This window comes from Bacteroidia bacterium (assembly GCA_020852255.1).
GTDB lineage: Bacteria > Bacteroidota > Bacteroidia > JADZBD01 > JADZBD01 > JADZBD01.
The window spans coordinates 115343-173013 of record JADZBD010000009.1 but is presented as its reverse complement, the minus strand read 5'-3'; the positions used below and the strand labels follow the sequence as shown (position 1 = coordinate 173013).

The window sequence follows — 57671 nt, the reverse complement described above, 5'->3', positions numbered from 1 at the left end:
ATCAAACGTGGCCTGAATCTTTACCGTGGTATCAGGCTAAAACTCTTCGGCGAGGTGTACTCTCAGGCAAAGGACTCTACTGATATCGCTATCGTAGGACTTGATATCAGGCATTACCTGAAAATTCATCGCGATTTCATTTGGGCCAACCGCCTAAGTGCCAGTACATCCTTCGGAAGCAGGAAGCTCGTATACTACATGGGAGGCGTGGATGCGTGGATGAATCCGCTTTTCCATACGGAAATTCCAATCTCCACAGAAGAAAATTATACTTACCAGACACTCGCCGCTCCGCTTCGTGGATTTAAACAGAATATCAGGAACGGAAATAGTTTTGTGCTGCTGAATTCTGAACTCCGGATGCCTTTGTTCCGCTACCTTATGAATAAACCGATCCGGTCAGATTTTCTTCAGAATTTTCAAATTATCGGATTTGGAGACGTTGGTACCGCATGGAACGGACCGGATCCTTTCTCTGATGAAAATGCCCTGAATACAACTTTTCTCGGAGGTTATCCTGTACTGGTTACACTAAAAAATCAGCGCGAACCAATTGTTGGCGGTTACGGATTCGGCCTCCGGAGCCGTATTCTTGGCTATTTTGTGAGGGCCGACTGGGCCTGGGGTGTGGATGACGGCGTTGTGCAAAAGCCAAGACTCTTCTATCTTTCATTTTCCACCGACTTTTGATTTGTGAAAACCGCGGTATTCCGACTCCTGCCGGTTCTTTTGCTGCCTTTTCTGCTCTCGATGCACAGGCACAAATACACCGAATACTACGTAATGTTTTACAATACGGAGAATTTTTTTGACACCATTGATGATCCGCATAAAAGCGATAACGACTTTCTCCCGGATGCAAAACGAAAGTGGAATACGGGAAAATACTTTAAGAAAATCAATCGCCTGGCGGAGGTAATCGATTCGGTTCCCGGTGACCTGCCGGATCTGATCGGTTTATGCGAAGTGGAGGAGAAGAGCTGCCTGGAAGACCTGGTCAGGAATTCCCGGCTGATAAAGGGCAACTATAGTATGCTCATCAGCAGCGGACCGGATGTAAGGGGAATTGAGACCGCACTCCTGTTTGATCAGGGTGTTTTTAAATTGCAATCCCATCAGTTCATTTCAGCTACTAATCCGCAAATGCCGGAGAATAAGACAAGAGACATTCTCTATGCTCACTTGAAATACGGGCAGGAAAGCATACATGTATTCGTGATTCATTTCCCAAGCAGAATCGGGGGAGAAGAAAAAACGGAAGTGAAGCGAATATTTGCTGCGGGCCGGCTTCGCAAAAAAATTGATTCCATACAATATGTTACGGCAAATGCTAAAATTCTTGTAATGGGAGATTTTAATGATCTCCCAGACAACAAAAGCCTCACGGAGGTATTGCATGCGCACCCCCGGCCCACGGGCTCCGCTGAACTCATGAATGTAACCGCATCGGGTAATCCCGGCGATGGCACCTACCTGTTCAAGGAACAGTGGAATCTCTTTGACCAGATGCTGGTCTCCTCATCCTTCAAAGGCGGTCCACATCAGATCAGCTGCGATCTCAAGAGCGGAAATATTTATAAAAAGGATTTCCTCTTAAAAAAGGGAAAGGAGGGCAAAGTATCTATGTACAAAACATTCAACGGCACAAAATATCTGGGAGGCTACTCTGATCATTTACCAGTATATTTGAAGCTGTTTATTAACTGATATGGCTGAGCTGAACGATAAAATCCGTGCGTTGGCGGAAAAGTATCATTCGGAGGTGCGATCTGTCCGCCGTCAGCTTCATGCTCATCCTGAACTTTCGTTTCAGGAATATAAGACCTCTGAGTTTATCGCTGCCAGGCTGACGGAATATGGGATCAGCTTTAAGAAAGGTATCGTCAAAACGGGTATTGTTGCCTTAATCACAGGGGAGAAACCTGGGAAGTGTATCGCCCTGAGGGCTGATATGGACGCTCTCCCGATTCAGGAAAAAAGCGCGGCAGATTATTGCTCCAAACATCCCGGTATAATGCACGCCTGCGGACATGATGTGCACATGGCCTGCCTGCTTGGTGCTGCCAGGATCATCCATGAGCTGCGGGCGGAACTTCACGGAAGTGTTAAACTGATCTTTCAGCCCGGTGAGGAGAAAATTCCGGGAGGCGCGAGCCTCATGATCGGTGAAGGAGTGTTGGAAAACCCCAGGCCGGAGGCAATTGTGGCACTTCATGTGTTTCCTTCAATGGAAACCGGTCGGGTGGGATTCCGTTCGGGCATGTACATGGCAAGCACAGACGAATTATACCTGACCTTCAGAGGTAAGGGCGGGCACGCAGCCATGCCGGCGGATTATATCAATCCCTTATTTATTGCTTCCGCCGTGTTGATGGAGCTGCGAAATGTATTTATGATTAAAAAAGCGGGAGGCCACATCCCAACCGTTATCGCTTTTGGAAAAATAGAGGGTAAGGGTGCAACGAATGTTATTCCCGAATCCGTTTATGTGGAAGGTACGTTCCGAACCCTGGATGAGAACTGGCGTACAAAAGCTCATGCCCTGATGAAGGAGATTGCAGAACGCAAAGCCAGGGAAGAGGGCGGAAATGTTGAATTCCGCATCGAAAAAGGATATCCGTTTCTCCGGAATGATGAAGCACTTACCGGGAGATGCAGGGAAGCGGCGGAAACCTACCTGGGAAAGGAAAAGGTGGAGGATTTACCTGTGCGTATGACCGCGGAGGACTTTGCATTTTATACTCAGCATATCCCGGGCTGTTTTTTTCGACTGGGAACCGGTAACAAATCAAAAGGGATCAGCGCCGGTGTACATACCGAGACGTTTGATATAGATGAGGAGGCACTTCAGACGGGTGTGGCACTGCTTTCCTGTATTGCACTGAAGAGTTAATTCCCAAATTCACTCAGGAACTTTATCCGCATAAGCCTTACCTCTTCTTCAGAATAGGAGTCTTCACCAAGTTCCTGCAGAGCGGCCTCCAGCGAATCCGTTTGGGATTCGCGGAAGTAATCAAGAATATCTTCCTGTTTCTCGTCGTCAATCACCTGATTGATATAATACCCAAGATTAACACGTGTGCCGGATTGCACAATGTGCTCGATCTCGGTGAGTATCTCATCGAAACTCAGCCCCCTTCCGTTGGCAATGTCCTCCAGGTCTAATTTACGGTCAATACTCTGTATGATAGCAACTTTTGCCTGTGACTTATTTACTACGCTTTTTACCACCAGATCCTGTGGCCGTTCTATTTCATTTTCTTCAACATACTTTTTGATCAATTTTACAAAGTCAGCTCCGAATTTCTGTGCCTTTCCCAGTCCGACCCCCGTGATCTTGGTCAGTTCGTCCATTGTAGTCGGATACTGTATTGCCATTTCGGAAAGAGAAGTCTCCTGGAAGATGACATATGGAGGAAGTTTATGCTTTCCGGCCGCCTGCTTGCATAAATCTTTAAGCATAGCGAACAGGACTTCGTCCGCACCTCCTCCGCGCCCGTTGCCGTTGGTTACAATTTCATCCTCATCTTCTCCGGAATCCGCACCTTCATAATCGTGGTCGCGGGTGATCATCATGCTCCGGGGCGAACGCATAAATTCCTTACCCGACTTGGAAATTTTCAGAATGCCGTAGGTTTCTATGTCTTTCTGTAATAATCCCTGAATCACTGAATGACGGATTACAGCGTTCCAGAATTTCTCTTCTTTATCATCTTCCGCGCCTTTCCCGTATACTTCAAGGTTATTGAACTTATAGGACTTCACGGTGGAGGTCATCGTGCCCATCAGCACACTGATCACATCCTTTGCCTTGAATTTTTCCTTCATGGCCGCAACCGTCTCCAGCATCAGTTCTACATTTTCCTTTCCCTCAAATTTTGATTTCGGATGCTTGCAGTTGTCGCACATCCCGTTGCAATTGTTTTCATCGAATTCTTCTCCGAAATAATGGAGCAGAAATTTCCGGCGGCAAACAGAAGTTTCGGCATAGGAGACTGTTTCCTGAATCAGCTGTTTGCCGATTTCCTGCTCGGCAACAGGTTTTCCTTTCAGAAATTTTTCCAGCTTCTGTATGTCGTCATAGGAATAAAAGGTAAGGCAATGTCCTTCACCACCATCTCGCCCGCTACGACCGGTTTCCTGATAGTAACCTTCAAGCGACTTTGGTATATCATGGTGGATAACAAACCGTACGTCTGGTTTGTCGATTCCCATGCCAAAAGCAATTGTGGCTACAATCACATCAATTTCCTCCATCAGAAATTTGTCCTGTGTGCTGGCCCGTGTACCTGCATCCAGCCCGGCATGATAGGGGAGGGCTTTTACACCATTCACTTGCAGGGTTTCGGCCAACTCCTCTACTTTTTTCCGGCTGAGGCAATATATAATTCCAGATTTTCCGTTGTGTTTGCGTACAAACCGGATAATCTCTTTTACCACATTCACCTTTGGGCGGATCTCGTAGAACAAATTCGATCGGTTGAATGAGGATTTGAAGACATTGGCCCCGGTCATGCCCAGATTTTTCAGAATATCCTGCTGTACTTTGGGTGTGGCGGTAGCTGTAAGTGCAATGATTGGAGTTTTACCGATCTGTTCAAAGATGGGTCTTAGCCTCCTGTATTCCGGCCGGAAATCATGTCCCCATTCAGAAATACAATGTGCCTCGTCAATCGCGAAGAAAGAGATGCGTATGTCGCGAAAAAAAATCACGTTTTCCTCTTTATTAAGCGATTCAGGAGCTACATAGAGAAGTTTGGTTTTCCCTTCGGTAATGTCACTTCGAACCTGCTGAATTTCTGCCTTGGTCAGCGAAGAGTTCAGAAAGTGGGCTATGCCCGTTTCTGCTCCGAAACTTCGGATATTATCCACCTGGTTTTTCATCAGGGCGATCAGGGGAGATACCACAATAGCCGTCCCTTCGCTGATCAGGGCAGGCAGTTGATAGCAGAGAGACTTCCCCCCGCCCGTAGGCATGATAACAAATGTGTCATTGCCGTCAAGAACACTCTGTATAATCTGTTCCTGTTGGTCTTTGAATTTGCTGAATCCGAAGAATTGCTTGAGATGACTTTGTAGCGACCTGGTCTCGGTGCTGTTCATTATTGGGGATGTATTAAAAACTCATTGTTTGAAACGTTCTTTTTCACAAGGCCAGCCATGATGGAAAAATCCTATTTTTACCTAAATAGTACGTTTCCGTTGCCTTTAGGTAAATATATAGAAAAAAAGAATGTTATATAAAAGAGACAAGTCATTTTTTTTAAAGAATTTGACAAATGGGTGATTTTATACGACAAATCTGTACACCTGGCGATAAATAGCTGCTATGAAGATCGCAGCCGTCATTCCGGCATATAATGAGCAGGATTCTATACGTCATGTGGTGGAGGGAATACGCAGAATAGCGAAGGAATCCGGGATTCCGCTGATTCCGGTTGTAGTGAACGATCTTTCAACCGACCATACAGCGGAGGTGGCAGAAAATGCAGGGGCTGTGGTTCTGTCGCTTCCGGTGAACCTGGGCATTGGCGGAGCGGTTCAAACGGGGTTTATATACGCCAGAGCGCATGGATTTACACATGCCATTCAGGTAGACGGAGACGGACAACACCCACCGGAAGCCATACCGGCCATGCTGAGGAAAATGGAGGAGGAGGAGCTGGATGTTGTCATCGGATCGCGTTTCATTTCCGGGGAGGGTTTTCAGAGCAGCGCGCTGCGCCGCCTGGGGATACGGTGGTTTTCCGCCCTGGCCCGCCTGCTCACCGGCTATAGGGTGCTGGACAGTACCAGCGGTTTTCGCCTTGTGAACCTCCGCACATTGAATATACTCGCAGAAGAATACCCGGATGATTATCCTGAACCCGAGGCCATCAGTATTTACGCCCGGCACGGCCTTAAGGTAGCAGAGATCCCGGTTATAATGAATGTGCGCAGAGGCGGCGAATCGTCGATCAACTCCCTGAATGCTTTCTATTATATGTGGAAGGTGACGCTCGGAGTTGTATTTTCACACCTGAGAAAACACTGAAATCATGGAACGTATACAAGTCATCGCCATTCTTGCCAGTCTGCTCTTTCTTGGAAATATAGCCCGGCTGATTTTCAAGGGAAAACTAAGGGAAGAATATGCGTTCATCTGGATCATTTGTACTCTTGTGCTGCTGACATTTTCCATCTGGAGGGAGGGCCTGGAAGTGGTGTCTGGTCTGTTCGGAGTGTATGAGGCACCAAACCTGGTTTTTATCGGGGCGATCTTCGCTATCCTCATCTATCTGTTGCATCTTTCTGTAACCGTAAGTCGCCTTCAGCGGCAGAACAAAATGCTGGCACAGGAAATGGCGAATTTAAAGGAGGAATTGAAAAGAAGGAATGAACCGGTAAAATGATCTTACCGACGGATATTAACGAATGATTTTACCGGAAATGAATGGCCGAATCGCCATAAAATGACGACGAACACGAGTTAGTAAGAATATATAAAATCAGGATTCAATCGCGGTGTTACCCTCACTATCTTTTCCTACTTTTACGACGGGAAAAGTATGCCTTCCATCGCAATCACAGGAGCGAACGGTTTTATCGGCTCTCATTTGGTAAGTCACTTCGTGAGAAGGGGCTGGCGTGTTATCGCGCTCGTGCATCATATGCCGGAAAATTGGATCAGGGAAGTGCTTTATGTTCACTACGAACTGGAGAAAGGACCTGACGCGGGAGCTTTTCATAATACGGATTATGTGGTTCATGCCGCATATGTTAAACAGCACAATCATCCGGACAGTTTTCGCATTAACCTGGAAGGTACAAAGAAGGTACTGGAGCTTGCACGGGAAAAACAGGTCAAGCGTACGGTATTCATCAGCAGTATTGCCGCGCGCAGTAATGCAGAATCTGCCTACGGCCAGCAGATGTTTGAACTGCAGCAAATGTTTTCCCGGCCGGCTGAACTAAGCATCCGACCAGGGCTTGTAATAGGCGACGGAGGATTGTTCCGAAGCATTTACCGCTATATTTCCACACGGAAATTTATACCAATGGTGGCCGGTGGTCATCAGCCAATGCATACGATCGGAGTATGGGACCTTGCACTGGTCATTGATAAGGCAATTGAAGCGGAACTGAGTGGTACTATTAATATTGCGGAGGAGGAAGCGGTGGAAATGAAAACCCTCTACAAAGAGGTTGCAATGACCTCCGGTAACCGTCCGGTATTTGTTTCTATGCCTTACTGGCTTGCATTTTTTATTCTGTGGATAGGCTCGTGGACGGGAATCGCTATGCCCGTAAGTAAAGAGAATCTGCTCGCCCTCAAAAGAGCCCGGCGCGAGGATGTGAAGAAGGACGTGGCACGTCTGGATATCCGGATCGCTCCTTATTATGAATCGATCGCAAAACTTAAGCAGGTACTTTCTTCCTGAATTCCGGTACCACCCGGATTTGCGCTCGTCAGGTCTTTACGGAAGAATATTTTTGCATGAACTCCGAAGCAAGGTCAACCATCTCGGTGGAACCTGCGAAGAATGGACTGCGCTGATGGATGGACTTTACTTCCTGTTCCAGAATGCGCTTGGCACCATCCGTCGCTTTCCCTCCGGCTTGTTCGATAATAAACGCAAGCGGATTGCATTCATACAATAACCGCAACTTCCCCTTTGGTGATGAGCTGGTAGTGGGATAAATAAAAATACCGCCTTTGAGCAGGTTGCGGTGAACATCTGCCACTGCTGAACCGATGTATCGGGAGGAATACGGACGTTTGGTGGCTGCATCTTCTTCCTGACAATACTTGATGTATTTCTTTACTCCGTCAGGAAAATGAATGTAGTTGCCTTCATTGATGGAATAGGTCTTGCCCTGTTTGGGCGTTTGCAGCCCGGGATGGGATAAACAAAATTCACCAATGCTGGGATCATACGTGAATCCATTCACCCCTTTTCCGGTAGTGTAGACCAGCATGGTGGAAGATCCGTAAATTACATATCCGGCAGCTACCATTTCTGTGCCCGGCTGTAGAAAGTCTTCAATCGTTCCCGGGCCTGATAAACTGATCCGCCGGTAAATACTGAAGATCGTTCCCACGGAGACATTCACATCTATATTCGAAGAGCCGTCAAGTGGATCCATAGCCACCACATACTTCGCGTTCTTGGAATGCGCGTTATCCACCGGAATGATATCTTCGTTTTCCTCTGAAGCGATGGCGCACACTTCCCCGCCAACCGAAAGCGCCGCTATAAACTGTTCGTTGGCGAACACATCCAGCTTTTTTACACTTTCACCCTGAACGTTTATTTCGCCTACATCTCCGATAATATCCGCAAGACCGGCTTTATTTACCTCGCGGTTCACAATCTTCGCCGCAATTCCGATGTCGCGCAGCAAACGGGAAAGTTCCCCTTTGGCATATGGAAAATCCGATTGCCTCTCAATGATGAATTGTCCCAGCGTTTTCAATTTGGCCATAACGTCCTTTTGTGCAAATATCGGATTTTTGGCATTGAAATTCGTATTACTTTTAATCCGATGGAAGTCAGGATCAGAAGTGGTTTCAGGGAAGATCTACCCGATGTGCTTCAGCTTATCCGGGAGTTGGCTGAATATGAAAAGGCCCCGGGGGAAGTGGAAGTAACGTTACAGGATCTGGAGCGGGATGGATTCGGAGACCATCCTGTGTTTCGGTTCTTCATCGCTGAGGTGGATGGGAAGATACAGGGTATGGCACTCTATTATGTTAAATATTCTACGTGGAAAGGCCGGTGCATCTTCCTTGAGGATATCATCGTTCGGCAGGATTTTCGCCGGCTCCGGATCGGCAGGCAATTGTTCGAAGCCGTCATTGGCGTAGCAAAAGATATGAGGGTACGGCGACTGGAATGGCAGGTGCTCGACTGGAATACTCCGGCGATAAAGTTTTATGAAAAATACCAGGCAGAGTTCTTAAAAGAGTGGGTATCCTGCCGCCTGGTGGAAAAACAGATTCGGGCCTTCAGTCATGAAAGTATTTAAATTCGGGGGTGCATCTGTAAAAGATGCCAACGCGGTTCGAAATGTAGCCCGAATCCTTTCCTTGTTTCCGGAAGACCGGATACTCGTGGTGGTTTCTGCCATGGGGAAAACAACCAACGCGCTGGAAAAACTAACAGAAGCGTTTTTTGGCAAGTGGGAAAAGAAGGGTGAGATGCTGAAAGAGATACGCGACTTCCATTTCAGCATCGCACGGGATCTCTTTGGTGGAGAGGAAACACTTTTTTTTACTGAATTGCATAATACCTTCGCGGAACTCGAGTGGGAAATCGAAGGAGAACCGGAACATTCATTTGACCAGGTATACGATCAGATCGTGAGCTTCGGCGAGGTGATCTCCACACGAATCGTTCACGCTTATCTCCGGCAGCAATTTAAAGATGCAATGTGGTGGGATGTGAGAGACTGGATCCGTACGGATGAAACATGGCGGGAAGGGAAGGTAGACTGGGAGCTGACTGCGGAGCGCATCAGCAGCGGACTATCTGGTACAGGGAGGATTACGGTGACCCAGGGCTTTCTGGGATCTACTGCGGAAAATTTTACCACTACACTTGGAAGAGAAGGCTCCGATTATACAGCGGCCATTCTCGCCTGGTGTATGGATGCGGAAAGCGTAACCATCTGGAAGGATGTGCCGGGTGTGCTCAATGCGGATCCGAAGTGGTTTGACCATACAGTGCTCATCGACCGCCTGACGTATCAGGATGCCATCGAATTGTCGTATTACGGTGCTACCGTCATTCACCCAAAAACCCTGAAGCCGCTCCAGAACAAGGGAATTCCGCTTTATGTGAGATCATTTATGGATCCTTCGCAACCTGGAACCGCCATCTCCGCGGAGCCTGCACCCCTTCCCATTCCTTGCTTTATTTTTAAAGTAAATCAGGTGCTTATTTCTATTTCTCCCAAGGATTTCTCATTTATCGTGGAAGAAAACCTGAGAGATATTTTTGATCTCTTTTCCCGCATGGGTGTTCATATTAACACCATGCAAAATTCTGCCATTTCATTCTCCGTCTGTATTCAGGCCGATGCACGGAAACTGCCGGACCTTATCCAGGCCCTGCATAGGAAATACCGTGTACTCTACAATGAAAACGTGGAGCTGGTAACCATACGTTATTATAATCAGGAAACCATTGACCGCGTAACGGTCGGGAAGCAAATTTTACTGGAAGTGAAGAGCAGGTACACGGTGCAGATGGTTATGAAATAGTTTATTCCCCGGCCGCTGCATCATCGCCGCGATTGTCAGCTACACCTTTTCGTTTTCCGTCGGGCAGTATGAGAATGATATCCGTTCGCCCTATGGAAGATCGCTTTTTCGGATGATGCCCCTTTATTTTCAGTTCATCAAGAATTTTTTCAGGGTAGCTCTCTTCCACATACAGGTAGTCGGGCAACCACTGATGATGAAATTTAGGAGCATTCACAGCCAGTTCGGGTGAAAGCTCAAATTCAATCACATTCATGATGGTTTGAAAAACGGATGTTGGAATGGTGGAACCTCCGGGCGTTCCCACTACCATGAAAAGCATATTGTCTTTCAGTAAAATGGTGGGTGTCATGGAGCTGAGCATGCGTTTGTTGGGAGCAATAGAGTTGGCTTCGCCTCCTACCAGTCCGTAAAGATTCGGAGTGCCCGGTTTCGCACTGAAGTCATCCATTTCATTGTTCAGGAGAAAGCCCGCCCCCTTCACCACTGTGTAAGATCCGTATGCGCCATTGAGCGTGGTGGTGATGGAAACGGCATTTCCCATTCCGTCTGCAATAGAGATATGGGTGGTTTCTTCACTTTCAGGCGGAATAACTGTAGGTCGGATATTTATACCGGGAGTAGCATAATCCGGGTTGAAATCTGCCAGCCGCTTTCGTATAAAAGCGGTATCAGTAAGCGTGCGCATTGGCACTTTGAAAAAGTCCGGATCCCCCATGTGTTCCGAACGTTCAGCAAAAACCCTCCGCTCACATTCTGCTACCAGATGCACATAACGGACATCCTGATAGCCCCATTCTTTTACAGGATATTTTTCCACCATTCCCATCAGCTGTCTCAGAATAATTCCGCCGGAAGAAGGAGGGGGCATCGTAATTACAGAATAATTTTTATAGGAGAATTGTAACGCCGTGCGAAAAACAGCAGAATAGGATGAGAGATCCGTTTCCGTGATCAGCCCCTTTCCCCGTTTCATCTCCGCCACGATGAGCTGCGCGGTAATGCCGCTGTAGAATCCGTCGCGGCCCAGGTCTCTGATCCTTTTCAGGCTTTCTGCCAGTTCTTTCTGAATAAGTGTATCGCCCGCTTTCCAGGGGATGTTCTTCACGAATGCAACAGGATGCTGGTTGTTAGTGAGAAATTTACTTCTGAGGCTGTTCAGTGCTGCGGCTTCCCGTTCCGTGACAGGAAAACCGTTTTCAGCCAGCCGGATGGCCGGATCAATCAAGTCTTTTAACGGTAAACGCCCGTACGGCTGCATTTTGAAAATGCCATCTATGGTTCCCGGTACGCCCGCAGCCAAAACCCCCTCCAGACTCGCTGTTTTATGCACTTCTCCATTCTTTTCCAGATACATTTCCCGTGATGCTCCGGAGGGCGCCTTCTCACGAAAATCCAGACATATATTCTTCCCGTCCGCAGTTCTTGCAACCATAAAGCCGCCTCCGCCCAGATTACCGGCATTTGGATAGATCACTGCGAGCGCAAACTGAACGGCGATGCCTGCATCAAAGGCATTTCCTCCCTTTTTTAATATTTCTGCGCCAATTTGACTGGCGAGCGGATGCGCACAAACCACCATGCCTTTTTCGGAAAGTGCCGTTTTTTGGGCGAAAAAGCTCAGTGGTAAAAGAAACAGGATAAAGTTTAGGATACGCATGGGGCAAGGGACTATCCGGTCAAAATAATCAGATGAAGATCAATTTTTTATTTCAGTGCAGATATTTTACGAAATAGTATTTCTGCCATTTTCAGATTGCTTTCTATGGTCCATCCGGCAATGTGCGGGGTAAGAATAGTATTTTCTGAACTCATAAGAAAGCGGAGATCATCATTCTGTAATCCGGACAGATTCTCAAAGGATCCGCTTTCATATTCCAGAACATCGAGGCAGGCGCCGCTAACTTTTCCCGATCTCAGTGCCCGAACCAGCGCTGAAGTCAGGAGGTTTTTTCCGCGAGCCGTGTTAATGAAAATGATCTTTTTTCTAAAGGAGTCAAAAAAGCGGTCATCGGCGTAGTACTGCGTTTCTTCGGTAAGCGGCAGGTGCAGACTAACGATGTCTGCATGGTGAAAGATTTCCTGCAGCGAGCATAGTTGTAAAGAAGGGGCATTGTCGTTTCCAGTGTCCGGTTTAAGGTATTTGTCATGCACAAGAATCCTGCAGTTGAAGCTGACCAGTCGCTCCGCCAGAGCACTACCCATATTCCCGCCGCCAATGATCCCGATGGTTTTTCCTTCCAGCTCCCACCCGCGGTTACCTTCACGTATCCATTTCCCTTCGCGGACTTCACGATCCGCCTTCTTCAGGTTGTTGATCAGCATCAGAAGCATCCCGATTACGTGTTCCGCAACGGCGGTTCGGTTTCCTTCAGGAGCGTGCAGGCAGCGGATTCCCTTGCTCTCCGCGTAAATAACATCAATGTTCTCCATGCCGGCTCCTACGCGTGCGATAAATTTCAGTGAAGAGAAGAGGTCAATTGTTTCCTTGCCTATTCTTACCCTGCTTCGGATCACAATTCCGTGAATTTCTTCATTCCCCCGCTTCAGGTAAGCTGCGCCGGCATAATCTTCTATGCAGTTATGTCCGTCTTTCCTCAGGCTGTCAATAAGGAAGGGATGAGCGGTATCCAGGAAAAGAATGTTCATGTCAGAGTAATAATCCGCCCAGAATCAGCGAAGCGATGGAGAAGTAGAGTACAAGTCCGGTGATATCTACCAGCGTGGCCACGAATGGTGTGGATGATACCGCAGGATCAAAACCGGATCTCTTCAACAGCATGGGAAACAGGGAACCAACCAGATTGCCCCAGATGACAACTCCCAGAAGAGAGAAACCAACCGTGTAGGCTACTTCCAGCCAGTGCGGTCCGTAAATATCAACGAAATTTGACCATACCGCTACGCGTAAAAATCCGAAAACACCCAGGATGATTCCCAATGTTACACCTACTTTGATTTCCTTTACAAAAATCTTCCACCATTCGCGAATGGAGACTTCTCCCAGTGCAAGAGCGCGGATGACCAGCGTACTGGCCTGTGAGCCGGTATTCCCGCCGCTGGAAATGATGAGTGGTACAAAAAGAGCAAGAACAACGGCTTTCGCGATCTGATCTTCAAAAAAACTCATGGCCGTAGCCGTGAAACTTTCCCCGATAAAAAGAATGATCAGCCATCCGGCACGTTTGCGGATCATTTCCCAGGTGGAACTGCCCATGTAAGAATCTTCCAGCGCTTCCATACCTCCCATCTTCTGAACATCCTCGGTTTCCTCTTTTCGGATTACATCCACTACGTCATCAATGGTGATTCTTCCCGCAAGGCGCCCCAGGGTATCCACTACAGGCACAAAGATCAGATCGTATCGCTCCATGGTCTTGGCCACCTCCTCCCTGTCCATATTCACTTTGACCGTAATGATATCCGACTCATAAACATCTTTAATGGGGGTGCGAAGGTTGGTAGTGAGAATTTTTTTCAGGGGAATGTACCCCAGCAGCCGTTCGGCATCATCTACCACGTAAACCGCATAAATCTCTTCAATATGATCAGCATGTTCCCGAAGTTGCCGTACACATTCACGCATCGTGAGCGTATCGCGCACCATTACGAGCTCCTTCATCATGAGACCACCGGCGGTGTTCTCATCATAGCTCAGAAGGTCTGCAATGTCACTGGCCTGTTCCTCATCCTCGAGATGCTGAAGAACCTCGTCCTGTTGTTTATCCGGAAGTTCGGCTATAAGGTCAGCCGCTTCATCCGACTCCAGGTTCTCGATAATATCTTCCGCAATTTCCTTCGAGGTGAGTGTTTCAAAGAGAGTCTCCCTTACAACCTCATCCAGTTCAAAAGTTACATCTGCTGCCGTTTGTTCATCGAGCAGTTCAAAGACATCTTTCGCCTCGGCCGGTTCCAGATCATTGAGAATATGGGCAATATCAACCGGAAACAGGTCGTGAACCTGTGCCAGTACAAAATCCTTATCCTTGCGGCGTATGCCCGCCCGGAGTGATTCCAGAAATTCGTTTGTTACCTCGAACTGCATGACCCTGGAAAAAGAGTGGCAAAGGTAAGGAAATTAGGGCAGATACTTGCCTCATTCCGAGGACTTTAATTATCTGCTTTATTTACATTTCCGCCACTGAGGATCACACCTACGCGCTTCCCTGCGATGAGCCGTTTGTTTCTTAGAAGTGCAGCTACCGGAACCGCACTGGATGGTTCAATGATCTCTCCCTCACGTACGCGAATAAACTCCATGGCGGGAAGTATCTCCTGTTCAGGTACTGTCAGGATGCCCTTCACGTATTTTTTTATAAGGGTGAGCGGGAGAATGCCAAGCGTGGTGCGCAGCCCGTCAGCTACCGTAGTGCTTCCTTCCTTCAGTGGTTCCGGCTTGCCGGAAAGAAAGCTCCGGTGAGCATCGTCCATATTCTCCGGCTCGCATCCGTACACGGAGGTGGAAGGGGAAAGATAATGCGCGGCCAATGCTGTTCCGCTGAGAAGCCCTCCGCCGCCCACCGGCACCAGAATCAGATCCAGACCGGGAATTTCTTCTATAAGTTCCTTCGCCGCGCTGGCTTGTCCTTCAATGATGTGCGGGTGATCGTAAGGTGGTATGAATAGAGCCCCGTGCTGTGCTACCACCTGATCCAATGCCGCTCTCCTGTTCTCCGTTCCCGGTGCACAAAAAATAACTTCAGCGCCCAGAGCCTTCACCCCTGCAATTTTAACGGGGGAACTGTTTTCCGGCATCACAATCCAGGCCTTCAGTCCGAATTCCCGGGCTGCCAGCGCCAGTGCCTGTGCGTGATTTCCGCTGGAATGTGTTGCCACGCCCTTCTTCCGGTCGCTTTCGGAAAGTAGCAGTACGGCATTCATGGCTCCCCTTGCTTTAAATGCCCCGATCTTCTGGCGGTTCTCGCATTTGAGAAACAATTCGCAGTTCAGCATGGCTTCTAAAGATTTGGCCCGTACAACCGGCGTACGCAGAACATAGGGAGAAATGCGCTGGTGGGCGCGAAGTATCTGTTCACGTGTAATGCTCATGCTGAGGATAAAGATAATGCTTACTACCTTTACCCCGTGGGTTTCTATCTGATCTATCCCTTTCTCTTACTTGACTCTCTTTTACCGTGGAGTCTGATCTATCTGCGCTCTTCCATCTTTTACTTTTTTATTTATTATATCATCGGGTATAGAAAGAAAGTTGTTTTAAGCAATTTACGGAATGCCTTTCCTGAAAAAACGGAAAAGGAACGGATTCTTATTGCCAAACAATTCTATGCGCATTTCTGTGATCTCATTTTTGAAACGATAAAACTGATCTCCTGCTCCCGGAATTCTGTATTGAAACGTTGTGTGATAAGTCCTGAGACCCGTGAACTGACCCGCTCGCTCCATGCACAAGGTAAAAGTGTCATCTGGGTGATGGGACATTGCGGAAACTGGGAGATGGCATCTGCCAGTGTTGCCGGACTGGAGGGTTACCAGGTAAATTGCCTTTACCTCCCTCTCTCCAATAGAGGATTTGATCACCTGATGTACCGGATCCGTTCTCGCTTCGGAACCAGGCCGGTTGCGGTGAAGGATACCTACAGGGAGTTTGTGCGGAACCGGAATATATTAACCGGTACGGTTTTTCTGGGAGATCAGACGCCCTCCCCGGAATCCGCTTACTGGACACGGTTTTTGAATCAGGATACTCCCGTATATAAGGGCGCAGAGGTGATGTCGCGTAAAATGAATTTGGCTGTAGTTTATGTGTGGATTCAGAAAGTGCGCCGTGGTCATTACCTGATAAAGACGGAGCTGATTACAACTGATCCTGCCTCCCTGAGGGAAAACGAGTTGACGGAGCGCCATACGCGTTTGCTGGAGAGGGATATTAACACTCAACCATTCAACTGGTTATGGAGCCACCGGAGGTGGAAGCACCGCCGGCCCGAAAATATTTCCTGCTGAAGATTTTTTTTATCAGGTTCAAGTTCTCTATCTTTGTCCTGTTATTATGAATACGAACTATTTCTTCCTCCCGTATTATTACACCAGACCAGGCCGGGGAATGGAGAGGAAGTAATTTGCCAGATACAAATGAAAGCTATTCGAACCCCGGCCCTGCCGGGGTTCTTTTTTTTAATACAATGAGCATGGAAAAACAACAGACCGCATTATCACAACATACAGAAATACTATGAAAACGGACATCAATATTGTACCAAGAGATAAATGGAAAACGGGCGGCAGACAACTTCTCATCGCCGGGCCTTGCAGCGCAGAAACCGAGGAGCAGGTTTTCCAGACAGCCCTCCGGCTGCAGCGAACGGGAAGAGCATTCTGGTTTCGTGCGGGATTGTGGAAGCCCCGTACACGGCCGGATGCATTTGAGGGGGTGGGAGCCAAGGCACTCCCCTGGCTCACCAGGGTGAACCGAGAAACAGGTCTTACAATCATAACCGAAGTTGCTTCTGCAAAGCATGTGGAAGCATGCCTGCAGACAGGAATCAGGCATTTCTGGATTGGAGCCAGAAGCACCGTCAATCCTTTTACCGTGCAGGAGATCGCAGACGCACTGAAAGGAACGGATACCACCGTGCTGATAAAAAATCCCATTCATGCCGATCTGCAATTATGGCTGGGTGCGCTGGAACGTGTGAACAAAGCAGGAATAACACATCTGGGAGCGATACACCGCGGGTTTCATGTTCACGGAAATCACCCGTTCAGGAATCATCCGTTGTGGGAGATAGTTGTTGAACTGAAACGTTTACATCCCAACCTGCCTGTTCTCTGCGATCCGAGTCATATTGCAGGGCAACGGGAGCTCATTCCGTACCTCGCGCAGAAAGCCATAGATATGGATCTGGATGGATGGATGATTGAAGCGCATGTGCAGCCGGATCTGGCCTGGAGCGATGCACGTCAGCAGGTAACACCGGAAATGTTGAATGAGATCCTTGAGGGAATGGTAGAAAGAAAAAAGGACGCCCCTCTCAATGGCAGCAAAGAAAAGCTGGAACAGCTTCGGGATAAGATCAACGCACTGGACGAAGAGCTTTTGCAGGCTTTCCGTTCCCGCATGCAGCTATCTGAACAGATCGGTGAGCTGAAAAAATCAAAAAACATGACGATCCTGCAACTGAGCCGGTGGGATGAAATGCTGGAACAGCGGATCGCAAACGGACGTATGCTCGGACTGAAGGATGAGTTTATTAAAAGACTCTTCGAACTCGTACATGATGAATCCATCCGCATCCAGACAGAAATCCTGAACCCTGTTCTGCAGGAAGAAAAGAAATAATATGAAAGTAACTATTGCAGGTTGCGGGAATATGGGATTGATCTATGCCCGCGCATTTTTGAAATATAATATTGTGGAGCGCTCACGCCTCTACCTCGCCGAGAAAAGCCGTGAAAGAAAGGAAATACTCAAAGAAGCAGGATTGGGGCTTGTTACTACCGTGAATGATCCTGAGGTAGGCCGCAGTGATATCATTATTATTGCTGTAAAGCCTCAAGACTTCGATGCGCTGGCTGATGAACTGCGACCAGTGTTACGGGATGGTCAGATCATCATTTCCATTATGGCCGGCATTCGAATTCCCACCCTTCAGAAGGAACTCAGACAAGCCCGCGTGGTCCGGGCTATGCCAAATTCGCCGGCGGAAATAGGCATGGGCATGACAGGTTATTCCTGCAGCCGTGAAATGACTATGGATGAGACCAAAAAGGCCGAAAATCTTCTGGGAACAACCGGAAGAACTATCTATTTTGAAGATGAGGAAATGCTGAATTCCGTTACCGGTGTTTCCGGATCAGGACCGGCTTACTTTTTTTATATCGTAAGAGCCATGATTGAGGCCGGGAAGCGAATGGGGCTGGATGAGCACATTGCCGGCAATCTTGTGAAGCAAACCATGCTCGGTTCTTTTCATCTATTGAACACTTCCGGAAAATCCCTTGATGAACTCATCCGGGCTGTAATGTCCAGGGGAGGAACAACCGAAGCGGCTTTCCGGTGTTTCGAAGAGCAAGGAGTAGGAGAGGGGCTGTCGGCGGGTATGCAGAAAGCACGCGAGCGTGCTGCAGAACTCGCTCGGTAATTTATTACCTTCACTTCATGAGAATTCGAAGCATGGATGATTACCGCAGGCACTATGAGGCCGGCGTAAAAGACCCAAGGGAATTCTGGGCAGGCATTGCGTCAGAGTTTTTATGGAAAAAGAAATGGGATACTATCCTGGAGTGGAATTTCGACGCACCCGATATTAAATGGTATTTAGGCGGGGAATTGAATATTACCGAAAACTGTATCGACAGGCACCTGAGTAAACTAGGCCACCAGCGAGCGATTATTTGGGAGCCTAATAATCCGGATGAACCCTCGCGAACGTTCACCTACCTTGAATTACACAACGAAGTGTGCCGGGTAGCCAACATGCTGAAAAAAAACGGAGTCAGAAAAGGCGACCGGGTGTGCATTTATATGCCTATGGTACCGGAACTGACATTTGCCCTTCTCGCATGCGCGAGAATCGGTGCAATTCATTCGGTAGTGTTCGGCGGGTTTTCTTTCAGCTCCCTGGCAGACCGAATACACGACGCGGAGTGCAGCCTCGTACTCACAGCCGATGGAGGCTATCGTGGAGCAAAGGAGGTTCCGTTGAAACCGGTGGTGGACGAAGCTTTAAAAACGTGCCCTACCGTTAAAAAAGTAATCGTTCTCAAACGAACAGGCTCCACCGTGAGTATGACTGCCGGCAGAGATGCATGGTGGGAGGAGGAATGCCGGGAGCAGCGCAACATTTGTCCGGCTGAACCTATGAACAGTGAAGATATGCTGTTCATTTTATATACTTCCGGAAGTACCGGAAAACCGAAGGGAGTGGTTCATACCACTGCAGGGTACATGGTTTTCACAGCCTACACCTTTCTGAATGTGTTCCAGTATGAACCCGGGGAGGTTTTCTGGTGTACGGCAGATATTGGATGGGTAACAGGGCACTCCTACCTGGTTTATGGTCCCCTTCTCAACGGAGCTACCTCGCTGATGTTCGAAGGGATTCCTACGTTCCCTGATGCCGGCCGTTTCTGGCAGGTAGTGGATAAACATAAAGTGAATATTTTATACACGGCTCCTACCGCTATCCGTTCGCTGGAAGCGGCCGGCCTGGAGTTTGTGAAGCCCTACTCACTGAACAGCCTCAGGATACTTGGTTCGGTAGGAGAACCTATCAATGAGGAGGCATGGCACTGGTATCATAAGAATATCGGTAAGGAGAAGTGCCCGATTGTGGATACCTGGTGGCAGACAGAAACGGGAGGAATCATGATCTCTCCTCTGGCAGGTATAACTCCGGAACGTCCGTCGTACGCCACACTCCCTGTTCCGGGTATAGTTCCGGTACTCCTTGATGAAGCCGGGAAAGAAATTACAGAGATGAAAGCAGAGGGAAGATTATGTTTTAAATTTCCCTGGCCGGGAATCATCCGGACCACTTACAACAACCATAAACGATGCAAAGAAGTATACTTTTCTGAATATCCCGGCTACTACTTTTCCGGCGATGGTTGCCGGAGGGATGCGGACGGTTACTATCGCATCACCGGGCGGGTGGATGATGTGATCAAGGTTTCTGGTCATTTGCTGGGAACGGCCGAGGTAGAGAGTGCCATCAACCAGCATCCCAATGTAGTGGAGAGTGCCGTAGTAGGATTCCCGCATCCCATTAAAGGCTGGGGAATTTATGCCTTTGTAATATGTGAACATACCCCGGAAAGGGAAGACCTGCTGCAAAAGGAAGTAATAGATACCGTAACCAAATATATGGGTCCTATCGCCCGCCCGGATAAAATACAGGTGGTAAAAGGGCTCCCAAAAACAAGATCCGGCAAAATAATGCGGCGAATCCTGCGAAAAATTGCAGAAGGAGAGACCGGGAATCTTGGCGACACTTCTACTTTACTTGACCCTGCGGTAGTGGAGGAGATTGTTAAAAACCGGATCGGCTGAAATGCCCCGGAGAAGGCTGCATTAATTTAGCTATCTTTAAGCCAATAACGGCTCGGATTTGCCGTTTTTCGTCACATGAGCGACAGCCTGGTCATTATTCCCACTTACAACGAAAAGGAAAATGTCGAAAACATGCTGCGTACCGTTTTCGCACTTCCGGTGCCCTTTCATGTACTGATTGTAGATGATGGTTCGCCGGATGGTACCGCAGAGATTGTTAAAGGATTGCAGAAGGATTTTAAAGACCGGCTCTTCCTCGAAGAGAGAAAGGGAAAGCTCGGACTGGGAACAGCCTATATTCACGGATTCCGGTGGGCGCTCGCCCGAGCCTATCAGTTCATTTTTGAAATGGATTGTGATTTTTCCCACCCTCCTGCTGATCTTATTCGCCTGCGTGAAGCCTGCCTTAAAGGTGCAGACCTGGCCGTAGGCTCCCGTTACTGCGAAGGCGGAAAGATCAAAAACTGGCCCACCGACAGGGTCCTGATGTCTTATTTCGCATCACTGTATGTGCGATCGGTCCTGTGGGTTAACATCAAGGATACTACGGCTGGATTTAAATGCTATCAGAGAAAGGTGCTTGAAACCATTGATCTTGATAGTATCCGCTTCGTTGGATATGCCTTCCAGATTGAAATGAAATACAAAACCGCAAGGCTCGGCTTTAACGTGGTGGAAGTGCCCATTGTTTTCACGGATCGGCAGTTGGGTGTTTCTAAAATGAGTACGAAGATATTTAAGGAGGCATTCCTGGGTGTGCTTTCGATGAGGTTTATGAAAGTTGAAAAGAAGCAAGAATGAAAACAATTATTGCACTGCTTTTCGCCGCGCTCTCCTTAGCGATGCAGGCACAGAAAAAACCAAAGGCAAAGTTTTCCGAAAACCAGATTAAAAAGCATGTGGATTTTCTTGCTTCAGATGAACTTAAAGGAAGGGGCACCGGCACACAGGAAGAACTAAAGGCGGCGAACTATATTGCATCTCATTTCAGAAAGCTGGATCTGATCCCGAAAGGAAATCTCAGCAGTTATCTTTATTCCTTCTCATTCAAAAAAAGAGCAAGCGTACACGATACGGTAGGTACCGGACCAGTGGTGCAGGGGCTTAATGTGGTGGCATTTCTCGATAATAAAGCAGAACATACTATTGTGATTGGCGCGCATTACGATCACCTGGGGCTGGGGCATGATCTCAATTCGAGAGAGCCGGATCCGGAAGGCAAGATACACAATGGTGCTGACGATAATGCGAGCGGTGTGGCCGGTGTGATTGAACTGGCCAGATTTTTAAAGACCAACCAGGTGAAAGAGAATTACAATTTTCTCTTTATCTGTTTTTCCGGAGAGGAACTCGGCCTGATGGGTTCAAAAAGATATTGTGAAAATCCCACCATTGATCTGAGTAAAGTGAATTGCATGATTAATCTGGATATGATCGGACGCATGAATGACACTACCGAAAAAGTAATGGTGTTTGGTGTGGGCACTGCACCGGATTTTGTGGCGATGCTGGACCGCCAGAAAGGCCATCTTACGATCACAAAAGACTCTTCCGGGATCGGTCCCAGCGATCAGACTTCTTTTTATCTAAAGAACATCCCTGTTCTTCACTTTTTTACCGGTCAGCATTCTGATTACCATAAACCCTCCGATGATGCAGACAAGGTAAACCATGAAGGGGTGGTCATGATTCTTGAATATATCGTACGAACACTCGATGAAATTAATGCGCTCCCCCGACTGGTATTTCTGAAAACCAGGAACAATACAGGAGGTGGAAAAACCTCCTTTAAGGTAACCATGGGAATAATGCCAGATTACACGTTTGAGGGAAAAGGAGTTAAAATAGACGGGGTAACAGAGGGCAAGCCGGCAGCATCTGCCGGAATCACCATAGGAGATATTATCATTCGTTTGGGAGATATTCCCGTAAATCACATGCAGGATTACATGAAAGCCCTGGGCACATTTAATAAAGGGCAGAAGGTAAAAGTGGTGCTTATCCGGAACAACGCGGAAATTGAGAAAGAAATAACATTCTGATGAGTTTGCTGGTCAAAAACGGAACACTGGTTAATGAAGGAAAGTCCTTTCGCGGGGCGTTGCTTGTTAACGGTGATCGTATAGAGGCGGTTCTCACTGACCCGCTGGAAATTGACCGCGCCGGCAAAAGTGCGAAACAAGTGATGGATGCGGGAAACTGCTATATATTTCCCGGCTTTATTGATGATCAGGTGCACTTCCGGGAGCCGGGGCTTACACACAAAGCGGAAATTCTGACAGAGTCAAAAGCAGCGGTGGCGGGTGGTATCACTTCCTTCATGGAAATGCCAAATACTGTCCCGAATACTCTGACACAAGAATTGCTGGAGCAAAAATATTCCCGGGCAGCAGAAGTGTCTGTTGCGAATTACTCCTTCTTCATGGGTGTTTCCCATGACAATATAAATGAAGTACTGCGTACCGATCCTGCAACTGTTTGCGGGATTAAGATCTTTATGGGATCTTCTACCGGTAACATGCTCGTGGATGATCATAAAGTGCTGGAGCAGTTATTCGCCGAGTCTCCGCTGCTGATCGCCACGCATTGTGAAGATGAAGCTACTATACGTAGAAATCTGGAGGCAGCGCGGACCAAATACGGAGAAGATATCCCTGTTTCAATGCATCCTCTCATCCGTGACACAGAAGCATGTTACCGTTCCAGTGCGTTGGCTGTAGAGCTGGCTGCGAAATATGGATCCCGGCTTCATGTTCTGCATATCTCCAGTGGAAAGGAATTATCATTGTTTCAGACAGGCACTCCGGAAAATAAAAAGATCACCGCAGAAGCCTGTGTACATCATTTATGGTTCAGCGCAGATGATTATTCCCGGCTCGGGAATCTGATAAAATGGAATCCGGCAGTGAAGTCGTCGGAAAACAGAGAAGCATTGTGGAAAGGTTTAAAGGAAGGCCGGATAGATGTGCTCGCTACGGATCATGCCCCTCATACTGTGGAGGAGAAAAGCAAACCTTATCTGCAGGCGCCTTCCGGCGGACCGCTGGTTCAGCATGCATTGCCTTTATTGATGGAATGCGTAGGTAAAGGCAGACTTACAATAGAGGACATGGTGCAGCGTTATGCACATCACCCGGCGATTTGTTTCCGGATAAGAGACCGGGGTTTCCTGCGTCCGGGCTGCTTTGCCGATTTTACATTGGTAAACCCTGATTCACCCTGGATGGTGAAGAAGGAGAATATCCTTTACAAATGCGGATGGTCGCCACTGGAGGGTGTGACCTTTCGTTCAAAAGTGATGCATACCTTCGTGAATGGGAAACATGTTTACGAAAACGGCCGCGGAGAGGAGACCGGGGTCGTTCATTCCATACATTCCGGACAAAGACTGAAATTCGACCGATGAAAAATTACTTATTTGCTTTTATTTTGAGTGTGGGACTCAGCGCCTGCGGACCGGGCGCCGTTCAAACCCCTGATTCCGTAATTGCTGAGGAGCAAATGATAGTGTTGCTGGTAAAAATGCATAAGGCCGATGCGGAAAAGCAGATCAACCGGTTACATTATCCAGACAGCACTCGTGCGGACACTGTCAATTATGATCTTCTGTTCAGTGAAGCCGGGGTTACGCGGGCGCAGTACGATAGTAGTATGGCCTATTACGCAAGGGTGCCGGCCGTTTTGGACGAAATATACGATGAGGTGATTGAACGCTTGAATAAAGAAAAACTGGACGCTGAAACCGGCAAATAGTTATACGCCGGATTCTTTGCGGTAAAGTTGTGCTGCAAAGTGAATGGATTCCTTCACAGGTATGAAAGAAAAGTTCAGCTGTTTCTTTATCTTTTCGTTGGAAATACGTGTGTGACTCAGAAGAGAAGCAATAACCGGAGCAGTCAATTGCCGTTCCTTCCCGGTAAGAAAGCAAAAAAGCCGCTCGATAAACGCAATACTCCTCAGGCCGAACCGGCCAATGGCTAAACGAGGGGGTGTATGACCGAAAGCATCTGCAAAATGAATCAGCATTTCGCGGATGGTCACAGAGTCGGAAGCGAGCAGAAACCGTTCTCCTGATATTTTCTTTTCCGTAAGCCGGCGCATGATCACGGCAATGTCGCGGACGTCCACAAAATTTTTTGTACCGGGCGGATAATATTTCGGTGCCCGTGCCGCCCGGCGTATGGCCAGCCCGCTGCTGCGATCCCAGTCACCGGGTCCAAGCACGGCACAGGGATTTACGATGACGGCATTCAGCCCTTCTTCGATCCCGCGCCAAACTTCCATTTCACCATCGTGTTTTGTGGTGGCGTAACAATTGAAATGATGGTCTCCCTTCCAGTACAGCTCTTCATGAATCATAATTCCTTCAGGATGGTATCCGAATACCGCACTGGAGCTTACATGACAGAGATAAAGTTTTTTTTGCAGGCAGATGTTCACCACGTTCGCTGTTCCTTCCACATTCACTTTTTTCATTTGAACATACCGGTCGTTTCGTAAACTTACTATACCTGCCAAATGGTATACATTTGTTGAGCCTTCAAATGCTTCCTCCAGGCTCCCGATATCATTTACATCCCCCATGGCCCACTGGATTCGGTGAAAGAGTTGCACGGCCTCCGGACCGTAAAAACGGAAGACCCGTCTGATTTCTTCTTTTCGTCTTTCCTGCCGGATGAGAAGGCGTACATCTTCCCCATGCTTTAGCAACTCAAGGGTAAGATGCGCTCCGATGAGTCCTGTACCGCCGGTAATTACGTTCATATTATAAAGATACTTTCTTAGAGGGTTAATGCTACTGATAAGCTCCTTATTTTTAACTTCGTCACGGAAAGACCACTATGGACTTTATCAACGAATTGAAATGGAGGGGAATGCTGCACGACATGATGCCGGGCACGGAAGACCTGCTTAAGGCCGGGAAGGTCAGCGGCTATATCGGGTTTGACCCCACCGCGGATTCCCTGCATGTGGGCAGCCTGGCACAAATCATGACACTGTTGCATTTTCAGAGAGCAGGCCATCGGCCTGTCGCTTTGGTGGGCGGAGCCACCGGTATGGTGGGTGATCCCAGCGGCAAGTCGCAGGAACGGAATCTCCTGGATGAAGCAACGCTTCAGAAGAATGTTGAGGGCATTACCAGGCAAATGGGAAAATTCCTTGATTTCGGATCAGGTCCGAACGCGGCGCGGATCGTGAATAATTATGATTGGTTCAAAGACATCCGGTTTCTGGATTTTATCAGGGATGTAGGCAAACATATAACGGTCAATTACATGATGGCCAAAGATTCTGTTCAGAACCGCCTCGGTACGGGCCTTTCTTTTACAGAGTTTTCCTATCAGCTGGTGCAGGGATATGATTTCTATTACCTGTGGAAAAAGGAGGGAGTGACACTGCAAATGGGAGGATCGGATCAGTGGGGAAATATCGTTACCGGTACGGAGCTCATTCGCCGCAAAGACGGCGGAGATGCCTTCGCTGTAACTACACAGCTGATTAAAAAAGCGGACGGAACAAAATTTGGAAAGTCCGAAGGCGGGAATATCTGGCTTGATCCCCGGAGAACATCCCCCTATAAATTCTACCAGTTCTGGCTGAACGCTTCCGACGCGGATGCCTCGGCGTTTATCCGGTTTTTCACGCTGAAAACAAAAGAGGAAATAGAAGCGCTGGAGAAAGAGCATACAACAGCGCCGCACCATCGCATACTACAGAAGGCACTGGCAGATGACGTTACTGCACGGGTACATTCCATCCGCGACCTCGAGTCCGCAAAGGAAGCCTCGGAGATCCTCTTCGGAAAGGGCACCGCGGAATCACTCAGAAAACTTTCGGAGGATGATCTGCTGGCCGTTCTTGAAGGTGTACCGCAGTTTTCCCTTCCTTCTTCCCAATTCAGATCTGCTCACCCGGTGCTGGAGTTGCTCAGTGAACAGTGCGGGGTATTCAAATCAAAAGGAGAAGCCCGGCGCATGTTGCAGGGGGGAGGTGTATCCATCAATAAGAATAAAGTAGATGAGAACAGCACCGTTTCATCATCTGATCTCATTTCTGGAAAATACCTTCTGGCTCAAAAGGGAAAAAAGGATTATTACCTGCTGGTTGTATCCTGACCACCCATCATAAGGTTGCACCCTCTTAGTTCTGCATGATCCATTCTGCCAAGCACCTCAAATCCGCCGCCGGAAGTATGCTTTCCTATATCCTCTGTTGCAATAAAGCTGCAGGAATCGCGGTTGTTAAGATCGATCACCAGAATATTTCCGCTGCGATGATCAGTATGAAAATGACCAGGATCCTCCGGGTCGCGAATCAACACTTTCATAGAGGGCGGACAGTGGAAGATTCCGCTTCCCTGCGACCAGGCCTGAGAGAGAAGTTCCGTCATACCGTATTCGGAATGTATGGAGGGCAGCCCGGTTCCTTGCTGAAGAAGCATATGAACTTCTTCGCGTATGAGCTCCCGTCGTTTTCCTTTCATACCGCCCGTTTCGACAAGTACAGCATCCGAAGGTAAACGGATATTTTTTTCAGCCAAATCCAGCAAGGCGTATGTTACCCCGGTGAGAAAAAGTTTTTTCCCTCCCCTGTAATCTCGAATATGCCGGATAAGGTCATCGGTATTATCGCCGAAGAAACCGTGGTTCGGATCCGGTGCTGACTCCATCAGCACACGCATCATATACACCAGCGACGAATCCTTGCGCTCATGCCAGGAGGGAAGCAGAAAAAGAAAGATATAATCTTCCGGATCCCCGTAGAAGCTCCGGAAGCCCTCTAGAATAGAGGTGCGGTAAAGAGCTGCATGCCGTACCAAATGACGGCTTCTCCCTTCCGTACCGGTACCGCTGCTCAGAAACTCAAGATCATGTTTTCCGCCGGGAAAACAGGTGACCTGTTTGGTTTTGAAAAGGGAGATCGGAAGAAAGGGGATGTCGGTGAGGGAACTGAAAAGAGGGGGGTTAGGGTTGTACCTGTTCACAAAATCCCGGTACACCGGATTCCTTTCATACTGATAATGAAAGACCTCCAGTGCCCGTGCTTTAAAACGTGTGTCTGAAGCTGACAATATACTCTGGGTCAAATCGTTTAAACGTAAAGATAGCCATATCCCTGATCGCGGATGGCCTCTTTTTCTTACCTTTGATCTGATGTACAATCTCTTACGAAAGACACTGTTCACGGTAATGGTTTTGCTAGTGTTCGTTTCCTGCAGGGAAGATGAAGTCTACCCTGTTGAACCGGTAATTGAATTTCTGGAGTATTCAGTTTATCCGGGAGATTCCGGCTTGTTTCGCGTGAACTTTACGGATGGAGATGGGGATGTGGGATACGAAGCAGGAGACTCGGTGAAGGATTTTTTTCTGGATTATCGCTATTTAGATACTGCTTCCGGTTTGTGGAAGCCCTTTTATCAGCTGGTGACGTGTACACACACCCCGGCTGTTCATCCTTTCGATACCGCTTGGATGAAATTTGAATACACAATACCTCGTGTGGTGGAGGAGGATGATCCAAAAGGCGTCAAGGGTGAAATTCTCATCCATGGTCCGTCTGCTCCCCATTTTGTTCCCGGGCATACCTATAAATACCTTTGCTGGATCTTCGACCGTGCAGGGCACAAATCAAATCAGGTTGAATCACAAATTGTATATCCCTGATATGGATGACATCTACCAACGCCTTCTGCAGGGAAATAAAGATTTTGTTGCGTCGAAGTTAAAGTTAAACCCCCGTTTTTTTCAAGAACTGGCAGAGGGCCAGTCGCCACCGGTATTCTGGGTGGGATGTTCCGACAGCCGCGTGCCGGCCAATGAAGTGACCAATACACGCCCGGGAGAAGTATTTGTACACCGGAATATTGCGAATCTGGTAGATCATACCGACATCAACTTACTGAGTTGCCTCGATTTTGCTGTACAAGTGCTGAAAGTAAAACATGTTATTGTCTGCGGTCATTACAATTGCGGAGGTATTAGGGCCGCATTGTCAAATAAGCGCTTCGGACTTATTGATAACTGGCTTAGGAATATTAAAGATGTGTACCGTCTGTATGAAAAGGAGCTGGATAGTATTCAGGATCCTCAGGCTCGTGAAGACCGGTTCGCAGAATTGAATGTAATAGAATCAGTTTATAATATTTGCAAGACAACAACTCTGCAGGAAGGATGGAACCGGGGACAGCCCCTTCATGTGCACGGATGGATCTATAATGTTTCAAGCGGACTGATAAAGGATCTCAACGTTACCGTCCGTGATAATCACGAAATGAGTTCCATTTACAAGTTCCGTTTCTGATTTAATGATTATCTAACCTTCTCTTTACCCCTTGTTGGTATAGTGAATCTACCTTAGCGGCATGGCTAAAAAGCGCGTGCTGATTGTAGACGATGAGGACGATATCCTGGAGATCCTGGGATATAATATTGAAAGGAGAGGATATGAGGTGCTGAAAGCAAAGAACGGAGTGGAGGGAATCGAAAAAGCCAGAAAATATAAACCACATCTTATCATATCCGATATTCGGATGCCGGAAATGAATGGTATTCAGATGTGCAGAGAATTGCGTGTAGGTTTTGGGTTGGATATCCCGGTTGTGTTTCTAACCGCGGATCCGGATGAATATGTTGCCATTGCTGCTCTTTCAGCCGGTGGAAGTCATTACCTGACTAAACCGGTCAAGCCTTCAATTATTACAGGTATCGTGGATTTCTTTATCGGGAAGGAGATGACCAATACGTTCATGTTCGAACACTGAGACCCAGTGAGATCTTCAGTCTGCAAACTTGTAGCCTATCCCTTTAATCGTCTTTATTCTTTCGATCCCCAGTTTCTCTCTTAGCTTTCGTATATGTACATCTACTGTCCGGCCTCCTACAACAATATCCCTGCCCCAAACCAGATTCAGGATCTCTTCTCTTGTAAATACTTTTCCGGGCTTGGATGTAAGAAGGCTGATAAGTTCGAATTCCTTTTTAGGTAAATCTATTGTTCTGCCGTGTACCTGTAACAGGAAACGATCCCGGTCAATAAAGAGTTCGGATGTACGGAATGTTCCTGAAGCAGCGTTTTCACGGCCACTGCGCCTAAGGAGGGCATTGATCTTTGTAATGAAGAGGCGCGGACGCACAGGTTTGGGTATAAAATCGTCGGCCCCGGCTCCGAACCCTGCGATTTGTGTATAGTCTTCATTTTTTGCGGACAGGAAAACAATAATTGTATTCTGCAACTCGGAATGATCGCGCATGAGCTGACAGGTTTCAATACCATCTATACCTGGCATCATAATATCCAGTACGATCAGATCAGGACGTTCGCGCAGCGCTATTTTCAATGCCTCATGGCCGTTAGTAGCGATAAACGGTATATGTCCTTCTTTCCGGAGATTATAAGACAGGAATTCAAGAATGTCTTCTTCGTCGTCCGCTATGAGAATTTTATATGATTTGTGCATTATCAGTGATTCGTTGCAAAGGTATCCGGTGAAACCTCAAAGCGTATTAATCTATGGTTAGCTCTGTATTAACCATTTGATGTTTACATCGAATTTACAGCAGGGTAACCTATCATTAATCCCGGATTAAACAAGCGCTAATGATGTTTTCAGTCATTTGTGGTGCAAAAAACCATGGAATGAAAACATATGCTCTCTCCCTTCTTTTTCTCCTGTTTCCTGCGCCGGTATTATTCGCAGGAATTATTTCAGGGAAGGTAACGGATGCAACAAATGGAGAGGAAATTCCAGGGGTGGGTATACATTTGAAAGACCTTAAACGTGCAGCCACTACCGATGTTCAGGGCATTTTCCGGTTTTATGATGTCCCCGCAGGAACCTATGAACTGGTGGTTTCATTTATCGGATACAAAACAAGTACGGTGACGAATGTTGTTGTCACAGAGAAAGGTACAACAGAGGTAAGTGTCGCAATTAAAGAAGAAGGAACCGAGCTGGATATGGTTGAAATAACCGCTACCATGGAGAAACATACGGTAGGCTCAATGCTCCTGTTTCAGCAGCGAACGCATACGATCACTACGGGTGTTACCGGTGATGATATACGGAAGTCGCCGGATAAGAATACAGGTGAAGTACTCCGGAGAGTTAGCGGTGCCAGTATCCAGGACAATAAATTCGTACTTATACGGGGTCTCAGCGACCGCTATAACCTGGCAATGGTTAATGGAAGTATGTTGCCTTCTACTGAGCCAGACAGGAAAGCCTTTTCCTTTGACATTTTCCCATCTTCCATTCTTGATAATTTGGTAATATATAAAACGGCTGCTCCGGATCTTCCGGGAAATTTCGCAGGTGGTATAATCGAACTTAATACACGGGATATTCCATCCAAGGGTTTTGTAGCACTTTCCCTCGGCGGATCTTATAATTCTATCAGTACCTTCAAAGAATACATGTCGTACGGCCGGTCGACCAATGGCTGGTATACATCGGAGCTGAAGGACCGTGCCATGCCGGAGGGCTTGCCGGATACAGACACACTCCGCACGCTGCTTAATAGTCCCCAGCATTACACCACATATACTAAGATGTTCGACTATGACTGGAACTACAACACGTTGCCTTCGTCGCCTGTTGGAAAGAGTATCCAGCTCTCCTTCGGTGATCGCTTCAAGATCAAAAACTCCGCACTCGGCTTTACCGGTGCTGCATTGTATTCAGAAAGCCGTAAGCTGAAGATTGTGACACGCCAGGACTATGACGTAGATACCGCCCGGCTATACTCTTACGATGATCGCCAATACCAGCAACTGCAAACCACCGGCGCACTATTTAACCTGAGCTGGAACGTGGGCTCACACTCTTCCTTCTATCTGAAGAATATGATTTCTCTCATTGGAGAGGACAATTTGATTTACCGGTACGGTCCTAATTTTGAACTGGACCGGAACGACAGTGCCTTTGCATTTATTTACAATTTTACGCGACTGATTTCATCTCAACTGGGAGGCGAGCATGTGTTCGGAAAAAGAAAAATGCGCATTAAATGGAATGCCGGGTACAGCCAAACCGGCCGTAGTACACCGGACCTGAGAAAAATGGTTTATACCAGGAATTTTGGTGACACTATTGCTTATGCCTATATTCCATTATCTGTACCTTCTCCCAATTACGGAGGGCGTTTCTGGTCGGAACTGAACGAGACGGTTTTTTCGGGTCAAACGGATCTTTCAATTCCTGTGAAGTGGTATAATCAGAAGCATTTAGTGCGAGGCGGATTGATGATGGAACAAAGAGACCGTGCGTTTAATGCACGGGTTTTTGGTTATGTGCTGAGCTCACCCATGGCATTCGGTCTGCTTTCATTACCAATGAGTGAGATATTCCAGGAGGAGAACATGTCCGCCCAGGGTATACACATTGAGGAGGCCACCAACCCTTCAGATTCTTATACCGCGAAAACGAGTATGATGGCAGGTTACGGTATGATGGAGCAGTCTTTTGGTAAATTGTGGAAGGCAACCTGGGGAGTGCGGGCAGAGTATTATCTTCTGTCACTCCATTCTGCGCAGTACGACGGAAGTCCTGTAACCATAGATACCGCTTTCTTGGATATTCTGCCTTCCCTTAATATCACTTATTCTTTAACGGAGAAAAGTAACTTTCGCTTTGCAGCTTCCCGAACCCTCGTTCGTCCGGAACTGCGTGAACTGGCTCCTTTTTCGTTTTATGACTTTTCGTCGGCTACTGCTGTGGTTGGAAACGATACGTTGAGTCGAACCAGGATATGGAACGGTGACATTAAGTACGAGTGGTTTCCCGGATATAATCAACTCTTTGCAGTTTCTGTTTTCGGAAAGTATTTCGTGAATCCGATTGAAATGGTGGCCTTTTACGGCGGATCGGGATCCAGAACAAGAAGCTATCAAAACGCACCTTCCGCCGTGAGCCTCGGAGCCGAGTTGGAGTACCGGGTAAAGTTGACCTGGTTGGATTCATTGCTGAATACCCGGATATTCAGCAATGTGAGCTGGTTTGCAAATCTTGCTTATATACGATCCGGAGTTAATCTCGACGGCGTGAAAAATACAGACACCGCGGAACAGTTTCGTCCCATGCAAGGGCAATCTCCTTTCGTAATTAACACAGGATTGATGTACCTTTCAGAGAAAACAGGATGGGGAGCCTCGCTTTTGTTTAATAAAATTGGACGCAGAATCCATGAGGTAGGGGCCATCGGATATCAGGATATTTATGAGTCCAGCGGGGAACAGTTCGATGTTCAGGTAAGTAAGGCGTTCTGGAAGGCTCCTAAATCAGGGGTCCGCCGCGGAGAAATAAAACTTTCTGTGAGTAACATACTGAATGATAAACCAACCTATTATCAGGATTTTAATCTGAATAAGAGGTTCGACGGTGCCGGAACGGATAAAGTGATTCAGATCACTCAACTGGGCACCCAGTACTCCCTCTCTCTCAGTTTAAAGTTCTGAAAGAAAGGGATGGAATCTAAATGCCGTTTTCCCGGCATTTTTTCGTGATAACAATTCCTTAATCACTGAGTGCGGAAAGCATAATTATCCGCTAATTATTTAGCAATCCGGATCAGGTAGTTTTGTTGACGAAAGAAAGGGAATATTACCCTTTCGAAAAACATAAACTAAAATCAACAAAATGAAAAAACTCTTACTTGTGCTTGTCGCGGCACTTCTTGCCGGAGCGGTACGTTCTCAGGTAGTGAATGTTTCCGGTGATATCACCACAAACACGACATGGACCAATAACAATATATACCTCCTGACCGGTGGATTTGTTTACGTTACAAACAATGCCACACTGACCATACAGCCCGGAACTGTAATTAAAGGTCAGGCGGCTGCGTTGGTAATTACCCGTGGATCAAAGATTATAGCTAACGGAACTGCTACACAACCAATCGTATTCACCTCGTACCAACCTGCGGGTTCTCGTAGTGCTGGTGACTGGGGAGGGCTTTTAATCCTTGGAAATGCTCAGATCAATGACCCGGCAGGTCAACGTTTGGCCGAAGGTGGTATTGATCCGGTGAAAGGGTTATATGGAGGAGGAATGAGTCCGGATAATAATGATAGTTCCGGTGTGCTCCGTTATGTGCGTATTGAATATGGTGGAATTGCATTTCAGCCAAACAATGAAACCAACGGACTTACCTGCGGCGGCGTTGGTAAAAGAACCGTTTTGGAGTACATACAAGTAAGCCATGGAGGGGATGATGCATTCGAATTCTTCGGAGGAAATGTTAATGCAAAGTACCTTGTTGCAAAGAGCACAGTTGACGATATGTTTGATACTGACTATGGATATACCGGGAGAATTCAGTTTTTTATTGGAATATCTGACTCCTTGATTGCTGACATTAGCCTCTCCAACGGATTTGAGTCTGACAATGACGCCACCGGAACAGGTAACACACCTCAGACTAAACCTATTTTTAGTAACGGAACCATTATCGGACCAAAGGTTAATTCCTCAACCCAGATTAACACTAATTTCGGAAGGGCATTGCATTTGAGAAGAAACACTTCAACGTGTACCTACAATTCAGTTTTTGTTGGATTTAACACCGGCCTTAAGATTGAAAGTGCAGGATGCACTACTTCTGTTGGAAATGGGAATCTTCAATTTGCCAACAATGTGTTGGCAGGTTGCTATACAAGGGATCTGGATTCGTCCAGCTTATCCTTCGGCATGCGAGCCTGGTATAATTCGAATTCAAATACAACCATGACCAACAGTCAGGATGTTATGCTTACTTCGCCTTATGTCTACACCGGTCCTAATTTTAAACCACAAACAAGCTCCCCTCTGTTGACTGGCGCAAGTTTCTTAGCGACCAATCTTCAGGATCCCTTTTTTACTCCGGTAACCTATCGTGGGGCAATTGGAACAACGGATTGGACAAAGTGCTGGACAAATTTCAATCCTCAGGCTGAGCCATATAACGGTGCAATCAATAATACGATGGCTGTGCCAACCATTACTGCAGGAGGCCCGGTTACATTCTGTCAGGGAGGATCTGTTTCTTTATTCTCTTCATCGGCTTCATCTTATCTCTGGAGCAATGGAGCCACTACCAATTTGGTTAGTGTGAATACTTCAGGAAATTATACGGTCATTACATCCAACAGTTATGGCTGTTCTGCCACCTCATCCCCTACAATAGTCACCGTTAATCCCCTGCCAACCGCAACAGTTACACCTACTGGTTCTACTACGTTCTGTCAGGGAGGATCAGTAACGCTCAACGCCTCCGCAGGTTCATCTTGGTTGTGGAGCACTGGCGCAACAACCCAGTCAATTGTAGCATCTAACGCAGGGAACTATAATGTATCAGTAACAGATGCAAATGGTTGTTCTGCTACTTCAAGTAATATCAGTGTTACTGTGAATGCAAATCCCACGGCAATAGTTACGGCAGGAGGACCCACCGTTTTCTGTACCGGTGACAGTGTTTTACTCACTTCCAACGCAGCTTCAGCATACCTTTGGAGTACAGGAGCAACTACGCAAAGTATTTACGCTTATACGACTGGTTCGTACAGTGTAACTATCACGGATGCGAACGGATGTACCGGAGTTTCCAATGCGGTGAACGTTTCTGTTTCCAGTTCTCCCGCTCCAACCGTTACACCATCCGGCAGCGTCAGCATCTGCCAGGGCAGTTCAGTCACACTGACCGCATCGCAGGCGTCTACCTACCTCTGGAGTACCGGGGCAACTACCCAGTCAATTACGGTGACTTCGGCGGGAACATATACAGTAACTGTTACAAACAGCAATCCTTGTAACGGAAGCGGAGCTTCTGCCCCTACAACAGTAACAGTAAATCCACTGCCCGTATTAGGCTTCACTTATAGCACGGCCGGCAATAACGTAACCTTCACCAATACAACCACAGGGGCAAGTACTTATTTCTGGAGTTTTGGAGACAATACGAATTCCAATCTGGTATCTCCAAGTCACCTGTATAATAATGGAAACTGGACGGCTTGTCTTGTGGCTACGTCGTCTGCAGGATGTGCTGATACGCTTTGTCAGAATATTTATATCAATGTTGGGATGGAAGAATCGGTTTCGGTGCTGGAAGGAATGAATGTATACCCGAACCCTGCCAGTTATGCCGCCACACTTGAATTGAATCTGTTGAGTGAGACTCTTGTTACAGTCCGTATGATGGATATGAGCGGCCGTGTAGTGTGGAATTCAGCTGAAATGAACCTTGCAGCTGGTGCGCATGAGGTGAAAATAGAAACAAATCAGTTGAACCCCGGCTTGTACATTATTTCAGTGCAGGCGGGAGAAGAGCAAAGAGTAATCCGGTTATCGGTTCAGTAACAATCGGGTTTTGGTGAAAGGGGGGCGGAGGATATCCGCCCCTTTTTGTATCCAGGCGTATCGGATGAGAAGCAGGTACAGGCTTTGAAACGAAATGTAGTGGGAATAAGTGGGATGGAATGTGGACCAACGTATTAGTTCTTGTTAAAATTAACAATGAGTTCACAATAGATTAACTATCAGTTTAATTCTGTTTCACACTTTTATAGCCATGAAAGACGGTGTATTGCTTGTAAGCAAGGATATGAAGCCCGCCCGTGAATTGGCGGAGCATCTTCGCTCAAGCGGATTCAGAACGGAAGTGGTAGCGGACGGATTGCTCGCATTGGATGTGGCTGAATCGTTCCATCCGCAACATGCCATTATTGACCTTTCAATTGGATCGGATGCGAGTCTGGAACTCGCCGAGATGATCAGGAATCTGCGCGGTTCCTCCAATGTCAGGATAAGTTTCCTGCTGAATGAAGTGGACGAGCATTCCAAAAGTGAGCGATTCGGATATTTAGCTGATGAATATTTCATCAAGCCGGGAAATCCTGAACATATCGCTGTTAAGCTCAGGAGATCGTTCACGGGGCAACACCGCCAGCCAACTACTCCCCGGCATTTCATGAAGGACGGTCCGATCAGATATAACGATCTGATCATCAACAGGGATGCGTTTACAGTGCATCTGGGATCAGAGGAAATTAGCTTGTCAAGAAAGGAATTCGAATTGCTGGAACTTCTTTGCCAGAACCCGGATAAAGTCTATACGCGTTCAGAAATTTACAGACGAATCTGGAAGCGGGAGGAACAGGAGGGGGTTGATCGCACGCTGGATGTACATATCCGGAGGTTACGTAAAAAAACCGGGAATCGCCTGATCAAGACAGTGAAGGGCGTGGGATATCGCCTGGCTGTTAATGCCTAATGAACCAAATGTTAACTCTTAACACATACATAACATTGCAGTGATACTTCATTAACCTGACGGTGGCATTTTTGCCAAAAGTAAACGAAAGGTTATATGAAAGTAAAAAAAGTAATCATCTGTTTTATCTTCCTTATGTACAGTGCCGGCACGGCTTTTGCTCAGGGAGAAGATACACTAAGCACTGTTATCACCGGTATGCAGACAAATCTGAGAAACCTGAATAAACTTAAGTTCACCGGATACATTCAGTCGCAGGTGCAGTTCTCAGATTCCAATGGAATTTCTTCCTATGCCGGCGGAAATTTCCCTTCCAATGTGGATAAACGATTCACAGTGCGGCGGGGCCGACTCAAAGCAACCTACTCCGGCAACCCTTTCAACCTGTTCGTTATTCAAATCGATGTTACTCAAAGCGGTGTGGGTATTAAAGACGCATATGCCCGTTTCTCCGACCCCTGGGCGAGAGCGTTTCATCTGACTACCGGCGTTTTCGACAGACCCTTTGGTTATGAGATAAGTTATTCTTCGTCCAGCAGAGAAACTCCGGAGCGGGGGAGAATGTCGCAGATCGTATTTCCGGGAGAAAGAGATCTTGGCGCTATGATTACGTTCCAGATGCCCAAAGAACATCCGTTTAGTTATTTTAGAATAGATGCTGGAATGTTCAACGGCACCGGAGGTACGGCTGTGGATTTTGATTTCCAAAAGGATTTTATCGGGAGAATGCGTATTGACCGCACTTCCGGTAGTGAAAAGTTTAAATATGGTATGGGAGTGTCTTATTATAAAGGCGGACGCAGAATGGCTAATTCTACAATATGGTCTGCCGGTACAGATTCCCTCGGGCTGAATACATTTACTCAGGAGCCGGATACGAATAACTACGGGAAGATCGCGCCTCGTCAGCATTTCGGGGCCGATTTTCAATTCAGTGTAGATTGGCCGGCCGGACTTACTACAATCCGGGGTGAATATGTTCAGGGGAACATGCCCGGAACATCTTCTTCTTCCGGAGGATCCGCAACACAGCCAACCGGCGACACGTATCAGCGAAACTTTAATGGCGCCTATTTCTATTTTGTACAGAAGATTCTTCAGACCAGGCATGAAATAGTTGTTAAATATGACTGGTATGATCCCAATACAGATGTTTCCGGCGATGAGATCGGAAAATCAGCCCAGGGACCGAACGCATACAAAACAACCGGTAAAACAGACCTTAGGTATTCAACGCTCGGACTGGGATATATTTTCCATTATGATTCGAATGTAAAATTGGTCTTTTACAGGGATATGGTCACCAACGAAACAAGCAGCAACCTCAGCGGGTTTACCAAAGATATTACAGATGACGTTTGGACATTCAGAGTACAATTTAAATTCTAAAACAAAGGAAGATGAAAAAAGTATTATTCGCAGGAATTGCCATTGCTTTAATGGCGGCCACGCAAGCACCGCTTCGCCTGGTTATCAAAGGAAGTGATACCGTGCTCCCCCTTTCTCAAAAGGAAGCGGAAAGCTTTATGAAAGCAAACAAAGGATCGGCGGTAACCGTAGTGGGTGGCGGCAGTGGGGTAGGAATTTCAGCGCTGATGGACGGAACCACGGATATTGCGATGTCGTCACGGAAACTGAAACTGGATGAGAAAATGAAATTGCAGGAATCCGGGAAGAATGTAAAGGAAGTGATCATTGCTTATGACGCACTCGCCGTGATCGTAAATCCGGGCAACAAAATCAAACAGCTCACACGTGAACAGATCGAAAATATCTTTACCGGCAAGTATACCAACTGGAAGCAGGTAGGAGGTGATGACATGCAGATTATCGCCTACTCCAGGGAAACATCCTCCGGTACGTATGAGTTCTTCAAAGAGCATGTAATGAAGAAGAAGAATTACTCTCCCAAGGTTCTTAATATGCCCGCTACCGGAGCCATCATTCAATCCGTTGGCCAAACCAAAGGGGCTATCGGATACGTGGGACTTGCGTACCTCGAGAAGGAGGTTACAGCCCTCAAGGTTTCATATGACGGGAAAACATTTACGGAGCCGAACATGACGAATGCGAAAAACAAAAGCTACCCGGTTGTCAGACCGCTCTATTATTACTACGCCACAAAGAGTGAATCCAAGGTGAAGCCCTTTGTAGACTATATCCTGAGCACGGAGGGGCAAGGTATAGTGGAAAAGGTGGGTTACGTGCCTGTTAAGTAAAGCAGGAATTAACAATTACGTAACATTTCAACATCAAGGATGCGGTACATTTAGTATCGCATCTTTTTGTTTATGAGATTGTGGTTTCGCAAAGTCGGGGAGGCATTTCTTCTGGGTATGATCCGGGCGAGTGGAGCTGTGTCCAGCCTGGTTGTAATCCTGATAGTGGTTTTTCTTTTTAAGGAGGGCATAGGAATAGTGGGCGAAACCACAGTGGAAGAGGGATTTGTACTTACGGTTCATCGTGATAATCCGGTAAATGATCTTACTCCCATCCAGGTAAAAGATATTTTCGACCAGAAGATTACGCATTGGGCCGAAGTGGGTGGCAAACAGGATACTATCATCTTGCTCCACCTGGAGGATCTGGCTTCCTATTACACCGAGGAGCAGATCGGTGCAAATCTTGAAGGTATCCCGAAGTGTTTGCAGCATTTTATCGACAGTGTACCGCAGACCCTGGCATTCGTGCCCGGCAACCAATTACCCCACGGATACACGGGTAAAATTGTGCATACCCCTCCTGTTACAGCAGCTGGATTTTTAGCGGACAGGGAGTGGTTCCCAACTGCTCAGCCTTCGGCACAATTGGGAGTGATGCCTTTGATCCTCGGAACGTTGCTTGTAAGCCTTTTTGCAATTCTTTTTGCGCTGCCGCTCGGGCTTGCTACCGCCATATATATGGCGGAGGTGGCGGATGAGCGGATCCGGAGGTGGTTGAAGCCGGTTATTGAACTGCTTGCCGGAATTCCTTCTGTAGTATACGGATTCTTTGGTCTGGTGGTCGTCGTACCCTGGGTGCAGGAACTATTCGGATTGCCTGTAGGAGAAACCGCGCTTTCGGGAGCAATTGTCCTGGCAATCATGGCTCTCCCGACTATTATTACAGTATCGGAGGATGCACTTCGTAATACACCACGGGCAATGAAGGAGGCCAGTTTGGCCCTGGGGGCCTCTCATTGGCAAACCATACGCAGAGTAACAATCCCTTATTCTTCCTCAGGAATCACAGCCGGAGCCATCCTTGGAATTGGCAGGGCCATCGGCGAAACCATGGCGGTGCTGATGGTTACCGGAAATGCGGCGGTAATGCCTTCCGGTATTCTCGAGCCGGTACGAACTATTCCTGCAACAATCGCGGCAGAGTTGGGTGAAGCTCCTTTCGGCGGACTGCATTTTAAAGCATTGTTCGCCCTGGGATGCATACTGTTTATCCTCACACTGATAATTAACCTGCTTGTAGAATCCGTTTCCTCCAAAAATAAAATACGAACGCGGTGAAAAAAGTCCTGTTTGTTTGTATCGAGAATTCCAACAGAAGCCAGATGGCGCAGGCGTTTGGAATGATGATGGGCCGGAAGGATTTGATTTTCTGCAGCGCCGGCTCACGTCCTTCGGGCAAGATCAATTCCAAAGCGATTGCAGCCATGAAGGAACTGTCCTATGATCTGTCGGTCCATGAATCCAAATCAGTCGATTACTACAGGTCGGAAGCGTTCGACGCGGTGGTAACCATGGGGTGCGGCGACGAGTGTCCATTCATCCCTGCACGGCATCGTTTCGACTGGCAGATTCCTGATCCAAGGGATATGGATATGGCGGAATTTCGTAAAGTGAGGGATCTGATTAAAGATAAAGTAATTGCCCTGATACCATTATTGTGAGAAGCGGAGTCAATCATACAAAAAGAAAAAAGCAGACACAGTTCGCAGTGTTCTGGCTGTTCCGGCTTATCAGCATTTTAGTGGTTTGCATCCTTTTCCTGATTCTGTATTTCATTTTTTCACGTGGGATGAACGTTATTTCATGGGAATTTATTACGAGCCAGCCGGAAGACGGTATGACGAAGGGCGGAATTTTGCCGGCGATCGTGGGTACGTTTTATCTTGTGCTTGGTAGCGTTCTCTTTGCGTTCCCGGTTGGGGTCTTATCCGGTATTTATGTTAATGAATATGCGAAGGAGGGATGGGTGAAGAAGTTCATCAAACAAATGACAAATAATCTGGCAGGAATCCCTTCCATTGTTTTCGGACTGTTTGGTATGTCTTTATTCGTGAACCGGCTCGGGTTTCAGGCATCCATACTTGCGGGCTCCCTTACGCTTGGCCTGCTGGCGCTGCCAATTGTGATCCGTACAACGGAAGAGGCACTCAAAGCGGTAGATAGCAGTTTCCGCCATGCTTCGTATGCAATGGGCGCTACAAAGATCTATACCATTCGGAAAGTTATTCTCCCTATCGCATTCCCAAATATTATAACGGGATTGATTCTTTCCGTAAGCCGGGTTTCGGGAGAAACAGCTCCTATTCTTTTCACATGCGCGGCCTACTTTCTTCCCAAACTTCCTGAAAGTATTTTTGATATGGTAATGGCGCTGCCGTACCACCTCTATGTGATTTCGACCAGCGGCACAAATATCGAGGAGTCAAGGCCCATGGCATACGGAACAGCGGTGATACTGGTGCTTATTGTACTGATCGCCAATCTAAGTGCACATGCCCTGCGTGTTTATTTCGGAAAAAAAGTGAAAATGAAATAGTGTTATGTTCAAGATACAATCCAAAGATGTACATCTCCATTATGGCGATTTTCACGCCCTGAAGGGAATCAATATTGCTATTCGCCCGAATACGGTTACAGCACTAATTGGTCCTTCCGGGTGCGGGAAGTCAACCTACCTTCGTCTGTTCAATCGCATGAACGATCTGATTGAAAATGTGAAGATAAATGGAGTAGTACTGGTAGACGAAGAGGATATATACCGAAAGGGAGCCAATGTAGACGATCTGAGGAAAAAGGTTGGAATGGTTTTTCAGAAACCGAATCCATTTCCTAAAACCATTTTTGAAAACGTAGCGTACGGCCTGCGTGTGAATGGATTGAATGACCGTAAGTTGCTGGAAGAGCGGGTTGAAAAATCATTACGGCAGGCGGCCTTGTGGGAGGAAGTGAAGGATAAGTTGAAAAAATCTGCATTCGAGTTATCCGGAGGTCAGCAGCAGCGCCTCTGTATCGCCCGTGCGCTGGCTATTGAGCCTTCGGTGGTGCTGATGGATGAACCGGCATCTGCACTTGACCCGATCTCAACCGCCAAAATCGAGGAACTTATTTATGAGCTGAAGTCTAAATACACCATTGTGATCGTCACACACAATATGCAGCAGGCAGGAAGAGTAAGCGATTATACGGCATTCTTCTACATGGGAGAGCTCATTGAATACGACGAAACAAAGACAATTTTTACGAACCCGGAAAAGATACAAACTCAGAACTACATAACCGGACGTTTCGGATAAACTTTTTTCTTAGACTGTACCATCGCCCGAACACATTATCTATTTATCTCACCGATATGTCACACCTCGATACAGAAATTAAAATCCTGAAGGCCGATACCATTGAAATGTGGAAACTTGTCGCTCTGCAACTCGGAAAAACGTATGACGCACTCACAACTTTTGACCGCGACCTTGCCCGTGAAGTGATTTCAGGCGAAAAGCGGGTGAATGCATTTGAGTTAAAAATAGACAGAGATTGTGAGAACATGTTCGCTCTTTTCCAACCTGTAGCGATCGACCTCCGTTTTGTTCTTGCTACCCTGAAAATCAATTCGAATCTTGAACGCATCGGCGACATTGCGGAAAGCATCTCGCGTTTCGTTCTGGATGTGGAGGAGGATTTCAATAAGGAACTGCTCACGATTACCCGGATAACTACGATGTTCCAGACCGCCAATGCCATGGTGAATGATACCCTCAGGGCCTTTGAATTGGAAGATACACGACTGGCCCGGACGGCCTTCAAAATGGATGAAACACTGGATCAGATTAACAACAGTGCCAGTCATGTTATCTCCGATTGTATCCAGAAGTACCCCGACCAGATAAGGCACGCCCTTCACGTATTATCCATGATCAGGAAGCTGGAAAGGGTAGGGGATCAGACCAAAAACATGGCAGAGGAGATTATTTTTATGGTGGAAGCCAAGGTGTTAAAGCACGGAACCAAAAAAGAGTGACCCTCTTAACAATTACTTAACATAGAGACGGATTAAACCCCTTTCTTTGCCACGTTAACACAAAATTAACATGGCACATCTGCTCTCCTTTCTGCTCCCCCGGGACCGGAAATTCTTCCCCCTCTTCGAAAAAGCCAGCGGCAACCTGCTTGCCATTTCCAAAGTACTTGTGGAAATGATCAACACTGCTGACCTGGAGAAACGACGGGCACTTATCAAAGAAATTGAACGCCTGGAACATGTCGGTGATGGGGTAACGCATGAGATATTTAATGAGCTTTCTGCCAACTTCATTACACCTTTTGACCGCGAGGATATTCATACCCTTGTGAGCTCCCTCGACGATATTGTGGACTATATCCATGGCTCCGCAAAAAGAATCGAACTATATAAAATCGAATCATTTTCCCCGGCTATGGTCAAACTCTCAGAACTGATCCAGCAAGGAGCGGAACAGCTGCATTTGGCAGTCACCGAACTGAGAAACCTGAAGAACATCGCACGCATCCGGGAAGCATGTGTCAAGATCAACAGCATGGAAAACCATGCAGACGATATCTTTGATATGTCTATTGCTCAGCTTTTTGAGGATGAAAAGGACGCGGTGAAGATCATCAAGCTGAAGGAAGTCCTCTCAGCCCTCGAAACGGCAACGGATAAGTGTGAGGACGCGGCGAATGTGCTCGAGTCAATTATCGTGAAGCACGCGTAAGTTAACATGGAAACGCTGCTCATTGTCATCATTGTCCTGGCCCTGGTGTTTGATTACATCAATGGGTTCCATGATGCGGCCAATTCCATCGCCACCGTAGTATCCACAAAGGTTCTTACACCTTTCCAGGCGGTACTATGGGCAGCATTGTTCAATTTTCTTGCTTTCTTTATTTTTAAAGATCATGGCGTAGCCAACACGATCGCCAAAACAGCTAAGGAAGAATTCATTACACTCCCTGTTATCATCAGCGGGCTGATCGCGGCCATTTCCTGGAACCTGCTCACCTGGTGGTACGGCATACCTTCCAGTTCATCCCATACACTCATTGGCGGATTCGCTGGAGCGGCGATGGCACATGGTGGGTTTGGTGCGGTACACGCGGAACCGGTTCTTAAAATAGCCAGCTTCATTATTCTCGCACCCCTTGTCGGCATGATCATGGCCTATATTATTTCCATCTGGTTTCTTAACTCGTTCCGGAAGGGGGTGGGAGTAAAGATTATTTCTCTGCTTTTAATTGTGGGAACTTGCTGGTGGGTTTGGAGTTCGCTGGAACGAAAGAAGGATTTTAACGGTGGTACGGCTCTCAGCATCTCCTTTCCTGAGAAGATGAAAAAGGAGGACCTGAAAAAGGCCCTGACCTTCAGAGATGTTTTGGGAAAGGAGCAATCGCCGGTGCTGAAACCTGCTTTAGATTCAACCGGAAATGCTGACGAAAGCGGAAGACATTGGGTGTGCCGGACAAATTACATGAAAAAGGCAGGTGAACAGACGGTGAAACCCCAGTTGACAGACTCTGTTGCAACGCGGATTGCAAAGCTGAATGAGAGAGCGGAAATTACAGAGTCGCACCGGATTACCTCCGACTCGCCGGATAAAGAACGCTTTGATATTTCTCACCTAAAGGCGAATTTTGAAAGTTACTGGCTCAAAGTGATATTTCACGGTGCAAATTTCAAGTGGATACTGATTGGCTTCATTATTATTACGATGGCAGTTTTTACGCTCTTCCTCAGTTCGCTAAACACGTATCACGCTTCTGCATGGTTCAAGCGTCTTCAGCTGGTATCTTCTGCCGCGTTTTCGATAGGTCACGGGGGCAACGATGCGCAGAAAGTGATGGGAATTATTACTGCTGCACTCATTGCCGGAGGGGAGATTACCTCCTTTGACCAGATGCCGACCTGGGTACCGCTGGCCTGTTATACGGCCATTGGCCTGGGTACCATGAGCGGAGGATGGAAAATCGTTAAAACGATGGGTACCCGTATCACAAAAGTTACACCATTTGAAGGCGTGGCTGCGGAATCCGCCGGCGCACTCACCTTGTTTCTGGCAGAGAATATGAAAATACCCGTAAGTACAACCCATACAATTACAGGATCTATTATGGGCGTAGGTGCAACAAAGCGTTTATCTGCCGTCCGCTGGGGGGTTACCCTGAATCTGGTATGGGCGTGGATATTGACAATTCCCGTTTCGGCTGGCCTGGCCGCCTTATTTTATTGGATTTCCCGACTTTTTTAGCCCTGTTTAATGTTTCGTTAACATTGTTCAGGTACATTCTCCTTAGTTTTGTTAAGGAATCTTTATTTGATCGTATTCCCAATGAGCGGTACAGAAGTTTATAAGATTTTGTTGGTGGATGATGAACCGGACATTCTGGAGTTCATTTCCTATAACCTGAACAGGGAGGGTTATACGGTCTTCACAGCGTCTAACGGAGTGGAAGGGCTGAAAAAGGCAAGAGAGGTAATGCCGCATCTGATCATTTTAGATGTTATGATGCCTGAAATGGATGGCATTGAAATGTGTTCGGAAATCCGCAAGATCCCGGAACTCAAAAAAGTAATGGTGGCAATGCTCACCGCGCGCAGCGAAGACTATACGCAGATTGCCGGTTTCGATGCTGGTGCCGACGACTATATCAATAAGCCGATCAAGCCTAAAGTGCTGCTAAGCAGGGTTAAAGCCTTGCTGCGGCGACTGGAAGTGAATGAATCAGGACCTGTACTGGAAGCGGGCGAATTGAAAATTGACAGGGAAAAGTATACCGTAGCAAGAAGCGGAACGTTGCTCGTGCTTCCCCGTAAGGAATTTGAATTACTGGCTTTGCTGGCGTCCAAGCCGGGTAAGGTATTCACCCGCGACGAAATTCTGCAAAGGGTCTGGGGCGATGAAGTGATAGTTGGAGACCGGACAATAGATGTACATGTTCGGAAAGTAAGGGAGAAACTGGGAGAGGATTATATCCGGACCGTGAAAGGAGTGGGGTATAAGTTTGAATTCTAAGCATGGATTTTTTCCATATTCTGTTTATCCTCAGTACCGCATTATTGACTGCAGCACTTATTCTAATTGGCAGGCGAAGAGCTGCACTCAGGAAACAATTTGATGAACTCTCCGAGGCCAGGCGCTCAGAGGTGGAACAGCTGAAGAAACTGGAAAACTATCGTAAAGAATTTCTTGGAAATGTGTCTCATGAGCTCAAAACTCCCATCTTTAATATTCAGGGATATATACTGACCTTACTCGAAGGCGGTCTGGAAGATCCAAAGGTTAATCAGGATTATTTGCGGCGCGCGGAGAAGAGCGTAGACCGCATGATCAGCATCGTGGAAGATCTTCAGGCGATTTCACAGCTTGAAACCGGTGAGATGGAACTGGAGTATGAGCAGTTTGATATCATTCCACTGATACGGGATGTTTTGGATGCGCAGGAACTCAAAGCCCGAAGCAAAAGAATAACACTCACCTTCAGAGAGTCGGATTCAAAGTCTGTATGGGTTGTGGCGGATAAATTCAGGATCCGGCAAGTCATAGTCAACCTTGTGGTGAATTCCGTCAAATACGGAAAAGAAAACGGGGAAACCCGATTGAGGGTTTACGATGCCGGGAATATCGTTCATGTGGAAGTATCCGACAACGGAATTGGGATCGCAAAGGAACATCTGCCGCGCCTTTTTGAACGTTTCTACCGCGTTGACAAAAGCAGGTCAAGGGAAATGGGTGGCACCGGACTCGGTCTCTCCATTGTAAAACATATTATTGAAGCGCACGGACAAACAATCCAGGTTATGTCTACAGAAGGAGCCGGCTCAGTGTTCACCTTTACCCTGAAAAAGCCTGCATAGTTCCGCGACCGCTGTCCGCAGTTGCGAACCTGCTGGTTTTCCGGAAAATCCTTTATAGTCTCCTGAAGATTCAATGGCGAAAGAGAGATCAATCTTTCCCTGCTTCATGCAAAGAGCGATTCCAAGATCCATCAGACGATGTCCAAGATATTCCTGTTCCGTTTGACCCGGGGTGGGGATGAAGGCTGCTTTTGCCCCAAGTCTTTCCAGATCCATCAGTGTGGAATATCCGGGCCGCGCTATAATCATGGTACTGCTCTCAATAATATCCCGGAGTGTTTCGTCCGCTGCATGAGGCATTACTACCCCGGGCAGGTGGGAGGTACTTGCCGGTTTATCCGGCATTCCACGCACCCAGGCTGTTTTTAATTCCGGCTTGCGTTGCATCTGGTTTTTCACTTCTTCATAGAGTAAGTTTTCCAGTACGGTACGCTGTGGTTCGGGCCCGGAAAGCAAGAGGGTGAGATCGAACTTTTTTTCTTTTTTTACACCCGAAGAAGTGAATCGTGAAAGGGCACCAATATACCTGCGGTGATAAGAAAACCGAAGGGTATGTCCAAGATCCCCACTGAGGTTTTCTGCCCCCGCCTCATCGGGGATCCAGCATTCGTTGAATTTTCGTATGTACCGCTGATTCATAACAGCGATAAGACTTTCTCCAAAAGGCGCTTTGATATTGACCTGGTGGGTGATAAAAATGGACGGAATCCTGGGATGGTGCATACCATACCTGTTGTCTGAAATCACAGCGTCTGCCCCCGTTTTGGCAACCAATTCCTGCAATTTTTCATTTTCCTTTTTTATTCCTCTCAGTATTCCCGGTGTGTTTTTTACCATACGCATCATCATATTTCCGCCTTCCCCCGGGTAGGTGATCTCATAACCGGGAAAAGCTTCGATAGACAGCTGCGGAAATGCATTGCTCAGAAAGTCGGCTCCTCGCCCCTCTGCTACAATTTGTACCCTGCATCCCGCTTCTAGTAATTCCTGTATTACCGGCACACAGCGGGTAGCATGCCCCATGCCCCAGTTCAGCGGAGAAATAATTACCAGGGGAGCTTTTTTCTGCATTTGTATCAAAGGTATCAATACTCTTACATTTGTACCCAGATGGCACATCGGAAACTGGAGCAATTCGCCGAGCTGGATTCCTTTCCTAATGCACATTATATGCCTTACAGACAGGCAGCATCAGACAGTTTTGTGCTGAAGGGAAAGTGGAATTCAGATTTTTTTAAAAACCTGTTCCCGGTGGTACTCGAACTGGGATGCGGCAAAGGAGAATATACCGTTGATCTGGCGATGCAACATCCGGAGAAGAACTTCATCGGCGTAGATATTAAAGGAAACAGAATATGGCGGGGTGCGAAAACTTCCCTGGAACTCGGATTGAATAATGCGGCGTTTCTGCGAACACGGATAGACTTTATTGACAAAGCCTTCGCTGTGAATGAAGTTTCAGAAATATGGATCACATTCCCGGATCCGCAGAAAGAAAAGGCAAGAAAACGCCTGACGCACCCCTTATTCCTCGAACGGTACAGAAAAATTCTCCGGGCCGGCGCAGTGATTCATCTGAAAACAGATTCTGCCTTGCTGTATCATTACACCCTGAATGTGATTAAGGAACAAAAGGCAGAATTGCTGGCGAACACAACAGACCTTTATAAATTGCCGGAACAGTATCCGGAGGTATGCAGGGTGCAGACCTTCTATGAAAAAATATATCTTGCAAGGGGAACTCCGATTACTTACGTGAAGTTCCGATTATAGAATCACCAACCCAGTATCCAGGAAAAGATCAATGGTGCTACAATGGTTGCATCACTTTCCACGATGAACTTGGGTGTATTGATATCCAGCTTCCCCCAGGTGATCTTTTCGTTCGGCACCGCGCCTGAATAAGAGCCGTAGGAAGTGGTGGAATCAGAGATCTGACAAAAATAACTCCAGAATGGAACTTCTTTCCATTCCAGATCCTGGTACATCATGGGAACAACACATATTGGAAAGTCTCCGGCAATACCTCCTCCAATCTGGAAAAATCCCACTCCTTTACCGCCAGAGTTTTTTCGGTACCAGTCAGTCAGCCATACCATGTAATCAATGCCACTCTTCATTGTGGTTGACTTCAGTTCTCCTTTGATGCAATACGAGGCAAAAATATTTCCCATAGTGGAATCCTCCCAGCCCGGAACAACAATGGGAAGATTCTTCTCTGCGGCGGCCAGCATCCATGAGTTTTTCGGATCAATCTCGTAGTACTGCTCCAGTACGCCGCTTAAAAGCATTTTGTACATAAATTCGTGTGGGAAGTAACGTTCCCCCTTGTCATTGGCTTCTTTCCAGAGTTTGTAAATATGTTTCTGCAAACGCCGAAAGGCTTCGTCCTCCGGAATGCAGGTGTCAGTGACACGGTTGAATCCATTCTCCAGGAGTTCCCATTCATCTTTTGGTGTCAGATCCCGGTAATGTGGTACGCGTTTGTAGGATTTATGTGCTACCAGATTCATCAGATCTTCCTCGAGGTTGGCCCCCGTGCAGGAGATAATCTGAATTTTATCCTGACGAATCATCTCGGCGAGGGAAATGCCAAGTTCACCGGTGCTCATTGCGCCTGCCAGCGTTACCATCATTTTCCCACCTGCGTTCAGGTGATCTTCATAACCCATGGCTGCATCTTTCAGCGCCGCTGCGTTAAAATGCCGGTAGTGTGTGTCAATAAAGCGGGATATAGGACCTTTCTCCATGAATTATTTTTTAAACCACAAAAGTATCCTAATATCCTAATATCCCAATATCCCAATATCCCAATATCCCAATATCCCAATATCTTTACCCCGTGCAAAAGCATGGAAGTTTCTTCAATGATGTGTATGATGTGGTTCGCCTCGTTCCTAAAGGAAGAGTAACCACTTACGGAGCCATTGCAAAGTACCTCGGTTCGGCCGGTAGCTCCCGGATGGTGGGATGGGCAATGAATGCTTCCCATCAGGCTAAACCACTGGTACCCGCACACCGCGTGGTGAACAGAAATGGGATGCTTACCGGAAAACATCACTTTGATGATCCGGATGAAATGCAACGAAGGCTTAAAGCGGAAGGAATTAAAGTAGCTAAGGATAAGGTATTGAAATTCAATAAGTTGTTTTGGGATCCGGGAACAGAACTCTCACTTTGAGTACGCCCAATTCATCGTATCTTTATGAGATTATGGCCATCACGAAAGAAAAAGTACTGGAGGCTCTGCGTAACGTAGAGGATCCGGATCTGAAGAAGGATATTGTAACGCTTGGTATGGTGCGCGACCTCCGGGTGGAAGGGAGCAATGTCTCTTTCACCATTATGCTCACAACCCCTGCATGCCCCATGAAGGACATGATACATAATGCGGCAAAGAATGCAATCATTCATTATGTGGATAAGCAGGCGGTGATCAACATAAAAATGGATGCCAGTGTTACCTCCAGGAAGAATGCATTACTTCCTTCTGTAAAGAATATCATTGCTGTTGCCTCGGGGAAGGGTGGAGTGGGGAAGTCCACGGTAGCGGCGAACTTGGCTCTCGCACTCTCCTCAATGGGTGCAAAGGTAGGTTTGGTTGACGCAGACATTTATGGGCCGTCGGTTCCTATCATGTTTGATGCCGTGTTCGACAAACCTGGAGTGGTGACTGTAGATGGTAAAAATAAAATGGTGCCTGTGCAGGCTCACGGTATTCAGATTATGTCTATCGGATTTTTTGCCGACCCGGATCAGGCCATTCCCTGGCGCGGACCAATGGCCACGCGGGCACTCACACAGCTGTTCACTGATGTTCATTGGGGTGAATTGGATTATATGATCGTAGATCTTCCTCCGGGAACGGGCGATATTCACCTTTCACTGGTTCAGTCTGTACCTCTCTCAGGTGTAGTCATTGTCAGCACACCTCAGCAGGTGGCGCTGGCAGATGCCCGGAAAGGTATTGCAATGTTCCGTATGTCTCAGCTTAAGGTGCCGGTTCTCGGTATGGTAGAAAACATGGCGTATTTCTCACCGGCGGAGCTTCCTCATAACAAATATTATATTTTCGGCAAGGAAGGAGCGAAGTCGTTGGCTGCACAATTGGAAATTCCATTTCTGGGCGAAATCCCTTTAATACAAAGTATTTGTGAATCAGGAGATGCGGGCAGACCCGTTGTGCTGCAAGAAAATACCCCACAGTCTCTTGCTTTTCTCAGCGTGGCCCGGAATATTGCACAACAACTGGCTATTTTGAATGCCCGCCCGAAGGAAAATGTTCAGGAAACCAGCACCGCCGATCAACATGAATGAAACAGCACAAATAGCTCTTAAAGCGAAAGTCGAAAAAGCGCTGGAACAGATCCGTCCTTATCTCGAAGCAGATGGCGGCAATGTGGAACTGGAGGAAGTAACACCTGATGGTGTTGCTCTGCTCCGGCTCACCGGCGCCTGTCAGTCCTGTTCAATGAGCATGATGACTCTGAAATCGGGGATTGAAGCCACGGTGCGGCGTGCTGTACCGGAGATAAAATCAGTCGAGGCGATCAATATTGATATTCCGGGCTTCTGATGTTTCATCGTCTCAGGCAGCATTTTCCTGTACCGGCCTTGTTTTTTTTATGGGCGCTGGCAGCATGTACTCCGGATCTTGAATTACCCGAGTACACAGCAGGAGATGCGAATTTTTCGAAGTTTATTGCGGTGGGAGGTAGTTATATGACGGGCTTCCAGGACGGAGCATTGTGGAAAAAAGGACAGGAGCGTTCTATCGGCGCGCTGATGGCCGGTCAGTTCAGCAAAGTGGGGGGAGGATCATTCCGGCAGCCGTTGATGCCAGATCATCTTGGATTAGGACTCAATGCGAAACCCTGGGAAGGTGTTTTTGTACATGCCTCGCGGCTGGGATATAAAACGGACTGTGAGGGTATATCGGCACTCAAGCCGTTGAAAGATACCTTTGGTCTGTCACTCGCTTCTCCTTATCTCGACGGAATATCAGGAAACAGTTTTCAGAATCTGGCGGTGCCCTACGCACGGATACAGGATCACTTTTCTCTTTCGTTTTCTGCCTCATGGCAGAATGGAAATCCCAATCCGTATTACCACCGGTTCGCCTCCAATGTCGGTAATTCTACGGTGAAGGGGGATGCTGTAGCGCAACAGGCTACTTTTTTTGCGGCGTGGTTCGGCATGGAAGAAATATATGAACATGCCCGCAGCGGTGCTACGTCTTTCACTATTCCTTCGGGTTCTGTATTCTGGCATTACCTCGATCAGTATCTCGGAGCGCTCTGTGCCAACGGTGCAAAAGGAGTGATCGCGAATATTCCCGATCCTTCCGCTATTCCCTTCTATACCACCATTCCCTGGAACGGGTTGGAGCTTACTCAATCAAAGGCAGATTCACTCAACCAGCTTACAGGATATATGTTCAATTTTGTTGCCGGGCAAAATGGTTTTGTGATCGCCGATCCGGATTCTCCCGGTAATTACCGTAAGATGATCGAAGGCGAATACTTACTGCTGACATTGCCCTTGGATTCAGTTAAGTGTAATTATATGGGAGTATTCACTCCAATACCGGACAGGTATGTGCTGGACATCAGTGAAATGAATACGCTCCGTTCTTTCCTGCAGCATTATAATTCTGTGATTAACGAGCGGGCATCTTATTACGGGTTGGCACTGTGCGATATGCATTCCTTTTTCTCAGGATTAAAGTCCGGCACTATGTGGAACGGCGTTGAACTGAACAGTACGTTTGTAAGTGGAGGCTTTTTCTCACTTGATGGATACCACCCGCATCAAAAAGGATATGCTGTCCTGGCAAATGAATTCGTTAAATCGGTATGCCGGAAGTACAATGCAGTAATACCCGGAGTTTACTGCAGCGATTGTGATGGTGTGATTTTCCCCTGAATAGCTCTGGTTAACTCAAGGAATTCTTCCCAGGACAGTTGCTCTGCCCGCAGGTCACTGAAAGGCAATCCGGCAGCGCTGAAACCGTATGAACCACAAAGCCGGCTCAGCGCATTGCGCAGCGTTTTTCTGCGCTGATTAAACGCAGCTTTTACTACTTCACGGAAAAGCAACTCATTGCATTCCGGATTAAAATTTTCCTTTCTGATCATTCGTATTACACCCGATTTTACTTTCGGAGGAGGATCAAAAACCCCTTCATTCACAGTGAAGAGATATTCACAGTGATAAAAGGCCTGGAAAAGAACACTGAGAATTCCGTAATCCTTGTTCCCGTGCGGACTGGTGATCCTCCTGGCTACTTCCCGCTGAAACATGCCTGTGACCTGCCAGATAATGGCCCGGTGATCAAAAGCACGAAACAGAATCTGGCTGGAAATGTTGTATGGGAAATTACCGATAACGGCGAATTCATCCGGAAACATCTTCTTAATGTCCATCTGGAGAAAGTCTCCTTCCAGGATTCGACCCTCCAGTGCAGGGAAATGTTTATTGAGATGGGAAATGGAATCCGGATCTATCTCTGCTACTTTCAGATCAACACCGCGACACTGTAATAGATATTCCGTCAGCACGCCGGTACCGGGTCCAATTTCCAGCACGTACGGACGCTGTTCATGCAGTTGCAGGCAGTCGGCAATTTTTTTCGCAATAGTTTTATCCTTGAGAAAATGCTGACCAAGATGTTTTTTAGGCCTTACTTTTTCGGTCATTTTGAAACGATCTCGAGCAGCGTTCTGAACGCCACGAATTTATCCTTGAATCGTTCCAGGTGCTCTTGTTGAAGGCGCGGGGCCTCCTTTAAACGATATTCTTCCAGATCTGCCATCGTTGCGCAGGTATACTGTACGGAATATGTTTTTCCGCTTTCTTCTTCCACCAGAACCCGGCAAAACCTGTTTTCCAGAAAATAGCCGGTTGCCATCACGGCAGGGATATGGTGTTCCTTCATCCAATGAAGCCATTCATCGTGAACGGATTCTTCAATATTGATCGTGACGTTGTAAATAATCATGCGTGTCAGTTCATTCCGTCGCCGCGGAGACGGCGGTATCTTTTGCGGGCTTCCACGGAGAACAGACTGTTTGGAAATTTGAGAAGCACCTGTTCATAATATTCTCTTGCTTTGTCAGGATCGTATAACTGGTGTTCATACAGATCACCGAGTTTAAAGCACGCATCATCCGCGTAAATATCAAAAGAATGATCTTTCAGTATTAACTGTAAAAATCCGGCGGCCTCCTGCCATTTTCCCCGGCGCATGGCGATCTGGTATTTTTTAAACAAGATCTCATCAGTAAGCATATGGCCGGGAAATAATGTGCGGATAGAGTCAAGGGTGCTCAGAGAGAGATCAAAGTTGTTTCGGAAAAAAAGCAAATCAGCACGTGCGAACATTATCAGGGGCACCAGGTTGGTGTCAAGAGTGGAATTATCGCTTATCAGCAGACTCAGATCCATGGCGTCGTTCGAAATGAGTTTAGAGGTAGCACCTTTCAATGCATCGAGCTGGGCCTGTGCCCATTTAAAATCTCCGATGTAGTATGAGAGACGGGCATTGCGGTATTTTGCTTCATGTCCCAGCACATCGTGTTTCATGGCTTTTTCCACCTGTGAATACATCAGGGAGGCGTCCCATATCTCACCTTTGAGCAGAAGAATGTCGGCCAGCTCCAGTTTACATTCCGCCTCAGCACCGGGAGTGAGACCACCCATCATCAGTGCATCATTCAGTAAGCTGATCGGTTCGTCCAGTTTGTTCAGGTAAAAAGCCTGAATGTGTGCCAGGTTCCTGATCAGAAAAATGGTGGCGGAACTCTTCCCAAGTTCTTCCAGAGCAATCTGATAATTCTTTTCCAACTCCATCAGATCTGCAGGGGTATAGTCATTCCTTCCTACAACTTTTTTATACATTACATTCAGTAACTCCTGCCGGGCGGCGATATAAAAACTCCCATTGTTTCCTTTGTTGAGTACATACTGGTAACAATGGATGGCTGTTTCATACATCTCATTTCCCGCACACACTGTTCCCAACTCCATGACCCGCTGCCCTTCTTCCTTTAACCGTTTATCAAGTGCCTTAACCTGAGTGAATGCGGCTTCGAATTCCCGCTGCTGTATGAGAAGCCAGATGAGCATTTCAGAAAAAATGATTTTATCCGGGAATTTCTGCGTTCGTTTAAGTAGTTCGGTGCGAACAAGATCTACGCGTTTGTTTCCGGTGCCGTCTTCCAGAAAGGGAGCCAAAGCGTCTTCCACACTCTGCTTATACGATATATTAATCAGCAGTACATCCAGGATTTCTCCGATCATGGAAGGGTATTCTCCTTTTTGGCCGTACACCTGGGCAATCTCGAAATTGAAGGGGTAAGATCCCTTCATGAGTTTTCTTCCTTTTTCATACGTTTTTATTGCCAGATCGTATTCGCGGATGGCCAGAAAGGATTTGGCAACCACAAAAACCTGATTGTTTTCCTCACTGAGCTGGGAAATTGCTTTCTCGAATTGTTCTTTAGCTTTGGTTTCCTCGCCGGCGCGCAGATAGACCAACCCTAAGTCAACATAATAGTACAGCGAGCCCGGTTCTGCCTTAATTCTTTTCCGGATAACTTTTTCTGCTTCTTTATATGCCTTGGTTTCAATGAGACAGTCAACGTAGTATTTGTAATATGCCTGATTGTCCTTTTTCTGGTAAAGCTTTTCGTAGTAGATCAGCGCTTTGTCATATTCCTTGTTCTGGTAGTACTGTGCTGCCAGCAGTTCGTCGTTGCCCGTCTGACTAAAACCGGAAGAGCAAATAAGAATGAATAATAACAGTAAACCGTGTTTCAAGGGATTGTTTTCTTCTGAAGCTGCTGCTCTTTTACTTGTACGAGTGAATCAATCGAAGGGTTCACCTCCGCATAACGGCGAAGGAAAATGTCCACAGACTCAGTACTGATATAGAGTGAATTGATCAAAAGACGGGCCAACCCTGATTCTTTGGTGAAATGCAGCTGGGCGTTTTCCTTTGTAAGTAATTCCTTGTCAAGGTCGTGGCGGAGATCCTCAAGCTGCTTGCGTGTTATGGTAATCTCCTTTTTCATCACAGTTTGCTTAAGAAGATACTCCCGCAGTGGCTTTCGTATACCCCTGTATCTGGAGAGCAAAAGAGCTTCGTTTTTCTCCAGCGTGTCCTGGATCAGATTCGTTAAATGTCCGAGGTCCTTATTTACGTCGGCATAGGCTGTGCGCGCTGCTGCGGAGTCAATAGTCCAAAATGCTTTTTCTGCACTATCCAGTGCTGTGAGCAGACTGTCTATGGTCCTGATCTCCGTTTGATAAAGATCGCCGCCGCATGACGGCATCAAAAAAAGCGTAACGATAAGCAGGGAGCTGAGAAGTACGGTTTTCATGTTTATTGAATTCGGTCAAAGCCTGTATAAGGTACCAGCGCCTTAGGAATCCGGATACCGTTTTCACTCTGGTTATTTTCCAGCAATGCGGCCACTATACGAGGGAAGGCAAGAGCGCTCCCGTTCAATGTATGGGCGGGTTGGGTTTTTCCTTGCTCATCTTTGAAGCGCAGCTTCATTCTATGACTCTGAAAGGTTTCAAAGTTGGAAACAGAACTAACCTCCAGCCATTTTTTTTGAGCGGCACTGTACACTTCCATGTCGTACGTTTGCGCAGAGGCGAAACTCATATCTCCTCCGCAAAGCCGGAGCACTCGGAATGGCAGCTCAAGCTGTTTTAAAAGACCGGTTACGTAATTTCTCATCTCTTCCAGTATTGTGTAGCTTTCGGAAGGATGGGCAATCTGTACGATCTCCACTTTGTCGAATTGGTGTAAACGGTTCAAGCCCCGCACATCCTTTCCATAACTTCCGGCTTCTCTCCTGAAACAGGGAGTGTAACCGCAATTCCGGATGGGAAGATCTGAAGCCTTAAGAATAACGTCTCTGTATATATTTGTGATGGGAACTTCCGCAGTAGGGATGAGGTACAAATCATCCTCCTGCACATGGTACATTTGCCCTTCCTTGTCGGGAAGCTGGCCGGTTCCGTATCCGGAATCTGCGTTAACCAGTACAGGCGGTTGTATTTCACGGTAGCCTTCCCGGGTAGCATTGTCAAGAAAGAAATTCAATAGCGCTCTCTGCAGCCTGGCTCCGTGTCCTTTGTACACCGGAAATCCGGCACCGGTGAGTTTTACTCCCAATTCAAAATCGATCAGATCGTATTTCGTTGCCAGCTCCCAGTGCGGTTTCGCATCACCGGGTAATTCCGGAATGTTACCTGACTGTTCCACAACCTCATTGTCTGCCGGGGTTTTGCCCGGTCTCACCTGGTCCGAAGGAATATTTGGTAGCTGTACGAGCAAATCGTGTTGCCTTCTCTCCATTTGCGATAACACTAACTCCAGCTTTTTTTCTGTTTCCTTTAGTGCGATACTCTTGTTCTTCAACTCTTCGGCTTCCGCTTTCTTGCCGGACTTAAATAAGTCACCGACGGATTTTGCAAGCCGGTTCGCTTCCGCTTTCAGAGCTTCGAGTTCCTGCTGTGTACTGCGCCGCTCCTGGTCAATGTTCAGGATTTCATCTACCCGCTTTGAAGCGTCAAAATTCTTAACGGCGAGTTTTTGAATCACCAGGTCTTTCTGTTCTCGGATCAGTTGTATCTGAAGCATACGATTGGAATATTCAAAGTTAAAGACTGAGAAGTATCAAAAAAAAATCTCCCGACCTGACAAACCGGGAGATCCTTTAATACCTGGAAACGGTTTACTTGGTTTCTACGGGAATGATGGAAACGTATGAACGGTTGTCTTTCTTCTTTCTGAATTCAACAATACCGTCGGTCAGTGCGAAAAGAGTGAAATCCTTGCCCATTCCTACATTTTTTCCCGGGTTATGACGCGTGCCTCTCTGACGGACGATAATATTACCACTCAGCGCAGGTTGTCCTCCGAAGATCTTAATGCCAAGTCGTTTCGCGTTCGAATCGCGTCCGTTCTTTACTTTACCTTCACCTTTCTTATGTGCCATGGCGTTGGGATTTTATTGTTTATTTCTTCTTGGTTGTTTTTGCAGCAGTCTTTTTTGCCGGCGCT

Annotated in this window: 57 protein-coding genes (2 of these 57 running past the window's edge); 39 read left to right on the top strand and 18 right to left on the bottom strand. The window is 47.2% G+C overall.

Annotated features, from left to right (window positions below; translation table 11 throughout):
- The 3 genes in view from IT233_06540 to IT233_06530 are tightly spaced (at most 3 nt apart) and all read left to right on the top strand, a layout consistent with a single transcriptional unit that may run on beyond the window.
- Positions 1–690: the 3' end of a PD40 domain-containing protein gene (locus tag IT233_06540; protein MCC7302280.1), read on the top strand. 2568 nt of this gene lie to the left of the window's left edge; the window shows 690 of its 3258 coding nt (coding positions 2569–3258); the start codon falls outside the window, past its left edge; its stop codon occupies positions 688–690.
- Between the two features lie 3 nt (positions 691–693).
- The gene (locus IT233_06535) at positions 694–1707 is read left to right on the top strand and encodes a hypothetical protein (GenBank protein MCC7302279.1); all 1014 of its coding nucleotides are present in this window, start codon (positions 694–696) and stop codon (positions 1705–1707) included.
- A 1-nt stretch (position 1708) separates the two neighbouring features.
- Entirely contained in the window at positions 1709–2893 is a 1185-nt protein-coding gene (locus tag IT233_06530; protein ID MCC7302278.1) for an amidohydrolase, read from the top strand.
- Here IT233_06530 and recQ read toward each other — a convergent pair.
- Entirely contained in the window at positions 2890–5103 is a 2214-nt protein-coding gene (gene recQ / locus IT233_06525; protein MCC7302277.1) for a DNA helicase RecQ, read from the bottom strand. The genes IT233_06530 and recQ overlap by 4 nt on opposite strands.
- Positions 5104–5329: 226 nt before the next feature.
- On the opposite strand from recQ, the gene IT233_06520 reads away from it, so the two are divergent.
- The 3 genes from IT233_06520 (at position 5330) to IT233_06510 (ending at position 7421) form a co-directional block, all read left to right on the top strand.
- Positions 5330–6034 carry a glycosyltransferase family 2 protein gene (locus tag IT233_06520; protein MCC7302276.1) on the top strand — a complete coding sequence of 235 codons (705 nt, stop codon included), beginning with the start codon at positions 5330–5332 and terminating at the stop codon, positions 6032–6034.
- Between the two features lie 4 nt (positions 6035–6038).
- Positions 6039–6392, top strand: a complete 354-nt coding sequence (locus IT233_06515; protein ID MCC7302275.1) for a DUF2304 domain-containing protein — start codon at positions 6039–6041, stop codon at positions 6390–6392.
- A gap of 156 nt (positions 6393–6548) precedes the next feature.
- Positions 6549–7421, top strand: coding sequence for an NAD-dependent epimerase/dehydratase family protein (locus IT233_06510; protein MCC7302274.1), 873 nt, complete (start codon positions 6549–6551; stop codon positions 7419–7421).
- Positions 7422–7449: 28 nt separating this feature from the next.
- Here IT233_06510 and fbp read toward each other — a convergent pair whose 3' ends face one another.
- Positions 7450–8466: a class 1 fructose-bisphosphatase gene (fbp, locus tag IT233_06505; protein MCC7302273.1), complete on the bottom strand. Its 1017-nt coding sequence runs from the start codon at positions 8464–8466 to the stop codon at positions 7450–7452.
- 60 nt (positions 8467–8526) lie between these two features.
- On the opposite strand from fbp, the gene IT233_06500 reads away from it, so the two are divergent.
- Together IT233_06500 and IT233_06495 are read left to right on the top strand one after the other, a co-directional pair.
- A complete protein-coding gene (locus tag IT233_06500; protein MCC7302272.1) occupies positions 8527–9009 on the top strand; it encodes a GNAT family N-acetyltransferase in 483 nt (160 codons plus the stop codon).
- Positions 8996–10246, top strand: a complete 1251-nt coding sequence (locus IT233_06495; GenBank protein ID MCC7302271.1) for an aspartate kinase — start codon at positions 8996–8998, stop codon at positions 10244–10246. The genes IT233_06500 and IT233_06495 overlap by 14 nt, the downstream gene beginning before the upstream one ends.
- A gap of 1 nt (position 10247) precedes the next feature.
- Here IT233_06495 and ggt read toward each other — a convergent pair whose 3' ends face one another.
- The 4 genes from ggt to IT233_06475 all read right to left on the bottom strand — a co-directional run bounded on the left by ggt (position 10248) and on the right by IT233_06475 (position 15295).
- The gene (gene ggt / locus IT233_06490) at positions 10248–11906 is read right to left on the bottom strand and encodes a gamma-glutamyltransferase (protein ID MCC7302270.1); all 1659 of its coding nucleotides are present in this window, start codon (positions 11904–11906) and stop codon (positions 10248–10250) included.
- 47 nt (positions 11907–11953) lie between these two features.
- Positions 11954–12895 (bottom strand): hydroxyacid dehydrogenase, encoded by a 942-nt coding sequence (locus IT233_06485; GenBank protein ID MCC7302269.1) that lies wholly within the window; start codon positions 12893–12895, stop codon positions 11954–11956.
- A 1-nt stretch (position 12896) separates the two neighbouring features.
- The gene (gene mgtE / locus IT233_06480) at positions 12897–14291 is read right to left on the bottom strand and encodes a magnesium transporter (protein ID MCC7302268.1); all 1395 of its coding nucleotides are present in this window, start codon (positions 14289–14291) and stop codon (positions 12897–12899) included.
- Between the two features lie 65 nt (positions 14292–14356).
- Positions 14357–15295 carry a threonine/serine dehydratase gene (locus IT233_06475; protein ID MCC7302267.1) on the bottom strand — a complete coding sequence of 313 codons (939 nt, stop codon included), beginning with the start codon at positions 15293–15295 and terminating at the stop codon, positions 14357–14359.
- Between the two features lie 36 nt (positions 15296–15331).
- Here IT233_06475 and IT233_06470 point away from each other — a divergent pair, with 36 nt between their 5' ends.
- The 8 genes from IT233_06470 (at position 15332) to IT233_06435 (ending at position 24011) form a co-directional block, all read left to right on the top strand.
- A complete protein-coding gene (locus tag IT233_06470; GenBank protein MCC7302266.1) occupies positions 15332–16210 on the top strand; it encodes a lysophospholipid acyltransferase family protein in 879 nt (292 codons plus the stop codon).
- Between the two features lie 229 nt (positions 16211–16439).
- Positions 16440–17546 (top strand): bifunctional 3-deoxy-7-phosphoheptulonate synthase/chorismate mutase type II, encoded by a 1107-nt coding sequence (locus tag IT233_06465; GenBank protein ID MCC7302265.1) that lies wholly within the window; start codon positions 16440–16442, stop codon positions 17544–17546.
- A gap of 1 nt (position 17547) precedes the next feature.
- Positions 17548–18348, top strand: coding sequence for a pyrroline-5-carboxylate reductase (gene proC / locus IT233_06460; protein ID MCC7302264.1), 801 nt, complete (start codon positions 17548–17550; stop codon positions 18346–18348).
- 17 nt (positions 18349–18365) lie between these two features.
- Positions 18366–20258 (top strand): acetate--CoA ligase, encoded by a 1893-nt coding sequence (acs, locus tag IT233_06455; protein MCC7302263.1) that lies wholly within the window; start codon positions 18366–18368, stop codon positions 20256–20258.
- 75 nt (positions 20259–20333) lie between these two features.
- Complete coding sequence (locus IT233_06450) at positions 20334–21059, top strand: polyprenol monophosphomannose synthase (GenBank protein ID MCC7302262.1); 726 nt, start codon at positions 20334–20336, stop codon at positions 21057–21059.
- The gene (locus IT233_06445; GenBank protein MCC7302261.1) at positions 21056–22300 is read left to right on the top strand and encodes a M20/M25/M40 family metallo-hydrolase; all 1245 of its coding nucleotides are present in this window, start codon (positions 21056–21058) and stop codon (positions 22298–22300) included. Before IT233_06450 ends, IT233_06445 begins: the two co-directional genes overlap by 4 nt.
- Entirely contained in the window at positions 22297–23664 is a 1368-nt protein-coding gene (locus IT233_06440; protein MCC7302260.1) for a dihydroorotase, read from the top strand. The genes IT233_06445 and IT233_06440 overlap by 4 nt, the downstream gene beginning before the upstream one ends.
- Positions 23661–24011 carry a DUF4296 domain-containing protein gene (locus IT233_06435; GenBank protein MCC7302259.1) on the top strand — a complete coding sequence of 117 codons (351 nt, stop codon included), beginning with the start codon at positions 23661–23663 and terminating at the stop codon, positions 24009–24011. Before IT233_06440 ends, IT233_06435 begins: the two co-directional genes overlap by 4 nt.
- Here IT233_06435 and IT233_06430 read toward each other — a convergent pair whose 3' ends face one another.
- The gene (locus tag IT233_06430) at positions 24012–25022 is read right to left on the bottom strand and encodes an NAD-dependent epimerase/dehydratase family protein (protein MCC7302258.1); all 1011 of its coding nucleotides are present in this window, start codon (positions 25020–25022) and stop codon (positions 24012–24014) included.
- A gap of 77 nt (positions 25023–25099) precedes the next feature.
- Between IT233_06430 and IT233_06425 the strand changes: the two genes are divergently transcribed.
- Positions 25100–26374: a tyrosine--tRNA ligase gene (locus tag IT233_06425; protein MCC7302257.1), complete on the top strand. Its 1275-nt coding sequence runs from the start codon at positions 25100–25102 to the stop codon at positions 26372–26374.
- Here IT233_06425 and IT233_06420 read toward each other — a convergent pair.
- On the bottom strand, positions 26353–27345 hold the full coding sequence (locus tag IT233_06420; protein MCC7302256.1) for an acyl transferase: 993 nt from the start codon (positions 27343–27345) through the stop codon (positions 26353–26355). The two genes, IT233_06425 and IT233_06420, sit on opposite strands and share 22 nt — an antisense overlap.
- A 67-nt stretch (positions 27346–27412) precedes the next feature.
- Between IT233_06420 and IT233_06415 the strand changes: the two genes are divergently transcribed.
- From IT233_06415 to IT233_06405, 3 genes are all read left to right on the top strand, one after another.
- A complete protein-coding gene (locus IT233_06415) occupies positions 27413–27922 on the top strand; it encodes a hypothetical protein (protein ID MCC7302255.1) in 510 nt (169 codons plus the stop codon).
- A gap of 1 nt (position 27923) precedes the next feature.
- Positions 27924–28559 (top strand): carbonic anhydrase, encoded by a 636-nt coding sequence (locus IT233_06410; protein MCC7302254.1) that lies wholly within the window; start codon positions 27924–27926, stop codon positions 28557–28559.
- Between the two features lie 61 nt (positions 28560–28620).
- Complete coding sequence (locus IT233_06405) at positions 28621–29019, top strand: response regulator (GenBank protein MCC7302253.1); 399 nt, start codon at positions 28621–28623, stop codon at positions 29017–29019.
- A 15-nt stretch (positions 29020–29034) separates the two neighbouring features.
- On the opposite strand, the gene IT233_06400 is transcribed toward IT233_06405, so the two are convergent.
- The gene (locus IT233_06400; protein MCC7302252.1) at positions 29035–29715 is read right to left on the bottom strand and encodes a response regulator transcription factor; all 681 of its coding nucleotides are present in this window, start codon (positions 29713–29715) and stop codon (positions 29035–29037) included.
- A gap of 179 nt (positions 29716–29894) precedes the next feature.
- Between IT233_06400 and IT233_06395 the strand changes: the two genes are divergently transcribed.
- The 14 genes from IT233_06395 (at position 29895) to IT233_06330 (ending at position 46591) form a co-directional block, all read left to right on the top strand.
- Positions 29895–32711, top strand: a complete 2817-nt coding sequence (locus tag IT233_06395; protein MCC7302251.1) for a carboxypeptidase-like regulatory domain-containing protein — start codon at positions 29895–29897, stop codon at positions 32709–32711.
- Between the two features lie 181 nt (positions 32712–32892).
- Positions 32893–35592 carry a T9SS type A sorting domain-containing protein gene (locus IT233_06390; protein MCC7302250.1) on the top strand — a complete coding sequence of 900 codons (2700 nt, stop codon included), beginning with the start codon at positions 32893–32895 and terminating at the stop codon, positions 35590–35592.
- Positions 35593–35803: 211 nt separating this feature from the next.
- On the top strand, positions 35804–36505 hold the full coding sequence (locus IT233_06385) for a response regulator transcription factor (GenBank protein ID MCC7302249.1): 702 nt from the start codon (positions 35804–35806) through the stop codon (positions 36503–36505).
- A gap of 96 nt (positions 36506–36601) precedes the next feature.
- Positions 36602–37894 carry a porin gene (locus IT233_06380; GenBank protein ID MCC7302248.1) on the top strand — a complete coding sequence of 431 codons (1293 nt, stop codon included), beginning with the start codon at positions 36602–36604 and terminating at the stop codon, positions 37892–37894.
- A gap of 11 nt (positions 37895–37905) precedes the next feature.
- Positions 37906–38724, top strand: a complete 819-nt coding sequence (locus IT233_06375) for a PstS family phosphate ABC transporter substrate-binding protein (protein ID MCC7302247.1) — start codon at positions 37906–37908, stop codon at positions 38722–38724.
- 72 nt (positions 38725–38796) lie between these two features.
- Entirely contained in the window at positions 38797–40005 is a 1209-nt protein-coding gene (pstC, locus tag IT233_06370; protein MCC7302246.1) for a phosphate ABC transporter permease subunit PstC, read from the top strand.
- Positions 40002–40388: an arsenate reductase ArsC gene (locus tag IT233_06365; GenBank protein ID MCC7302245.1), complete on the top strand. Its 387-nt coding sequence runs from the start codon at positions 40002–40004 to the stop codon at positions 40386–40388. The genes pstC and IT233_06365 overlap by 4 nt, the downstream gene beginning before the upstream one ends.
- The gene (pstA, locus tag IT233_06360; GenBank protein ID MCC7302244.1) at positions 40385–41263 is read left to right on the top strand and encodes a phosphate ABC transporter permease PstA; all 879 of its coding nucleotides are present in this window, start codon (positions 40385–40387) and stop codon (positions 41261–41263) included. Before IT233_06365 ends, pstA begins: the two co-directional genes overlap by 4 nt.
- Before the next feature lie 4 nt (positions 41264–41267).
- Complete coding sequence (locus IT233_06355) at positions 41268–42020, top strand: phosphate ABC transporter ATP-binding protein (GenBank protein ID MCC7302243.1); 753 nt, start codon at positions 41268–41270, stop codon at positions 42018–42020.
- 56 nt (positions 42021–42076) lie between these two features.
- Positions 42077–42742, top strand: a complete 666-nt coding sequence (gene phoU / locus IT233_06350) for a phosphate signaling complex protein PhoU (GenBank protein ID MCC7302242.1) — start codon at positions 42077–42079, stop codon at positions 42740–42742.
- A 70-nt stretch (positions 42743–42812) separates the two neighbouring features.
- Positions 42813–43454, top strand: coding sequence for a DUF47 domain-containing protein (locus tag IT233_06345; GenBank protein MCC7302241.1), 642 nt, complete (start codon positions 42813–42815; stop codon positions 43452–43454).
- 6 nt (positions 43455–43460) lie between these two features.
- Entirely contained in the window at positions 43461–44984 is a 1524-nt protein-coding gene (locus tag IT233_06340) for an inorganic phosphate transporter (GenBank protein ID MCC7302240.1), read from the top strand.
- Between the two features lie 81 nt (positions 44985–45065).
- Entirely contained in the window at positions 45066–45749 is a 684-nt protein-coding gene (locus tag IT233_06335; protein ID MCC7302239.1) for a response regulator transcription factor, read from the top strand.
- A 2-nt stretch (positions 45750–45751) separates the two neighbouring features.
- Entirely contained in the window at positions 45752–46591 is an 840-nt protein-coding gene (locus IT233_06330; GenBank protein ID MCC7302238.1) for a sensor histidine kinase, read from the top strand.
- Here the strand turns inward: IT233_06330 and IT233_06325 are convergent.
- Positions 46556–47662, bottom strand: a complete 1107-nt coding sequence (locus IT233_06325; protein MCC7302237.1) for a glycosyltransferase — start codon at positions 47660–47662, stop codon at positions 46556–46558. The two genes, IT233_06330 and IT233_06325, sit on opposite strands and share 36 nt — an antisense overlap.
- A 39-nt stretch (positions 47663–47701) precedes the next feature.
- On the opposite strand from IT233_06325, the gene trmB reads away from it, so the two are divergent.
- On the top strand, positions 47702–48364 hold the full coding sequence (gene trmB, locus IT233_06320; protein MCC7302236.1) for a tRNA (guanosine(46)-N7)-methyltransferase TrmB: 663 nt from the start codon (positions 47702–47704) through the stop codon (positions 48362–48364).
- 2 nt (positions 48365–48366) lie between these two features.
- Here the strand turns inward: trmB and IT233_06315 are convergent, their stop codons facing one another.
- The gene (locus IT233_06315; protein MCC7302235.1) at positions 48367–49341 is read right to left on the bottom strand and encodes a deoxyhypusine synthase family protein; all 975 of its coding nucleotides are present in this window, start codon (positions 49339–49341) and stop codon (positions 48367–48369) included.
- Positions 49342–49433: 92 nt separating this feature from the next.
- On the opposite strand from IT233_06315, the gene IT233_06310 reads away from it, so the two are divergent.
- From IT233_06310 to IT233_06295, 4 genes are read left to right on the top strand one after another with little or no spacing between them, the layout of a single operon-like run.
- Positions 49434–49772 (top strand): MGMT family protein, encoded by a 339-nt coding sequence (locus IT233_06310; GenBank protein MCC7302234.1) that lies wholly within the window; start codon positions 49434–49436, stop codon positions 49770–49772.
- 32 nt (positions 49773–49804) lie between these two features.
- Positions 49805–50908 carry an Mrp/NBP35 family ATP-binding protein gene (locus IT233_06305; GenBank protein MCC7302233.1) on the top strand — a complete coding sequence of 368 codons (1104 nt, stop codon included), beginning with the start codon at positions 49805–49807 and terminating at the stop codon, positions 50906–50908.
- Positions 50901–51167 (top strand): NifU family protein, encoded by a 267-nt coding sequence (locus IT233_06300; GenBank protein MCC7302232.1) that lies wholly within the window; start codon positions 50901–50903, stop codon positions 51165–51167. Before IT233_06305 ends, IT233_06300 begins: the two co-directional genes overlap by 8 nt.
- On the top strand, positions 51167–52516 hold the full coding sequence (locus IT233_06295; GenBank protein ID MCC7302231.1) for a hypothetical protein: 1350 nt from the start codon (positions 51167–51169) through the stop codon (positions 52514–52516). The genes IT233_06300 and IT233_06295 overlap by 1 nt, the downstream gene beginning before the upstream one ends.
- Here IT233_06295 and rsmA read toward each other — a convergent pair.
- The 7 genes from rsmA to rplU form a co-directional block, all read right to left on the bottom strand.
- Positions 52480–53289: a 16S rRNA (adenine(1518)-N(6)/adenine(1519)-N(6))-dimethyltransferase RsmA gene (gene rsmA / locus IT233_06290; GenBank protein MCC7302230.1), complete on the bottom strand. Its 810-nt coding sequence runs from the start codon at positions 53287–53289 to the stop codon at positions 52480–52482. The genes IT233_06295 and rsmA overlap by 37 nt on opposite strands.
- A complete protein-coding gene (locus IT233_06285; GenBank protein MCC7302229.1) occupies positions 53286–53591 on the bottom strand; it encodes a DUF4286 family protein in 306 nt (101 codons plus the stop codon). Before IT233_06285 ends, rsmA begins: the two co-directional genes overlap by 4 nt.
- A gap of 5 nt (positions 53592–53596) precedes the next feature.
- The gene (locus IT233_06280) at positions 53597–55411 is read right to left on the bottom strand and encodes a tetratricopeptide repeat protein (protein MCC7302228.1); all 1815 of its coding nucleotides are present in this window, start codon (positions 55409–55411) and stop codon (positions 53597–53599) included.
- Complete coding sequence (locus IT233_06275; protein MCC7302227.1) at positions 55408–55974, bottom strand: hypothetical protein; 567 nt, start codon at positions 55972–55974, stop codon at positions 55408–55410. The genes IT233_06280 and IT233_06275 overlap by 4 nt, the downstream gene beginning before the upstream one ends.
- A gap of 2 nt (positions 55975–55976) precedes the next feature.
- Positions 55977–57248, bottom strand: a complete 1272-nt coding sequence (gene serS / locus IT233_06270; protein MCC7302226.1) for a serine--tRNA ligase — start codon at positions 57246–57248, stop codon at positions 55977–55979.
- Between the two features lie 94 nt (positions 57249–57342).
- Positions 57343–57606 carry a 50S ribosomal protein L27 gene (gene rpmA / locus IT233_06265; protein ID MCC7302225.1) on the bottom strand — a complete coding sequence of 88 codons (264 nt, stop codon included), beginning with the start codon at positions 57604–57606 and terminating at the stop codon, positions 57343–57345.
- A 19-nt stretch (positions 57607–57625) separates the two neighbouring features.
- Positions 57626–57671, bottom strand: the 3' portion of a protein-coding gene (gene rplU / locus IT233_06260) for a 50S ribosomal protein L21 (protein ID MCC7302224.1). The gene runs 416 nt beyond the window's last position; the window shows 46 of its 462 coding nt (coding positions 417–462); its start codon lies beyond the right edge, outside the window; it ends in the stop codon at positions 57626–57628.

What these genes read in the sequence shown, in the direction of transcription:
- IT233_06530 (MCC7302278.1), top strand. Translation starts at nt 1,709, where the DNA reads ATGGCTGAGCTGAACGATAAAATCCGTGCGTTGGCGGAAAAGTATCAT.
- recQ (MCC7302277.1), bottom strand. Translation starts at nt 5,103, where the DNA reads ATGAACAGCACCGAGACCAGGTCGCTACAAAGTCATCTCAAGCAATTC.
- IT233_06520 (MCC7302276.1), top strand. Translation starts at nt 5,330, where the DNA reads ATGAAGATCGCAGCCGTCATTCCGGCATATAATGAGCAGGATTCTATA.
- IT233_06515 (MCC7302275.1), top strand. Translation starts at nt 6,039, where the DNA reads ATGGAACGTATACAAGTCATCGCCATTCTTGCCAGTCTGCTCTTTCTT.
- IT233_06510 (MCC7302274.1), top strand. Translation starts at nt 6,549, where the DNA reads ATGCCTTCCATCGCAATCACAGGAGCGAACGGTTTTATCGGCTCTCAT.
- fbp (MCC7302273.1), bottom strand. Translation starts at nt 8,466, where the DNA reads ATGGCCAAATTGAAAACGCTGGGACAATTCATCATTGAGAGGCAATCG.
- IT233_06500 (MCC7302272.1), top strand. Translation starts at nt 8,527, where the DNA reads ATGGAAGTCAGGATCAGAAGTGGTTTCAGGGAAGATCTACCCGATGTG.
- IT233_06495 (MCC7302271.1), top strand. Translation starts at nt 8,996, where the DNA reads ATGAAAGTATTTAAATTCGGGGGTGCATCTGTAAAAGATGCCAACGCG.
- ggt (MCC7302270.1), bottom strand. Translation starts at nt 11,906, where the DNA reads ATGCGTATCCTAAACTTTATCCTGTTTCTTTTACCACTGAGCTTTTTC.
- IT233_06485 (MCC7302269.1), bottom strand. Translation starts at nt 12,895, where the DNA reads ATGAACATTCTTTTCCTGGATACCGCTCATCCCTTCCTTATTGACAGC.
- mgtE (MCC7302268.1), bottom strand. Translation starts at nt 14,291, where the DNA reads ATGCAGTTCGAGGTAACAAACGAATTTCTGGAATCACTCCGGGCGGGC.
- IT233_06475 (MCC7302267.1), bottom strand. Translation starts at nt 15,295, where the DNA reads ATGAGCATTACACGTGAACAGATACTTCGCGCCCACCAGCGCATTTCT.
- IT233_06465 (MCC7302265.1), top strand. Translation starts at nt 16,440, where the DNA reads ATGAAAACGGACATCAATATTGTACCAAGAGATAAATGGAAAACGGGC.
- proC (MCC7302264.1), top strand. Translation starts at nt 17,548, where the DNA reads ATGAAAGTAACTATTGCAGGTTGCGGGAATATGGGATTGATCTATGCC.
- acs (MCC7302263.1), top strand. Translation starts at nt 18,366, where the DNA reads ATGAGAATTCGAAGCATGGATGATTACCGCAGGCACTATGAGGCCGGC.
- IT233_06450 (MCC7302262.1), top strand. Translation starts at nt 20,334, where the DNA reads ATGAGCGACAGCCTGGTCATTATTCCCACTTACAACGAAAAGGAAAAT.
- IT233_06445 (MCC7302261.1), top strand. Translation starts at nt 21,056, where the DNA reads ATGAAAACAATTATTGCACTGCTTTTCGCCGCGCTCTCCTTAGCGATG.
- IT233_06435 (MCC7302259.1), top strand. Translation starts at nt 23,661, where the DNA reads ATGAAAAATTACTTATTTGCTTTTATTTTGAGTGTGGGACTCAGCGCC.
- IT233_06430 (MCC7302258.1), bottom strand. Translation starts at nt 25,022, where the DNA reads ATGAACGTAATTACCGGCGGTACAGGACTCATCGGAGCGCATCTTACC.
- IT233_06425 (MCC7302257.1), top strand. Translation starts at nt 25,100, where the DNA reads ATGGACTTTATCAACGAATTGAAATGGAGGGGAATGCTGCACGACATG.
- IT233_06415 (MCC7302255.1), top strand. Translation starts at nt 27,413, where the DNA reads ATGTACAATCTCTTACGAAAGACACTGTTCACGGTAATGGTTTTGCTA.
- IT233_06410 (MCC7302254.1), top strand. Translation starts at nt 27,924, where the DNA reads ATGGATGACATCTACCAACGCCTTCTGCAGGGAAATAAAGATTTTGTT.
- IT233_06405 (MCC7302253.1), top strand. Translation starts at nt 28,621, where the DNA reads ATGGCTAAAAAGCGCGTGCTGATTGTAGACGATGAGGACGATATCCTG.
- IT233_06400 (MCC7302252.1), bottom strand. Translation starts at nt 29,715, where the DNA reads ATGCACAAATCATATAAAATTCTCATAGCGGACGACGAAGAAGACATT.
- IT233_06395 (MCC7302251.1), top strand. Translation starts at nt 29,895, where the DNA reads ATGAAAACATATGCTCTCTCCCTTCTTTTTCTCCTGTTTCCTGCGCCG.
- IT233_06390 (MCC7302250.1), top strand. Translation starts at nt 32,893, where the DNA reads ATGAAAAAACTCTTACTTGTGCTTGTCGCGGCACTTCTTGCCGGAGCG.
- IT233_06385 (MCC7302249.1), top strand. Translation starts at nt 35,804, where the DNA reads ATGAAAGACGGTGTATTGCTTGTAAGCAAGGATATGAAGCCCGCCCGT.
- IT233_06380 (MCC7302248.1), top strand. Translation starts at nt 36,602, where the DNA reads ATGAAAGTAAAAAAAGTAATCATCTGTTTTATCTTCCTTATGTACAGT.
- IT233_06375 (MCC7302247.1), top strand. Translation starts at nt 37,906, where the DNA reads ATGAAAAAAGTATTATTCGCAGGAATTGCCATTGCTTTAATGGCGGCC.
- pstC (MCC7302246.1), top strand. Translation starts at nt 38,797, where the DNA reads ATGAGATTGTGGTTTCGCAAAGTCGGGGAGGCATTTCTTCTGGGTATG.
- IT233_06355 (MCC7302243.1), top strand. Translation starts at nt 41,268, where the DNA reads ATGTTCAAGATACAATCCAAAGATGTACATCTCCATTATGGCGATTTT.
- phoU (MCC7302242.1), top strand. Translation starts at nt 42,077, where the DNA reads ATGTCACACCTCGATACAGAAATTAAAATCCTGAAGGCCGATACCATT.
- IT233_06345 (MCC7302241.1), top strand. Translation starts at nt 42,813, where the DNA reads ATGGCACATCTGCTCTCCTTTCTGCTCCCCCGGGACCGGAAATTCTTC.
- IT233_06340 (MCC7302240.1), top strand. Translation starts at nt 43,461, where the DNA reads ATGGAAACGCTGCTCATTGTCATCATTGTCCTGGCCCTGGTGTTTGAT.
- IT233_06335 (MCC7302239.1), top strand. Translation starts at nt 45,066, where the DNA reads ATGAGCGGTACAGAAGTTTATAAGATTTTGTTGGTGGATGATGAACCG.
- IT233_06330 (MCC7302238.1), top strand. Translation starts at nt 45,752, where the DNA reads ATGGATTTTTTCCATATTCTGTTTATCCTCAGTACCGCATTATTGACT.
- IT233_06325 (MCC7302237.1), bottom strand. Translation starts at nt 47,662, where the DNA reads ATGCAGAAAAAAGCTCCCCTGGTAATTATTTCTCCGCTGAACTGGGGC.
- trmB (MCC7302236.1), top strand. Translation starts at nt 47,702, where the DNA reads ATGGCACATCGGAAACTGGAGCAATTCGCCGAGCTGGATTCCTTTCCT.
- IT233_06315 (MCC7302235.1), bottom strand. Translation starts at nt 49,341, where the DNA reads ATGGAGAAAGGTCCTATATCCCGCTTTATTGACACACACTACCGGCAT.
- IT233_06305 (MCC7302233.1), top strand. Translation starts at nt 49,805, where the DNA reads ATGGCCATCACGAAAGAAAAAGTACTGGAGGCTCTGCGTAACGTAGAG.
- IT233_06300 (MCC7302232.1), top strand. Translation starts at nt 50,901, where the DNA reads ATGAATGAAACAGCACAAATAGCTCTTAAAGCGAAAGTCGAAAAAGCG.
- IT233_06295 (MCC7302231.1), top strand. Translation starts at nt 51,167, where the DNA reads ATGTTTCATCGTCTCAGGCAGCATTTTCCTGTACCGGCCTTGTTTTTT.
- rsmA (MCC7302230.1), bottom strand. Translation starts at nt 53,289, where the DNA reads ATGACCGAAAAAGTAAGGCCTAAAAAACATCTTGGTCAGCATTTTCTC.
- IT233_06285 (MCC7302229.1), bottom strand. Translation starts at nt 53,591, where the DNA reads ATGATTATTTACAACGTCACGATCAATATTGAAGAATCCGTTCACGAT.
- IT233_06275 (MCC7302227.1), bottom strand. Translation starts at nt 55,974, where the DNA reads ATGAAAACCGTACTTCTCAGCTCCCTGCTTATCGTTACGCTTTTTTTG.
- serS (MCC7302226.1), bottom strand. Translation starts at nt 57,248, where the DNA reads ATGCTTCAGATACAACTGATCCGAGAACAGAAAGACCTGGTGATTCAA.
- rpmA (MCC7302225.1), bottom strand. Translation starts at nt 57,606, where the DNA reads ATGGCACATAAGAAAGGTGAAGGTAAAGTAAAGAACGGACGCGATTCG.